The organism is Phyllobacterium sp. P30BS-XVII, assembly GCF_014138335.1.
GTDB classification, from domain to species: domain Bacteria; phylum Pseudomonadota; class Alphaproteobacteria; order Rhizobiales; family Rhizobiaceae; genus Phyllobacterium; species Phyllobacterium meliloti.
In genome coordinates, this window is the sequence record NZ_JACGXO010000002.1 from 228,043 (window position 1) to 284,280 (window position 56,238).

Annotated in this window: 57 protein-coding genes (2 of these 57 cut by a window edge); 28 read left to right on the top strand and 29 right to left on the bottom strand. The window is 56.3% G+C overall.

The genetic code is table 11. The features are described 5' to 3' along the window. From FHW17_RS07050 to FHW17_RS07075, 6 genes are all read left to right on the top strand, one after another. Positions 1-2,105, top strand: partial view of an anthranilate synthase gene (locus tag FHW17_RS07050; RefSeq protein WP_162700384.1) — the 3' portion only. 79 nt of this gene lie to the left of the window's left edge; only the last 2,105 of its 2,184 coding nucleotides appear in the window; its start codon lies beyond the left edge, outside the window; it ends in the stop codon at positions 2,103-2,105. After that, positions 2,105-3,013 carry a cation diffusion facilitator family transporter gene (locus FHW17_RS07055; RefSeq protein ID WP_112525879.1) on the top strand — a complete coding sequence of 303 codons (909 nt, stop codon included), beginning with the start codon at positions 2,105-2,107 and terminating at the stop codon, positions 3,011-3,013. The genes FHW17_RS07050 and FHW17_RS07055 overlap by 1 nt, the downstream gene beginning before the upstream one ends. A gap of 304 nt (positions 3,014-3,317) precedes the next feature. Beyond that, positions 3,318-4,265, top strand: a complete 948-nt coding sequence (locus FHW17_RS07060; RefSeq protein ID WP_112525877.1) for an alpha/beta hydrolase — start codon at positions 3,318-3,320, stop codon at positions 4,263-4,265. A gap of 299 nt (positions 4,266-4,564) precedes the next feature. Next, positions 4,565-6,265 carry a 2-isopropylmalate synthase gene (gene leuA, locus FHW17_RS07065; protein ID WP_112525875.1) on the top strand — a complete coding sequence of 567 codons (1,701 nt, stop codon included), beginning with the start codon at positions 4,565-4,567 and terminating at the stop codon, positions 6,263-6,265. A 57-nt stretch (positions 6,266-6,322) separates the two neighbouring features. Beyond that, a complete protein-coding gene (locus FHW17_RS07070; RefSeq protein WP_182509495.1) occupies positions 6,323-7,087 on the top strand; it encodes an alpha/beta fold hydrolase in 765 nt (254 codons plus the stop codon). A gap of 75 nt (positions 7,088-7,162) precedes the next feature. After that, positions 7,163-7,792 carry a hypothetical protein gene (locus FHW17_RS07075; RefSeq protein ID WP_113096928.1) on the top strand — a complete coding sequence of 210 codons (630 nt, stop codon included), beginning with the start codon at positions 7,163-7,165 and terminating at the stop codon, positions 7,790-7,792. 3 nt (positions 7,793-7,795) lie between these two features. On the opposite strand, the gene FHW17_RS07080 is transcribed toward FHW17_RS07075, so the two are convergent. Continuing rightward, positions 7,796-8,719: a metallophosphoesterase gene (locus FHW17_RS07080; protein ID WP_113096929.1), complete on the bottom strand. Its 924-nt coding sequence runs from the start codon at positions 8,717-8,719 to the stop codon at positions 7,796-7,798. Positions 8,720-8,819: 100 nt separating this feature from the next. Here FHW17_RS07080 and FHW17_RS07085 point away from each other — a divergent pair, with 100 nt between their 5' ends. Further along, positions 8,820-9,275: an NUDIX domain-containing protein gene (locus tag FHW17_RS07085; protein WP_113096945.1), complete on the top strand. Its 456-nt coding sequence runs from the start codon at positions 8,820-8,822 to the stop codon at positions 9,273-9,275. Between the two features lies 1 nt (position 9,276). On the opposite strand, the gene FHW17_RS07090 is transcribed toward FHW17_RS07085, so the two are convergent. Further along, on the bottom strand, positions 9,277-10,254 hold the full coding sequence (locus tag FHW17_RS07090) for a glutathione S-transferase family protein (RefSeq protein ID WP_182509496.1): 978 nt from the start codon (positions 10,252-10,254) through the stop codon (positions 9,277-9,279). A 312-nt stretch (positions 10,255-10,566) separates the two neighbouring features. Here FHW17_RS07090 and FHW17_RS07095 point away from each other — a divergent pair, with 312 nt between their 5' ends. After that, positions 10,567-11,079, top strand: coding sequence for an N-acetyltransferase (locus FHW17_RS07095; RefSeq protein ID WP_112525865.1), 513 nt, complete (start codon positions 10,567-10,569; stop codon positions 11,077-11,079). 8 nt (positions 11,080-11,087) lie between these two features. On the opposite strand, the gene FHW17_RS07100 is transcribed toward FHW17_RS07095, so the two are convergent. From FHW17_RS07100 to FHW17_RS07115, 4 genes are read right to left on the bottom strand one after another with little or no spacing between them, the layout of a single operon-like run. Further along, positions 11,088-13,169 (bottom strand): hypothetical protein, encoded by a 2,082-nt coding sequence (locus FHW17_RS07100; RefSeq protein ID WP_182509497.1) that lies wholly within the window; start codon positions 13,167-13,169, stop codon positions 11,088-11,090. Between the two features lies 1 nt (position 13,170). Next, on the bottom strand, positions 13,171-16,002 hold the full coding sequence (locus FHW17_RS07105) for a DUF4159 domain-containing protein (protein ID WP_182509665.1): 2,832 nt from the start codon (positions 16,000-16,002) through the stop codon (positions 13,171-13,173). Next, a complete protein-coding gene (locus FHW17_RS07110) occupies positions 16,002-16,916 on the bottom strand; it encodes a DUF58 domain-containing protein (protein WP_112525861.1) in 915 nt (304 codons plus the stop codon). Before FHW17_RS07110 ends, FHW17_RS07105 begins: the two co-directional genes overlap by 1 nt. Next, positions 16,916-17,923, bottom strand: a complete 1,008-nt coding sequence (locus FHW17_RS07115) for a MoxR family ATPase (RefSeq protein ID WP_112525859.1) — start codon at positions 17,921-17,923, stop codon at positions 16,916-16,918. Before FHW17_RS07115 ends, FHW17_RS07110 begins: the two co-directional genes overlap by 1 nt. A gap of 133 nt (positions 17,924-18,056) precedes the next feature. Between FHW17_RS07115 and FHW17_RS07120 the strand changes: the two genes are divergently transcribed. From FHW17_RS07120 to FHW17_RS07130, 3 genes are read left to right on the top strand one after another with little or no spacing between them, the layout of a single operon-like run. Further along, the gene (locus FHW17_RS07120) at positions 18,057-18,686 is read left to right on the top strand and encodes a DUF1285 domain-containing protein (RefSeq protein ID WP_112525857.1); all 630 of its coding nucleotides are present in this window, start codon (positions 18,057-18,059) and stop codon (positions 18,684-18,686) included. Positions 18,687-18,694: 8 nt separating this feature from the next. Next, complete coding sequence (locus tag FHW17_RS07125; RefSeq protein ID WP_112526025.1) at positions 18,695-19,324, top strand: CoA pyrophosphatase; 630 nt, start codon at positions 18,695-18,697, stop codon at positions 19,322-19,324. Continuing rightward, positions 19,321-20,595 (top strand): CCA tRNA nucleotidyltransferase, encoded by a 1,275-nt coding sequence (locus FHW17_RS07130; protein WP_182509498.1) that lies wholly within the window; start codon positions 19,321-19,323, stop codon positions 20,593-20,595. The genes FHW17_RS07125 and FHW17_RS07130 overlap by 4 nt, the downstream gene beginning before the upstream one ends. Here the strand turns inward: FHW17_RS07130 and FHW17_RS07135 are convergent. After that, positions 20,592-20,774, bottom strand: a complete 183-nt coding sequence (locus tag FHW17_RS07135) for a DUF1059 domain-containing protein (RefSeq protein ID WP_112525853.1) — start codon at positions 20,772-20,774, stop codon at positions 20,592-20,594. The genes FHW17_RS07130 and FHW17_RS07135 overlap by 4 nt on opposite strands. Positions 20,775-20,896: 122 nt before the next feature. Then, a complete protein-coding gene (gene hemF, locus FHW17_RS07140; RefSeq protein ID WP_182509499.1) occupies positions 20,897-21,811 on the bottom strand; it encodes an oxygen-dependent coproporphyrinogen oxidase in 915 nt (304 codons plus the stop codon). Between the two features lie 146 nt (positions 21,812-21,957). Here hemF and FHW17_RS07145 point away from each other — a divergent pair, with 146 nt between their 5' ends. After that, the gene (locus tag FHW17_RS07145; protein ID WP_112525849.1) at positions 21,958-22,230 is read left to right on the top strand and encodes a hypothetical protein; all 273 of its coding nucleotides are present in this window, start codon (positions 21,958-21,960) and stop codon (positions 22,228-22,230) included. A 229-nt stretch (positions 22,231-22,459) separates the two neighbouring features. Continuing rightward, complete coding sequence (locus tag FHW17_RS07150) at positions 22,460-23,563, top strand: ABC transporter substrate-binding protein (protein WP_112525847.1); 1,104 nt, start codon at positions 22,460-22,462, stop codon at positions 23,561-23,563. 48 nt (positions 23,564-23,611) lie between these two features. On the opposite strand, the gene FHW17_RS07155 is transcribed toward FHW17_RS07150, so the two are convergent. Further along, positions 23,612-24,088, bottom strand: a complete 477-nt coding sequence (locus FHW17_RS07155) for a tRNA (cytidine(34)-2'-O)-methyltransferase (protein WP_112525845.1) — start codon at positions 24,086-24,088, stop codon at positions 23,612-23,614. A gap of 391 nt (positions 24,089-24,479) precedes the next feature. Between FHW17_RS07155 and FHW17_RS07160 the strand changes: the two genes are divergently transcribed. From FHW17_RS07160 to FHW17_RS07185, 6 genes are all read left to right on the top strand, one after another. Continuing rightward, complete coding sequence (locus tag FHW17_RS07160) at positions 24,480-26,330, top strand: ABC transporter ATP-binding protein (RefSeq protein ID WP_112525843.1); 1,851 nt, start codon at positions 24,480-24,482, stop codon at positions 26,328-26,330. Between the two features lie 329 nt (positions 26,331-26,659). Further along, positions 26,660-28,510 carry an ABC transporter ATP-binding protein gene (locus FHW17_RS07165; RefSeq protein ID WP_182509500.1) on the top strand — a complete coding sequence of 617 codons (1,851 nt, stop codon included), beginning with the start codon at positions 26,660-26,662 and terminating at the stop codon, positions 28,508-28,510. A 235-nt stretch (positions 28,511-28,745) separates the two neighbouring features. Further along, complete coding sequence (gene petA, locus FHW17_RS07170) at positions 28,746-29,309, top strand: ubiquinol-cytochrome c reductase iron-sulfur subunit (protein WP_113096937.1); 564 nt, start codon at positions 28,746-28,748, stop codon at positions 29,307-29,309. Positions 29,310-29,330: 21 nt separating this feature from the next. Then, positions 29,331-30,629: a cytochrome b N-terminal domain-containing protein gene (locus tag FHW17_RS07175; protein WP_112525837.1), complete on the top strand. Its 1,299-nt coding sequence runs from the start codon at positions 29,331-29,333 to the stop codon at positions 30,627-30,629. Between the two features lie 20 nt (positions 30,630-30,649). Further along, a complete protein-coding gene (locus FHW17_RS07180) occupies positions 30,650-31,519 on the top strand; it encodes a cytochrome c1 (RefSeq protein WP_182509501.1) in 870 nt (289 codons plus the stop codon). Positions 31,520-31,627: 108 nt separating this feature from the next. Then, positions 31,628-32,173 carry an adenine phosphoribosyltransferase gene (locus FHW17_RS07185; RefSeq protein WP_113096938.1) on the top strand — a complete coding sequence of 182 codons (546 nt, stop codon included), beginning with the start codon at positions 31,628-31,630 and terminating at the stop codon, positions 32,171-32,173. Between the two features lie 17 nt (positions 32,174-32,190). On the opposite strand, the gene FHW17_RS07190 is transcribed toward FHW17_RS07185, so the two are convergent. The 5 genes from FHW17_RS07190 to FHW17_RS07210 form a co-directional block, all read right to left on the bottom strand. Continuing rightward, on the bottom strand, positions 32,191-32,664 hold the full coding sequence (locus FHW17_RS07190) for a MaoC family dehydratase (RefSeq protein WP_182509502.1): 474 nt from the start codon (positions 32,662-32,664) through the stop codon (positions 32,191-32,193). Then, positions 32,661-33,131 (bottom strand): MaoC family dehydratase, encoded by a 471-nt coding sequence (locus FHW17_RS07195; protein WP_113096940.1) that lies wholly within the window; start codon positions 33,129-33,131, stop codon positions 32,661-32,663. The genes FHW17_RS07190 and FHW17_RS07195 overlap by 4 nt, the downstream gene beginning before the upstream one ends. A gap of 273 nt (positions 33,132-33,404) precedes the next feature. Further along, positions 33,405-34,508: a redox-regulated ATPase YchF gene (gene ychF / locus FHW17_RS07200; protein WP_112525831.1), complete on the bottom strand. Its 1,104-nt coding sequence runs from the start codon at positions 34,506-34,508 to the stop codon at positions 33,405-33,407. Positions 34,509-34,520: 12 nt separating this feature from the next. Next, on the bottom strand, positions 34,521-35,246 hold the full coding sequence (gene pth / locus FHW17_RS07205; protein ID WP_112525829.1) for an aminoacyl-tRNA hydrolase: 726 nt from the start codon (positions 35,244-35,246) through the stop codon (positions 34,521-34,523). 26 nt (positions 35,247-35,272) lie between these two features. Next, positions 35,273-35,911, bottom strand: a complete 639-nt coding sequence (locus FHW17_RS07210; RefSeq protein WP_091878008.1) for a 50S ribosomal protein L25/general stress protein Ctc — start codon at positions 35,909-35,911, stop codon at positions 35,273-35,275. A 67-nt stretch (positions 35,912-35,978) separates the two neighbouring features. Here FHW17_RS07210 and FHW17_RS25340 point away from each other — a divergent pair, with 67 nt between their 5' ends. Together FHW17_RS25340 and chrA are read left to right on the top strand one after the other, a co-directional pair. Beyond that, complete coding sequence (locus FHW17_RS25340) at positions 35,979-36,107, top strand: hypothetical protein (protein ID WP_281410736.1); 129 nt, start codon at positions 35,979-35,981, stop codon at positions 36,105-36,107. Between the two features lie 76 nt (positions 36,108-36,183). Next, positions 36,184-37,494, top strand: coding sequence for a chromate efflux transporter (chrA, locus tag FHW17_RS07215; RefSeq protein WP_112526023.1), 1,311 nt, complete (start codon positions 36,184-36,186; stop codon positions 37,492-37,494). Here the strand turns inward: chrA and FHW17_RS07220 are convergent. The 6 genes from FHW17_RS07220 to lgt all read right to left on the bottom strand — a co-directional run bounded on the left by FHW17_RS07220 (position 37,491) and on the right by lgt (position 43,476). After that, a complete protein-coding gene (locus FHW17_RS07220) occupies positions 37,491-38,423 on the bottom strand; it encodes a ribose-phosphate pyrophosphokinase (RefSeq protein ID WP_112525825.1) in 933 nt (310 codons plus the stop codon). The two genes, chrA and FHW17_RS07220, sit on opposite strands and share 4 nt — an antisense overlap. A 133-nt stretch (positions 38,424-38,556) precedes the next feature. After that, complete coding sequence (locus FHW17_RS07225; protein ID WP_112525823.1) at positions 38,557-39,198, bottom strand: hypothetical protein; 642 nt, start codon at positions 39,196-39,198, stop codon at positions 38,557-38,559. 66 nt (positions 39,199-39,264) lie between these two features. Further along, positions 39,265-40,416 (bottom strand): Xaa-Pro peptidase family protein, encoded by a 1,152-nt coding sequence (locus tag FHW17_RS07230; RefSeq protein WP_182509503.1) that lies wholly within the window; start codon positions 40,414-40,416, stop codon positions 39,265-39,267. Between the two features lie 269 nt (positions 40,417-40,685). Next, positions 40,686-41,480 carry a peptidoglycan editing factor PgeF gene (gene pgeF, locus FHW17_RS07235; RefSeq protein WP_113097532.1) on the bottom strand — a complete coding sequence of 265 codons (795 nt, stop codon included), beginning with the start codon at positions 41,478-41,480 and terminating at the stop codon, positions 40,686-40,688. A gap of 53 nt (positions 41,481-41,533) precedes the next feature. Further along, entirely contained in the window at positions 41,534-42,628 is a 1,095-nt protein-coding gene (locus FHW17_RS07240; RefSeq protein WP_182509504.1) for a class I SAM-dependent methyltransferase, read from the bottom strand. After that, positions 42,625-43,476 carry a prolipoprotein diacylglyceryl transferase gene (lgt, locus tag FHW17_RS07245; RefSeq protein ID WP_112526019.1) on the bottom strand — a complete coding sequence of 284 codons (852 nt, stop codon included), beginning with the start codon at positions 43,474-43,476 and terminating at the stop codon, positions 42,625-42,627. Before lgt ends, FHW17_RS07240 begins: the two co-directional genes overlap by 4 nt. Before the next feature lie 163 nt (positions 43,477-43,639). Between lgt and FHW17_RS07250 the strand changes: the two genes are divergently transcribed. Next, the gene (locus FHW17_RS07250) at positions 43,640-43,963 is read left to right on the top strand and encodes an accessory factor UbiK family protein (protein WP_182509505.1); all 324 of its coding nucleotides are present in this window, start codon (positions 43,640-43,642) and stop codon (positions 43,961-43,963) included. A 70-nt stretch (positions 43,964-44,033) separates the two neighbouring features. On the opposite strand, the gene FHW17_RS07255 is transcribed toward FHW17_RS07250, so the two are convergent. Further along, positions 44,034-44,207, bottom strand: coding sequence for a hypothetical protein (locus tag FHW17_RS07255; protein WP_162730319.1), 174 nt, complete (start codon positions 44,205-44,207; stop codon positions 44,034-44,036). Between the two features lie 573 nt (positions 44,208-44,780). Here FHW17_RS07255 and FHW17_RS07260 point away from each other — a divergent pair. Beyond that, positions 44,781-45,281, top strand: coding sequence for a YbjN domain-containing protein (locus FHW17_RS07260; protein WP_091877999.1), 501 nt, complete (start codon positions 44,781-44,783; stop codon positions 45,279-45,281). Between the two features lie 23 nt (positions 45,282-45,304). Continuing rightward, positions 45,305-45,640, top strand: coding sequence for a tRNA-binding protein (locus FHW17_RS07265; protein WP_112525787.1), 336 nt, complete (start codon positions 45,305-45,307; stop codon positions 45,638-45,640). A 48-nt stretch (positions 45,641-45,688) separates the two neighbouring features. Here FHW17_RS07265 and FHW17_RS07270 read toward each other — a convergent pair whose 3' ends face one another. The 3 genes from FHW17_RS07270 to FHW17_RS07280 all read right to left on the bottom strand — a co-directional run bounded on the left by FHW17_RS07270 (position 45,689) and on the right by FHW17_RS07280 (position 48,434). After that, complete coding sequence (locus FHW17_RS07270; protein WP_162700252.1) at positions 45,689-47,029, bottom strand: ATP-binding protein; 1,341 nt, start codon at positions 47,027-47,029, stop codon at positions 45,689-45,691. A gap of 128 nt (positions 47,030-47,157) precedes the next feature. Beyond that, positions 47,158-47,859, bottom strand: coding sequence for a response regulator (locus FHW17_RS07275; protein WP_112525783.1), 702 nt, complete (start codon positions 47,857-47,859; stop codon positions 47,158-47,160). A gap of 71 nt (positions 47,860-47,930) precedes the next feature. Next, complete coding sequence (locus FHW17_RS07280; protein WP_182509506.1) at positions 47,931-48,434, bottom strand: MarR family transcriptional regulator; 504 nt, start codon at positions 48,432-48,434, stop codon at positions 47,931-47,933. 339 nt (positions 48,435-48,773) lie between these two features. On the opposite strand from FHW17_RS07280, the gene FHW17_RS07285 reads away from it, so the two are divergent. The 3 genes from FHW17_RS07285 to FHW17_RS07295 all read left to right on the top strand — a co-directional run bounded on the left by FHW17_RS07285 (position 48,774) and on the right by FHW17_RS07295 (position 50,916). Next, entirely contained in the window at positions 48,774-49,664 is an 891-nt protein-coding gene (locus tag FHW17_RS07285; RefSeq protein ID WP_091877993.1) for a branched-chain amino acid aminotransferase, read from the top strand. A gap of 180 nt (positions 49,665-49,844) precedes the next feature. Beyond that, positions 49,845-50,156 carry a hypothetical protein gene (locus tag FHW17_RS07290; protein WP_091877992.1) on the top strand — a complete coding sequence of 104 codons (312 nt, stop codon included), beginning with the start codon at positions 49,845-49,847 and terminating at the stop codon, positions 50,154-50,156. A gap of 118 nt (positions 50,157-50,274) precedes the next feature. Then, positions 50,275-50,916 (top strand): MBL fold metallo-hydrolase, encoded by a 642-nt coding sequence (locus FHW17_RS07295; RefSeq protein ID WP_113097528.1) that lies wholly within the window; start codon positions 50,275-50,277, stop codon positions 50,914-50,916. Between the two features lie 54 nt (positions 50,917-50,970). On the opposite strand, the gene FHW17_RS07300 is transcribed toward FHW17_RS07295, so the two are convergent. From FHW17_RS07300 to FHW17_RS07315, 4 genes are all read right to left on the bottom strand, one after another. After that, a complete protein-coding gene (locus FHW17_RS07300; RefSeq protein ID WP_112525778.1) occupies positions 50,971-51,405 on the bottom strand; it encodes a BA14K family protein in 435 nt (144 codons plus the stop codon). Between the two features lie 359 nt (positions 51,406-51,764). Next, on the bottom strand, positions 51,765-51,980 hold the full coding sequence (locus tag FHW17_RS07305; protein ID WP_091877989.1) for a cold-shock protein: 216 nt from the start codon (positions 51,978-51,980) through the stop codon (positions 51,765-51,767). A 426-nt stretch (positions 51,981-52,406) separates the two neighbouring features. Further along, positions 52,407-53,276: a lytic transglycosylase domain-containing protein gene (locus tag FHW17_RS07310; RefSeq protein ID WP_348643710.1), complete on the bottom strand. Its 870-nt coding sequence runs from the start codon at positions 53,274-53,276 to the stop codon at positions 52,407-52,409. Between the two features lie 85 nt (positions 53,277-53,361). Then, on the bottom strand, positions 53,362-54,270 hold the full coding sequence (locus FHW17_RS07315; protein WP_182509508.1) for a lipid kinase: 909 nt from the start codon (positions 54,268-54,270) through the stop codon (positions 53,362-53,364). A gap of 141 nt (positions 54,271-54,411) precedes the next feature. Between FHW17_RS07315 and FHW17_RS07320 the strand changes: the two genes are divergently transcribed. Continuing rightward, the gene (locus FHW17_RS07320) at positions 54,412-55,110 is read left to right on the top strand and encodes an HAD family hydrolase (protein ID WP_112525772.1); all 699 of its coding nucleotides are present in this window, start codon (positions 54,412-54,414) and stop codon (positions 55,108-55,110) included. 6 nt (positions 55,111-55,116) lie between these two features. Here the strand turns inward: FHW17_RS07320 and FHW17_RS07325 are convergent, their stop codons facing one another. Then, positions 55,117-56,238, bottom strand: the 3' portion of a protein-coding gene (locus FHW17_RS07325; protein WP_091877986.1) for an ATP-binding protein. Its footprint extends 396 nt past the window's final position; 1,122 of the gene's 1,518 nt are visible here — the last part of the coding sequence; the start codon falls outside the window, past its right edge; the stop codon is at positions 55,117-55,119.

Genomic DNA, 56,238 nt, shown 5'->3' on the forward strand with positions numbered 1-56,238 from the left:
CCTATGCCAGTGCGATTGACAGCTATGTCGATGCGCTGGATGAACGGCGCGGGGCAGTTTTCTCCTCCAACTACGAATATCCGGGCCGCTATACGCGCTGGGATACCGCCATCATTGATCCGCCCGTTGCTATCACCTCCAATGGCCGGCACATGACCATCGAAGCTTTGAACAAGCGCGGCGAAGTGTTGCTGAAGCCGATTCACAAGGCAGTTTTGGCCCTTGCCGAAGTTTCGGTCAGCGCCGCGAGTACAACGAAGCTCGATCTCGAAATTGCCTTGCCGAGCCGCCCGTTCACCGAAGAAGAACGCTCGCGTATTCCATCGGTGTTCACGGTTCTGCGCGGCATCGTTGCCCTGTTCTTTACCGAAGAAGACGCCAATCTCGGTCTTTACGGCGCGTTTGGTTATGACCTCGCGTTCCAGTTCGATCCAATCCAGTACAAGCTGAAACGGCCGGATGATCAGCGTGATATCGTGCTGTATCTGCCGGATGAGATTCTGGTTGTTGACCACCATGCGGCCAAGGCATGGCTTGATCGGTACGAATATGCGTTTGAAGGTGCTTCCACCGAAGGCCTGTCGCGCGAGACCGAATCCAAGGCGTTCAAGCCGACCGACACGATTCCGGGACGCGGCGACCACAATCCCGGCGATTATGCCGAACTGGTGAAGAAGGCCAAGGAAAGCTTCAAGCGCGGCGATCTATTCGAAGTGGTGCCGGGGCAAACGTTCTATGAGCGCTGCGAGACCAAGCCATCGGTCATTTCGCGCCGTCTGAAAGCCATCAACCCGTCGCCCTATTCGTTCTACATCAACCTTGGCGACAATGAGTATCTGGTCGGTGCTTCGCCCGAAATGTTCGTGCGCGTGGTTGGCCGCCGTATTGAGACATGCCCGATATCGGGCACGATCAAGCGTGGTGAGGATGCCATCGCCGACTCCGAGCAGATCATCAAGCTGCTCAACTCCAAGAAGGACGAGTCCGAGCTGACCATGTGCTCGGACGTGGATCGTAACGACAAGAGCCGCGTGTGCGAGCCGGGCTCGGTGCGCGTGATCGGTCGCCGTCAGATCGAAATGTATTCGAGGCTCATCCATACGGTGGATCATATTGAGGGCCGTTTGCGCGAGGATATGGATGCCTTTGACGGTTTCCTCTCCCATGCATGGGCTGTGACCGTGACTGGCGCGCCAAAGCTCTGGGCCATGCGCTTTATTGAAGAGAACGAGCGCAGCCCGCGTGCGTGGTATGGCGGTGCCATTGGTATGGTCAATTTCAATGGCGATATGAATACGGGTCTGACACTGCGTACCATCCGCATCAAGGACGGCATTGCGCAGGTTCGCGCCGGTGCAACGCTGCTGTTCGATTCCATTCCCGAAGAGGAAGAGGCGGAGACCGAACTCAAGGCTTCCGCGATGATTGCGGCGGTGCGTGATGCACATAAGAGCAATGTCCTGCCGGAAGAACGTGCGGTTGCCCGCGTTGGCGAAGGGCTGTCGATCCTGCTTGTCGATCACGAGGATTCATTCGTGCATACGCTGGCCAATTATTTCCGCCAGACCGGTGCGACTGTCACCACTGTCCGCACCCCCGTACCTGATGAAATCTTTGATCGCTTGAAGCCTGACCTGGTCGTGCTTTCGCCGGGACCCGGTACGCCAGAGGATTTCGATTGTAAGGCGACAATCAAGAAAGCGCGCAAGCGTGATCTGCCGATCTTTGGCGTCTGTCTCGGTCTGCAGGCTCTTGCCGAAGCCTATGGCGGGTCACTCCGGCAGTTGCATGTTCCCATGCATGGAAAACCGTCACGTATCCGCATTACAAAGCAGGGCAAAATTTTCTCTGGCCTGCCGAAGGAAGTCACGGTTGGCCGTTATCACTCGATTTTTGCCGATCCGGTTCGGTTGCCGGATGAGTTTATCGTAACGGCAGAAACGGAGGATGGTGTCATCATGGCCTTCGAGCACAAGAGCGAACCGATTGCGGCGGTGCAATTCCATCCGGAATCGATTATGACCCTTGGACACAATGCGGGTATGCGCATGATCGAGAATGTCGTGGCGCATTTACCGCGCAAAGCCAAGGAACGAGCGGCCTGATGGAAGGTGAGAAAATCGTCCAGCGACTGGCATTCTGGTCGATTTTTATCGGCATTGGTGTGCTGGCACTGAAATATGCCGCCTATCACGTCACGGGTTCCGTCGCGCTCTATTCGGACGCGCTGGAGTCGATTGTGAATGTGGTGGCGGCGCTCGCTGCGTGGTGGGCGATCCGTGTCAGTCACAAACCAGCCGACCAGAATCACCCGTTCGGGCACCACAAGGCCGAGTATTTTTCGGCAGTGCTTGAAGGTGTGCTCATTGTTGTGGCGGCGCTTCTGATCCTGCGGGAAGTCTGGTCCGCATGGGAAACGCCGAAGGTCATGGAAGAACCATGGCTGGGTCTGGCCATCAACGGCGCAGCTTCGGTGGTCAATGCGCTATGGGCCTCGCTGCTGATCAGTCGTGGCCGCCTGTTCAAGTCGCCGGCACTTCTGGCCGATGGCAAGCACATCATGACCGATGTGGTGACATCCATCGGTGTGTTCATCGGCCTTGTTGGCGCTGTCATCACCGGCTGGACATTCCTCGATCCGCTGCTCGCGGTTATCGTTGCGCTCAATATTCTCTGGCAGGGCTGGAATGTGATCGGCTCATCCGTACAGGGGCTGATGGATGTCGGTGTGCCAACCGAAGAAACCATGCGCATCCGTGACATTATCTCGGCGAATGCGGATGGTGCGCTTGAAGTGCATGACCTCAAGACCCGCATTGCCGGACGCGTCACCTTTATCGAATTTCATCTGGTTGTTCACGCCAGCATGAGCGTTGGTGATGCGCATGTCATTTGCGACCGGATGGAGAATGCGCTGATGGCTCAGATTCCCGATTCGAGCGTCGTCATCCATGTTGAGCCTGAAGATGAGGCAAAACTACCGATCGGCACGGCTGCTGTTCCTTTCGCCTGATATTATGATCACTAAAACCCGGGAAATCGATGCGTGGCTGCAACATTTGTCACGCAATGTTTCATCTCGTCATGATTTCGTTACAATTATGTTGACATAGGGAGGCTGCTGAACGACATGGTCGCGCAGCAATGCAATTCTCCATTGATGATGCAACGCCGGGGGCGTGGGGTCAGGGGACAGGAAATTTGGCGGCAAGCATCAATTCCCGAAGGGATCGAGCGCCAAGAACGCATGGCAGCGCCGAGCGGACAACCGCGGCTGTTTACAAAGTTAGTTAACCTTTAACTGTCAGGATTAACTTATGGGTAAACCGTATATTTATGCAGCAATAACAGGACTTTCTTTGATCGCAGCTGTTTATCCGGCCAGCGCGCGGAGCATCATTGATTGCGACAAGCCTATCGCGGCCAAGGCGCAGGACCTGTCAAATACGGTTGATCCATTTGGTGCCATGGGTAAAAATAACACTGACGTCTGTGCGCAGAAGCCACAGGCTGCAATGGCGGCGCCCGAGAAGGCGAAACCCATCAACATCGTTGCAACGACGGGCAGTGCAGGCATTTTGAAAAAAGCAGTCAAAGGCGAAATTTTACCGCAAGGCGAGAGTGCGTTGCGTGACGATCTCGCATTCAAATATCGTATCTACCGGCCAGAAGATCCGAATGGGGATACGATGGTTCTTCTGCACGGTTCGGGGCAGGATGAGACGAGCCTCGTCTCTCTGGCCACAAAGATTGCGCCAAACGCCCTGTTGCTCGCTGTTCGTGGCCGCATCGTTCAGGATGGGACCAGCCGCTGGTATCGCCGTCTCACACCTGTCAGTTTTGACCAGAAGGATATTCACGTCGAAGCAAAGGCCTTTGCCGGGTTTTTGAAACAGGCAACGGATAAGTACAAGATTGATCTGAAGCGCACGACATTCCTCGGCTATTCAAATGGAGCCAATCTCGTTGGAGCGGTGATGATGCTCTATCCTGATATGGTCAAGCAGGCGGTGCTTTTGCGCTCCATGCCCGTGCTGACAGAGAACACAGATGCCAACCTCGCCGGTGCGCGTGTCCTCACGGTATCGGGGGTTTCCGACCAGACCTATGCTCCATTTGCTCCGGCGCTGGAAACCTTGCTGCGCTCGCACGGCGCGCTGGTTGAGGCACGGTCGATCAAATCAGACCATGGTCTTGGCAGCGACGATGTGAAGGTTGTCAGCGAGTGGCTTTCAGGGACAACAGCCCAGCTAAAGAAGAACTAGCAAAACAGCCCCTTGCATCCGGCCAGACAGTCGTTTAATTGTCTGGCCCATGAAAACGCGCCAGACACATCCGTCGTCTTTTGCCAAATCCGCTTTTGCGGGTTTGACCAGCCGCGCCTATCTCCTTCCGCTACTTCTCGACCTTATCGGCGATCGCCGGGCTCGTTGAGAGGAGCGTCCGGCGGTCGAAAGTGCCGCCAGGCTTTTTGCTCCTTACCCCTTTACAAGACCATTCCAACGCTTGAAAAAAGTGCTGCACGTGCGCCAGAGATGCGCAGACGGCCGGAAACGAGAAGCAAATGACCGATATGACCACTCCCCGCATTGTGGGTATGCCCGACGCCCGCAAGAAGTACGAACCTTATCCGATTGTTGATCTGAAGGACCGCCAATGGCCGTCCAGGCGAATCGAGAAAGCGCCGATCTGGTGCTCCGTCGATTTGCGCGATGGCAATCAGGCCTTGATCGACCCGATGGGCCATGACCGCAAGGTGCGGATGTTCGCCCTGTTGCTCGATATGGGTTTCAAGGAAATCGAGATCGGTTTTCCCTCGGCATCGCAGACGGATTTCGACTTTGCCCGCTGGTGCATCGAGCAAGGCAATGTTGCCGATGATGTATCCTTGCAGGTTTTGGTGCAGTGCCGTCCTGAACTGATCACCCGCACCTTCGAATCGTTGCAGGGTGCGACCAAGCCGATTGTCCATTTCTACAATTCGACCAGCGAATTGCAGCGCCGGGTTGTCTTCAACAAGGATGTCGGTGGTATCAAGACCATCGCCACCGATGCGGCCAAGATGATCACTGATATGGCTGCCAAGGCGGGTGGCGGTTTCCGCTTCCAATATTCGCCAGAGAGCTTTACCGGCACCGAGCTGGAAGTCGCGCTGGAGATTTGCAACGCAGTCACCGAGATCGTCAAACCGACCCCTGATAACAAGCTGATCATCAATCTGCCCTCAACGGTCGAGATGTCGACGCCGAACGTTTATGCAGACCGTATCGAATGGATGTGCCGTCAGCTCGACAATCGCGAGAATCTGATCATTTCGTTGCATCCGCACAATGATCGAGGCACAGGTATTGCCACGACAGAACTCGGCCTGATGGCCGGTGCTGATCGTGTTGAAGGTACCTTGTTCGGCAATGGCGAGCGCACCGGCAATGTCGATATCGTGACCCTGGCGTTGAACATGTTCACGCAAGGTGTCGATCCGGAAATTGATTGTTCTGACATCAACCGGATGAAGGAAGTCTATGAATATTCCAACCAGCTGGTGATTCCGGAACGCCACCCCTATGTGGGCGAACTGGTTTATACGGCCTTCTCCGGTTCGCATCAGGATGCGATCAACAAGGGCATGAAGGCGATCAAGCAGGCCAACAAGACCCTGTGGGAAGTGCCGTATTTGCCGATTGATCCGCAGGATGTCGGGCGCAGCTACGAGGCGATCATCCGTATCAACTCCCAGTCAGGTAAGGGCGGCATCGCCTATATTCTTCAGGCCGATTATGGCCTGAACCTGCCGCGCGGCATGCAGGTGGAGTTCCGCGAGGACATTCAGCAGATCACCGACGAGGAAGGCAAGGAAATGCCGTCCAAAAAGATCTATGAGCGGTTCATCGAGCTTTATGTCGATCAGCCGGATGCACGGTTGAAGTTTGTGGATCATCACACCTACCCGGATACGGAACATAAGGGTCTGCGCATTCTCTCCGCTGAAATTACCGATCGCGGCGAGACCAAGCGGATCGAGGGTAGGGGCACCGGCCCTGTTGATGGCTTCATCGATGCTCTGTCGCATTATCTCGGTTTCAGGCTCTCAGTCGTCAATTATTCGGAGCATTCGCTCCAGCATGGTTCCGATGCGGCGGCTATCAGCTACATGGAAATCGAGCATCCAAACGGCAAGATTTTCGGTGCGGGTATCAATAAGAGCATCGTTGCCGCCTCGCTTGAAGGCATTGTTTCGGCGGCCAACCGCATAATCGGCAAGTAAGCCGGGCAGATATAAGAGGCCGCTGTGAAGCGGCCTTTTTCTTGTCAGGAGATATGCATGCATCAGTTGGGCGCAATCGAGATGGGCGAGAAAGCGGGTGCGCCCGTCGTTTTCTTACATGGTTTTGGTGGAACGGCTGCCAGTTGGCATCCTGTACAGACCACAATCTCCGAAAAGCACACAACCATTGCATTTGATTTGCCCGGCCACGGAGCATCACTTGATTATTCCGATGCTGTGACTGCACGTCATTTCGCGCAGGCGGTGATTGACGATATTGGCGGGCGCAATATTCAGAAGGTGCATCTCGTCGGTCATTCAATGGGCGGCGCAACGGCGGCCTTGATCGCAGCTTTTGCGCCAGAGAAAGTCTCATCGCTGACATTGCTTGCACCCGGTGGTTTTGGTCCTGACATTAATGGGCGGTTACTGCAGCATTATGCGGATGCGCGGGAATATGATGATCTGAAGATGGCGCTCGAAGGCATGTTCGGCTGGCGTCATCCGGTGCCCGAAGACATGATCAGGCGGGATGCCGAACTTCACCGGAAACCCGGACAGATCGAGCGGCTCGATGCCATTCTCGTCCGGATGATGAAGGATGGGCTGCAAGGGACAATTCCCAAGGAATTCCTTGAGGCGTTCACGATGCCCGTCACTGTTGCATGGGGACGGCTCGACAATGTTTTGCCCCTCTATCAATCGGAAGGTCTTCCATCCAGCTTCGCCGTACACCGATTTGATGGGGCAGGGCATATGCTGATCGAGGAAATTCCTGATGAAGTCATCAGCCTGATTTTAGCAACTGTGGGCGCAGGCTGAATTCGGACAAGTTTCTGGTGCAATGGCACGGGCATATTGTTAATGATGCCTTAACCCTCCCTGCTGGAAACGCCCATGAGTGAGATGCGAGACAATATCCCGGATGAGAGACGCAGGCTTGGCGATGCCATTCGCGGGGCTCAGGTGGCTGCTGCCGATCGCGGTGACGTTGTTATCGACATGAAGGAAGCGGACCGCGCCCGCATCGAGATTCTGGCAGAAGATTTGAAGCCGGTTTTCGATGAAGTGCCTGCTGATGACGAACAATGGGATTTTGCCATTTCTACCGGTTTGCAGCCGCGTTTGTGGATCGATGCAACCGCGCATGTGATGATGGGGCGGGATCGCCGTACCTATCGCTTTGTCCGCGATACCCGGCTTGGCCGGATCGTGGTGGCTGAAGCGACCGAGGTAAAACCCATCTCTGATGCCGTCACCAATTATATCGCCGAGCGGATTGTCGAACGGCAGCGTATGATGGAAGGCGAGCGCATCAGCCTGCGTGACGGAGTTGCTGAACCCGAGCCAGCCAGACAAATGGAAACGGCTCCACAGGCTGTAGTGACGCCCGTTGTTCAGGTACGGCAGCATCGCTCCATGGTGAATGACTTCGTCAATGCGGTGATCTGGCTGCTGATTGGTGCGCTTGCGGGCGCGGGCGCTTTGCTTGCCTTTTTCTGGGACCGTCTCTCGCCCTATTTCTGAGGCTTAGGCGTTTGCGGAAACGGCGCCCACGTTCAGATCATGCTCTGCTATCGTCTCGATAGTCATTTCGGCGTTGACGATGCCGCGCTCCGTCATGCGGCACGACCAGCCGGAATTGGTCTTTTCGATTGCGAAAATATTGAAACGTGCCGGTGGCTTGTGCGCCCCAAAGCTCTGGCTGGCGGATGGTACGCAAACAACAGGGATTTTCAAGTCAGGCCCATTGATTTCATAGCGTGTTGCCAGATGGGTGTGGCCATGCAGGACAAGTTCCGCGCCATGCTGTCGTACGGTCCGCTGAAACAACCCGATGCCAAGCAGCCGCTTATGCGCGGGCGCTGCACCGCGCACTGGCGGGTGATGGATCATAATCACCCGGAAAAGCCCGCGCTTGCCGGTTTCGTCAAGGATTTCGCCGAGACGCCGCGCTTGCCGGTCGCGTAAATCGCCTGTTGCCATGAACGGGGCGGTTGCTCGTGCCGAGGATACGCCGATCAGCGCCACATCGCCGCGAACCCTTAAATAAGGGAATTCAACCGGGCGATGCTCGGCTACCTCGCGGTCCCCCAGCATCCACGGCGCCCAATAGCGCCGCGTCTTCTTCAACGCTCCGGGCACATAGGCGTCGTGATTACCCGGCACAACAGAAACGTCGTGGGGATTGCCGAGTGTTTTCAACCAACGCTCCGCCGTTTCCAGTTCCTCGTCAAGGGCAAGGTTGACGAGATCGCCGGTCACCGCCAGATGATCAGGTGACTGTGCTTTCAAATCGGCAACCAATGTTTCGAGCGTCCCGCCGGTCATTGAGCCTTTGCGGTTAGAGCGCCAGTTGACGTAACCCGTGATGCGCTTGGAAATCAGCTCGCGCAGGCTTAGCGCGGGCAAAGGCGACAGGTGAATATCGGAGATGTGTGCAAGGCGGAACATTATTTCAGCTTTAAGAGAGTATAGCGTAGGAATCCAGTGTTAGAACCGTCGCATCGCTGCATGGTTCCCATTTAGGACCGATGAAATGGCTGACAAACGCGTGAAATGGCGGCATCGCCTGTTTCACACCTATTTTCTTCTGCGGCGTCCGATGACGTTGGGTGCGCGGGGCGTTATCCTTGACGACGCGACGCAATCGGTCTTCCTCGTCAGGCATACTTATGTGCCGGGTTGGCAATTTCCCGGCGGCGGTGTTGAGACCGGCCATACCGTCGAACAGACATTGGCTAAGGAACTGATGGAAGAGGGCAATATCGAGCTGACGGGAAGGCCCCAGCTCTTTGCCATCTATCACAATGCCCATGCATCGAAGCGCGATCATGTCGCGCTCTATGTGTGCCGCTCATTTCGGCAGACTGCGCCGCGCCTGCCGGATCGCGAAATCGCCGAAGCCGGATTTTTCAGGCTCAATGCTCTTCCGGATGGTACAACGGAGGCAACCCGGCGCCGGCTTGCTGAAATTCTGGAGGGTGCCGAGGTGCCGCTGACCTGGTAGATCAGAAGCGCTCCCGGTCATGGGGCGCGGCAAAATCCAGTTCCGGTCCTTTGGGGATAATACCTGTTGGATTGATGATTTTATGGCTGCCGTAATAATGGGCCTTGATGTGCTGCATGTTCACCGTCTCGGCTACACCGGGCACCTGATAGAGATCGCGTGTATAGTTTGACAGGTTCGGATAATCGGCAATGCGCTGCCGGTTGCATTTGAAATGCCCGACATAGACAGGGTCGAAACGCAGCAAGGTGGTGAACAGACGCCAATCGGCCTCGGTCAACTGATTGCCAGTGAGATAGCGCTGTTTGGCAAGACGCTCTTCCAATTGATCCAGTGTTGCAAACAACTGGTCAAACGCTTCTTCGTAGGCTTCCTGCGTGGTGGCAAAGCCTGCGCGGTACACCCCATTGTTGATATTGGGATAAACAAGCGCATTGATGGCGTCGATCTCGGTGCGCAGGGCTTGCGGATAGAAATCCAGTGAGGCATCGCCAAAAGCATGGAATGCCGAGTTCAGCATTCGGATGATTTCCGCAGACTCGTTTGAAACGATGGTGTTCTGCTGCTTGTCCCAAAGCACAGGCACCGTTACGCGGCCAGAATAAGCAGGATCAGCGCGCGTATAGACTTCGTGAAGCCGTTTGAAACCAAAGAGATGATCAGGAGTGGCGCCGTCGACGGCATTGAAGGTCCAGCCTTCGGCTCCCATGAAATGATCGACAACGGATACGGAAATGACATCCTGCAGCTTTTTCAGCGCCCGGAAAATCAAGGTGCGATGCGCCCATGGGCAGGCGTAGGAAACATAGAGATGATAACGCGCGGCTTCAGCCTTAAATCCGGCTTTGCCCGTAGGTCCAGCGGAGCCGTCTGCCGTCACCCAATTGCGGAACTGCGATTCTGAGCGGATGAAACGTCCGCCGCTGTCCTTGGTGTCGTACCATTGGTCATGCCATTTGCCGTCAACGAGAAGACCCATTTCATACTCCTTGGCCTGCACCCTGGCGTGCGGGCAATGATAATCGTGTTTGTTCTTGATAGCCTATACTTGGACATAAATGTCGTTCAAACCAGCTTTGCAAGGGTGAACAGAGCGTCACTTTTTGTGCTGGCTGCGAGAAATTCGGTTTACGCAGCGTTGCTGAGATGCTACGCGGGGAAAAAAGGAGACATTTTGTGACAGGATTCCTCTTCATCCGACGATGAAACCAGTACCGGCGCTGAAAAGCGCGGCGGATGTTCCTGTGTTGGCCCAAAGGCCATTGTCTACTCCTTTATAAAGATACCCAGCATGCTGACCCATGTCGTGACCTACGCGCCGGAAGAACCGGCGCACGATGCTGACATTGAAGACATCAACAAAGAGGCTTTTGGCCCGGGCCGTTTTACCCGTGCTGCCTATCGCATCCGCGAAGGCGGACCGCATGACCGCAATCTCTCCTTTGTTGCGATGAATGGCGCTTATGTTGTCGGCTCCGTACGGTTGACGCCCATCCTGATCGGCAACACTCCGGCCATGCTGCTCGGTCCACTTGCGGTTCGGCCCGCCTGGAAGAAGCAGGGTATCGGCGCGGCGCTTATGCGCAAATCCATGGAGACGGCGCGTCTTGCCGGGCATAAGCTGATCATTCTGGTTGGTGACGAGCCTTATTACGCTCCTTTTGGCTTCCGGCAGATTGTCGGGCATCAGATCGAAATGCCAGCGCCAGTCGAACCATCCCGCTTTCTCGCCTGCGAACTTGAGCCTCGTGTGCTGAAAGATGTTCAGGGCCGGGTACGACACGCGGATTCGGGTGGTCGCTAAGCCGGTTTTTACCGGCCTTCGCGATACCACATGCCGCCGAGAACAAGGATCATCGCTGCAAGGCCAAGGAAACCCGAGAACAACGGCAAACGATTGACGCTCTTCAATACGGTTTCATTGGTTGGGCGCAGGCCAATCCAGTTGTCGCCACTGGCGCTGGCGAAGCCACGCGAGGCGACGATACTTGGCACCTCGATGGATGGCTGATCAGCGGTTGCGCGCAAGCGGCGGGCTCCACCGCCGGTTTCGCGCGCCAAGCCATTGAGCTTGTCCGTCGTCGATACATTGTCAGCAAATTCAGGTGCATCAACCGGCCCGACATGGGCGAGCGTCGTTTGATCGCCATTGGCAATCTGAAACAGTCCGATTTCCGTTGTCGGCACGGATGCCGTGAACACGCCGGGTTCGGTCTCGGTGAGCGGAACGTCCTGCTTCTTGCCCGATGGCGTGATAATGCTTGCCGGTACCGCCGTCTTTTTCATGGTCTGGCGACGGATTTCGAGATTGCGGCCACTGCCCGATGCAGTCAACGCTTCCTCTTCAAGTTCCGGTTCCTTCATCAGCCAATGGGCAATCCGGCGATAGAGCGCCGCATGCGGGCCGCCGCCTTCAAAGCCACGCGCCCAGAGCCAGCCCTGATCGGAGAGGAACATGCCGACGCGGCCTTCACCAATGCGGTTGAGCACCAGCAGCGGCTTGTCACCGGCATTCATGACAACTGAACCTTCCGGCTTGTTGACATCAATGACACGGAACCAGCGGCTCCATTGCGGTGGTTCCTGTGTGCTGCCCTCAAGACCACGGGTCACAGGATGGCGTTTGCCGTCATCACTCAGACGCGGATAGAAAGCCTGTTCCGTCACCTCGCCGGTTGGCGTTGCGGGCAGGACAGTCAGGAGCGGTGTATTGGCAATCGATACATTGCCCGCATATTCAGGACCTGCCGCAATCAGCAAAGCGCCGCCCTTCTGCACATAGTCATTGATGTAATCATAATAGAGCAGCGGCAGCACATCGCGGTGCTGATAGCGGTCGAAAATGATCAGATCAAACTGGTCGATCTTCTCAACGAACAGCTCACGCGTCGGGAAAGCGATCAGCGACAGTTCATTGATCGGCGTGCTGTCCTGCTTTTCCGGCGGACGCAGAATGGTGAAATGGACGAGATCTACTGACGCATCGGATTTCAGAAGATTGCGCCAGGTGCGTTCGCCATTATGCGGTTCGCCTGAGACCAGCAGCACTTTCAGGTTCTCGCGAATACCATCAACCATGGCGACAGCGCGGTTGTTGATTTCGGTCAGTTCATTGGGAACCGCATCAACTGAAAGCTCGATAATATTGACGCCAGCGCGGGGCAGGGTCACTTCAAGTGGCATCTCCTCGCCGATGATCGCATCCTGCGACGTCATCTGATTGCCATTGACGCGCACGGTAACGCGCGCGCGGCCACCTTGCGGCTCACCTGCAGCTGTCACCTTATAGGTCATCTGCTGCGGCTTGCCTGTTATGCCAAAGCGGGGCGCGCGGACAAACTGGATACGCCGGTCGATCTCGCCCGGTCTGCCAGTGATGAGGCCATGCACCGGCGCGTTGAAACCGAGACCGGCCACATTGTTCGGGATATCGTGTACCTGACCATCGGTGATCATGATGGCGCCGCCGATACGCGACGGCGGAACGTCACGGAACGCGCTGTTGACAGCCTGAAACAGCCTTGTCGCCGTGGCGTCGTCATTCTCGCTGGCGCGGTTGGTCTCGACTGTTCGAACCTCGAATTGCGGCAGGCGGCCAAGTGCTGCCTGCACCTGCTTGAGCGCTTCGGTGGTATCTGCTGCGCGGTCGCCTATGTCCTGACTCTGGCTGCGGTCGGCGATGACAGCCACGACGCTTTTGAGCGGCTCACGCTCCTCATTGATCACAACGGGGTTGAACAGAGCCATGGCAAGCGCGGCGGCGGCCAGCAGGCGAATAACGCCGCCGCGTTGGCGCAGATAAAGGCCCGCCAATGCAAGCGCCAGCAAAGGCAGCAGCAAGAGCGCCAGAAGCGATGGGGAGAGCAGGGGCTGGAAATCGAGGGAAAGATACATGTCAGTTCGCCAGCCGCTTCAAAAGTTCAGGGACGTGTACCTGATCGGATTTGTAGTTGCCTGTCAGCATGTACATGACAATGTTGATGCCTGCGCGATAGGCGAGAACCCGTTGGTCGGGATCATTGGGAACCGTGGGCAGCAGAGGTGTGCCGCTGGCATTGACTGCCCATGCTCCGGCAAAGTCATTGCCCGTGATCATGATGGGCGAAACACCATCGCCAACACGCACTGGTCTGTCCTTGCTCGCCTCGGGTGCCTGTGAGGCCTGTACCCAGAGCTGGCTGCCCCGGTAACGGCCGGGAAAATCCTGCAGGATGTAGAATGCTTTGGTCAGCACATGGTCGTTGGGAACCGGTTCCAGTGCCGGTATGTTCAGCCCGGACAGGATATCGCGCAGACGCGCATTGGCCGGTGTCGAGCTGTTATCAAAGCTGATTGCCGCTGCATCCTGATCGCGGGTGTCGAACAGAACAGTACCGCCCTGCTGCATATAGGCATCGATCTTGGCGATAGAGGCAGGCGATGGCATTTTGGCCGAAGGATCGATCGGCCAGTAGATCAGCGGAAAGAACGCAAGTTCGTCAGTTTCCGGATTAACCCCGATAGGATCGCCCGGCTCCAGCGCTGTGCTATCGGCAAGGGCTCGGGAAAGACCGAACAGACCTGCCTTGCTGATATCGTCGACAGAACTGTCGCCTGTGATCACATAGGCAAGGTGCGTGACATTGACGGCGTCCAATATCTGTTGATCACCCGGTTTGCTGTCATTTTGCTGGGCGTGGGCCGGAGAGGGGCCGAATGCAAGAACAGCCGGAATGAGCAGGATTGCCAGAGAAGTGACAGCAGCAGTCTTGAAGCGGCCGCGCAGATGCCCGCTTAGCCAGAAAATGGCAATAGCATCGAGAGCCAGAAGCAGGGCTGCAAGGCCAAAGAGCGGGCCGCGCAGCGGCACCGATTCATCAACGGCATAACGCGCAGTGGTCACGGGAATATTGAGATCGGGGCGAATCAATGCGTTGATCTCGCTGTCGGGCCTGAAGAGATTAAGTGCGCTCATGGAATCCTCGACACCATAAAAACCGGGAGGATTGTCAAAGCTTACTTTGCCGGTTTCACCTGTTTTCAGGATCAAGGGCTTGGCGTCTCCGCCGGGTGGGGTGAGGGCGCCTTCCGCATTCAGCGTCAGGTAAGGCGGAAGCGCGCGCGAAGCAACGGCACCATTTTCCTGCGGTGATGGGCCGGTGTTGCGCGACAGGGTCAGAATCCGATGCAGCATGTCAACAAAACTACCGCTGATCGGAAGATTTGACCATGTGGCCTCGGGCGTGACATGGAAGAGGACGATCTGGCCGCGTCCGCGCGTTTCGCCTGTCACCAACGGTGTGCCGTCAGCGAGATTGGCCCAGCTTTTTTCGAAGAGATCAACGGCGGGTTCCGCCAGCACTTGCCGCGTGACCGTGACATCCTGCGGCGTCGGCAGGCCAGCAAACGGGCCCTTATCGGGGAATGCGGCAATGGGCTGCGATTCTTTCCATGACAGCGCGCCGCCAAGCGAGCGCTCGCCCTTGCGCAGGTTAACAGGCAAAAGCGGGTCCGCTTCGCTGTTTCCGGCAAGGCGTGGACCAGCGAAGCGGATCAGTGTGCCACCCTTTGCCACCCAATCGACCATGGCCTGCTCCGTTTCACCGGGCAGTTTGCCAATATCAGCCATGATGACCACGGATGGTTTTTGCTCCAGCAGTTCGGGAATGGCTTTGGTCAGTTCAGGATTATGCGGACGCAGGAGATCGGCAAAAGGTTCAAGCGCGCGCGAAATGTAATAAAGCGGTGAAAGCAGGGGCTGCGACAGATCAGCTTCGGAGCCCGAAAGCAGCGCGACGCGCCGCCGCTTATTGTTGTCATCGACGAGGAACGTCGCCCCGGCATTGGGAGCATTGTCGATGCGCAGAGCGTTGAAATCGTTGCGCAACTCGTAAGGCGCTGTGATCACCGCCTCGCCTGTTGATTCATTGGCACGGAAAACCAGCCCTGTCTCGGCAATGCGGCGGCCTTTTTCGTCATAGGCGCCGATAGTGATGCCGCCGGATGCGCGGCTGTCATTGGAGCGCACGGCGTGAACGGTCAGCCCGTTTGCATTGTTCTCTACCTGCCGGATGGCAGAAAGGTTGGCGATGGAGGGCTGATACCAGATCATCGAGGCGATGCCGGAGCCTTCCATCGATTTCACTGCGGCGGTTGCCTGCGGAGTATCGACACCATCATTGAGGTAGGCAACACGAACGCCTTTGACATCAGTCAGAACGGCCTTCAACCGGTCAAAAGCCGCGGCGCGGTCGACGGGGATTGGCCTGATATTCAGCGCGCGCAGCCGTTCAAGCGCCGCTGTGGCATCGAACGGCCCGACATCGGTATTCTGTTTCTCGGCTGTGCCAAGGATGTAGATGAGCGCACCGGAAGAATTGGCATCGGCAATCAAACGCTCCGCCGTCTCCTTGCGGGCGCTCCATTCTTCGTTGGAAGACCAGCCATTGTCGAGCACGATGGCAACAGGTTCCTTGCCGTTCAGCGTTTCGGGGCGCGGATTCCAGATGGGCTCGGCCAGTGCCAGAATGACAATCGCTGCCAGCAGGAGCCGCAACAATGTCAGCCACCACGGGCTTCTATCCGGTGTTTCTTCCTTCTTGAGGATTTGCGCCAGAATTTTCAGCGGCGGGAAGGATTCGCGGATTGGCCGTGGCGGTGTTGCCCGTAGCAGCCACCAGATAATTGGCAGTGCCAGCAGGCCCAGAAGGATCGCCGGAGCACCAAGGGCAAGAGGAAAAGCACTCATCATATGCCGGTCCTCTGATAACCAGCGTCGGCGGTCATGTTCAGATGAACGGAAACAAGCGCTTCAGAGGCAAGCCGGTCCGTGCGGTTGGTGGTATAGCTCCAGCCGATGCGCCGGCAATAGGCGCTCAAGGTTTCGCGCCGGGCAATGAACAATTGCTTATATTCTTCAGCATAATCCTGCGCGCGGCCGACCGTCAGTATTGCGCCCGATTCCGGGTCGACAAATTCCGTGCGCCGCTTGTAAGGGAAATCCTCTTCCGCCGGGTCGTAAATTTCGACCAGATGAGCGCGGGCGCCACGCTGGGCGATCTGCTCCAGCATGGCGAGCGTTTCATTGACCGGTTCGAGAAAATCACTCACCAGCACCACGTCGGAAAACCGTCTGACCCTACTGAAATCCGGCTGCTTGGGCAGATCAATCGCGTGGGACAGTGCAGTCGCCAACCGCTCTGCGCCATTGGCAGCGGAGGTCGGGTCAGTCACGTCGGGGAAGGCGATGCGCTCACCGCTGCGCGACAGAAGTTCCGCCAAAGCCAGAATGAGCACAAGCGCGCGCGATTCCTTCGACACCTGCGCGATTTCTGACTTGTAGAGCATGGATGCGGAAGAATCAGCCCAAAGCCAGACAGTATGGGCGGCTTCCCATTCCTGATCGCGGATATAAATCCGGTCATCGCGGGCCGAGCGGCGCCAGTCGATACGGGAAACGGCCTCGCCATCCGTATAGGGCCGGAACTGCCAGAAAGTTTCACCGACGCCGCTTTTGCGGCGGCCATGCCAACCGGTATTGGTGGTGTTGGCAATGCGGCGCGCTTCAACAAGAAGATCAGGCAGCAAAGCAGCGCGCTGGCGTGCTCGCGCCAGCGCCTCCCTTGTTGCCGTCTTCTGGACCTGCGCGCCGATTGCAGCCATCAGAGGGCTGCCTTTGTCAGATTCGCGATGACTTCCCGTACATTCATGCCATCGGCGCGGGCAGCGAACGTCAGCGCCATCCGGTGCTGAAGAACTGGTTCAGCCAGAGCCCGGACATCATCGATTGAAGGTGCGAGCCGTCCGTCATAAAGCGCACGGGCACGGGCACACAACATCAGTGCCTGACTGGCGCGCGGGCCGGGTCCCCAGGCGATGAATTTTTGCGCAATCTCATTATCTGCGCCGGGACGCGCCGAGCGTACAAGCTTTAGAATGGCTTCGACAACGCCTTCAGCGACAGGGATGCGGCGGATCAATTGCTGCATTTCGCGCAGGCGTTCCGCATCGATGGTCTTGGCGGCGCGCACTTCCGATGTACCGGTGGTTTCCAGCAATACCCGGCGTTCCGCATCAAGTTCCGGATAAAGGATATCGATCTGCATGAGGAAGCGGTCAAGCTGGGCTTCGGGCAGCGGGTATGTGCCTTCCTGCTCCAGCGGGTTCTGCGTCGCGAGCACATGGAACGGCGTTGGCAGGTCATGCCGTTCACCGGCAACAGTCACATGATATTCCTGCATGGACTGCAGCAAAGCGGACTGGGTGCGCGGCGAGGCGCGGTTGATTTCATCAGCCATCAGCAATTGCGCAAAGATCGGACCCCTGACGTAGCGGAACGAACGCTTGCCATGGTCATCCTGCTCCATGACTTCCGAACCGATAATATCCGATGGCATCAGATCGGGCGTAAACTGCACACGGCGCTCATCGAGACCAAGCACCGTTCCAAGCGTTTCGACCAGCTTCGTTTTGGCAAGGCCGGGAACACCCACGAGAAGCGCATGGCCGCCAGCCAGCAGCGCCACCAGCGTGCGTTCAATCACGCTTTCCTGACCAAAGATGACAGTCCCGATTGCAGCGCGTATTCTGGAAATATCGGCCAGCGCCTTTTCGGCTTCTGCAATCATCGCCTTCGGATCGGATGGTTCCCCGGTTTTGATAATCGTCATGGTTTACCTCGTCTCCATGTCAAATTCGTACCACTGGCCTGCGGAGCTGGTTTATGGTCAGTTCCATTACTAAATGAGTCTAAATCACTATGACATGCTGACAAGCGGTTTAACGGTGACTATTTCGTGACGAATGAGCAAAAAAGGTCTGAAAATGGCACAGTCAGAGGGCAGTCAGCGGGACGCGGCGGGACTTGAAGCGCTGATTTCGCGCGCAGCTGCGCAAGGTAAGGGCCTGCCACCGGTTGAAAAATGGAACCCGGATTTCTGCGGTGATCTCGATATGGAGATCAAGGCCGATGGTACGTGGTTCTATATGGGAACCCCTATTGGCAGGGCGCCGCTGGTCCGCCTTTTCTCCACCGTCCTGCGCAAGGATGCGGATGGCAAGACCTATCTCGTTACCCCGGTCGAGAAGGTGGGTATCCGTATTGCGGATGCGCATTTCATTGCTGTCGAACTGAATGTTTCTGGTGAGGGCGATGATCAGGTCATGACGTTCCGCAGCAATGTCGGCGATATTATCGAGGCTGGCGCGGATCATCCACTGCGGTTCGTTATTGATCCTGATAATGGCGGTTTGAAACCCTATCTGCTGGTGCGCGGGCGGCTGGAAGCCCTGCTGGCCCGTCCTGTGATGTATGAACTGGTCAGCCATGGCGAAGATATGGTGATCGACGGTAAATCCATGTTTGCCGTGCGCTCCAAGGGAGCAATCTTCCCGATCATGCCATCGGGCGAGCTGGAAGAGCAGAGCCTATGAGCCAGACCATGTGGCATGAGGATGGCTTTTCTGCCCGCGCCTTTGCGCTGCGCGTGGCATCGAAAGGCAATGAACCGCTGAGCGGGGATAATGGCGACCATCTGCTCAATCCCGATCTCGATGCATTGATTGCGGCAACCCAATTGCGTGATGCGGCTGTGCTGATCCCGATTGTCGACCGCGGCGATGAGGCAGGTGTCATCCTGACACTGCGCAATGCCAATATGCGTAAACATTCGGGCCAGGTGGCTTTCCCCGGTGGCGCGATTGATCCTGAGGATGATTTCGAGCCTGAAAAAGCAGCTTTGCGCGAAACCCATGAGGAGATCGGGCTTGAGGGACGGCATGTCGAGCTTCTCGGCCGTTTGCCGCGTTATCTTACGATGACTGGCTATTCCATCACGCCGGTGCTCGGGTTGGTGCATCCGCCTTTTACCCTGACACCCAACCCGGACGAAGTGGCCGATGTATTCGAAGTGCCATTGTCCTTTTTGATGAATCCTGCCAACCACAAAAGGGAAAGTCGTGTATGGCAGGGCAAGGAGCGCTTCTATTACACCATGCCGTTTGGTGACCGCTTCATCTGGGGCGCGACAGCTGGCATCATCCGTATACTTTATGAAAGGCTCTATTCTTGAGCACGAGAATTTCCATTGCCGACAAGGCTCCATGGTTGCAGGACGAAGCCTTGCAGACATTGCTTTCCGTTCTCTCTGCTGATGGCGAAGGCGCGCGGATTGTCGGCGGTGCTGTGCGCAATACGCTGCTCGGCCAAGAGGTGTCTGATCTTGATATTGCAACAACCTGTGTGCCCGACGAAACGATACGCCGGGCGCAGGCGGCAGGTTTCAAAACCGTACCCACCGGCATAAGCCATGGCACGGTGACTGTTGTCGTCGGCAAGCGGCCTTTCGAGGTGACAACATTACGCACTGATGTGGAAACCGACGGGCGTCATGCGGCTGTTGCCTTCGGACGGGATTGGCAGGTGGATGCGGCGCGGCGCGATTTCACTATCAATGCGCTTTATCTTGAGGCTGATGGCACTGTCGTCGATCTGGTTGGCGGCCTTGCGGATATTGAAAGCCGGACATTGCGATTTATCGGCGATGCCGAGCAGCGTATCCGCGAAGATTACCTGCGTATCCTCCGGTTTTTCCGGTTTTTCGCCTGGTATGGTCATGGCCGCCCGGAAAGCGAGGGCTTGAAAGCCTGCGCAAGGTTGAAAGATGGTCTGGCGCAATTGTCGTCGGAGCGTGTCTGGTCGGAGCTTAAGAAAATGCTGGCGGCGCCGGACCCATCGCGCGCCCTTTTATGGATGCGTCAGGCGGGTGTGCTGACGTCCGTTCTGCCCGAGAGCGAGAAATGGGGTATCGACACGATCCATGGTTTGGTCAAAACTGAGCAAGAACTGGGCTGGCAGGTTGATCCGTTGCTGCGTCTGGCCAGCATCATTCCGCCAAACGCAGAGCGTATCAATGAGATGGCAGTGCGTTTGAAGCTCTCCAATCAGGAGCGCGAGCGTCTGGAAGCGTGGGCGACGGTTGTCATACCTAATGCCGAAATCTCGGAGACGGGGTTCGCCAAGCGGCTTTATCGCAGTGACCGTCAGGGTATGATTTATTGCTTGCGGCTGGCATTGGTCTCCGCGCGCTTAGGTGCGCTCAATGACAATGGTGCCATGATGCGCGCCGGTCATCTGTCAAAATTGCTGGAATTTGCCGAGCGGTATGAAAAGCCCAAATTCCCTGTAACCGGCGGCGATCTTGTCGCAGCCGGGCTGGAAAAAGGCCCGGAGGTGGGCAAGCTGCAACGCGCACTTGAGGACGCCTGGATTGACTCAGGCTTTACCCTCGACCGCGATGCGCTGCTTGCCAGAATTCCTGAATTGATCGGAAGGCCTGATTAAGCAGCCTTGATCTTTTCAGGCTGGATATTGGCCCTGATGGTTTCAAGCATGGATTCGCGAATGGTCGTCTCGCCGTGAGTTTCGCGAAGATGCTCAGTGGTGCGGCGGATGATTTCAGCTTCGGTGTCGTGACGGGTATGCCACTGGCAACCGGGAACGATGCAATGAAGTTCTTTCATGGCCTTTTCTCCCTGTCGTGAGCACGTATAAGACGAACTCTCTCCATCGAGATACGGCGTGAAAACCGTACCAACAGCAGCATAACGCATGAAAAACCAGATTGATCCCTTAAAAAATCAAATCACGGCCATTTGACTGTGGGTGGCATGGAAGACAGGATTGAATCCACGTTCCCGCCTGTTTTGAGGCCAAAGATCGTGCCACGATCATAGAGCAGGTTGAACTCGACATAGCGACCGCGCCTGATAAGCTGCTCCTGCCGGTCTTCGGCACCCCAATCCTGATTGAAGTTCTGCCGCACAAGATGCGGGTAGACGACTGAGAATGCCCGGCCGATGTCACGGGTAAAAGCAAAGTCTGCGTCCCAGCCGCCGTTCTCTTCCGATGAATGCAGCCAGTCATAGAAAATGCCGCCGGTGCCGCGTGGTTCCTTGCGATGTGGCAGGTAGAAATACTCATCGCACCAGTTCTTGAATTTCTCGTGGTTCGCGACCGCAAAATGTTTGTCGCAGACAAATTTCAGCGCCTTGTGGAAGGCCGCCGTATCCGCATCGTCCTGTGTCCGCTTGCGGTCGAGAACCGGCGTCAGATCAGCGCCGCCACCAAACCATTGGCGCGTGGTCACGACCATGCGCGTGTTCATATGAACAGCGGGCACATAAGGGTTCTGCGGATGGGCGATCAGCGAAATGCCGGAAGCCCAGAAGCGCGGATCTTCCTCGGCGCCCGGTATCTGCTTGCGAAATTCGGGGGAAAATTCGCCGTAAACCGTCGATGTGTGAACGCCGACCTTTTCAAAGACGCGGCCATGCATGATGGACATGATGCCACCACCGCCTTTGCCTTCTTCGCGTTGCCAGGGCGTCTGGACGAAACGGCCCGGCGCCCGGTCGGAGAGGGGGCCATCCAGATCATCTTCCAACTTCTCAAGACTGGCGCAAATCTTGTCGCGCAGTTCGGCAAACCACGCAGTCGCGGCTGTCTTCTTGTCTTCAAGTGCTTCTGGCAGGATGGCGGGAATATCAGGGCGGTCCATATCAACGAATCCTTCTTGCTGCTCATGTTATCACATCAGGGCACCGGCAAAGGAAGGAGCTGTTTTACCTATCCCAAAAAAATGACTCGTTTTCAGGGCTGAGTTTGATCTAATCTGTCGATATAGGGTTCAGGAAGGGATACGAGATGGTCTCCAAAGTACCCAGAGCACACTTCCCCAAGCCGCCGCTCGACGGCTTGCGCAAGCAGCTGAAAGAAAGCCGCGGTGAAAGCGGACGGCAGCGCGGGGCATTCATCCGCGAGAGTTTTCGCCTGCCGCGTCTTGCAGCGCGCGAGAAGGCGAAGGAATGGTTCGAGCAATACCCGAAAGCCGCTTATTGGACCGAGATTGAAAGCTGGTACGAACGGCCTGGCGATATCATCGAGTTCACCATGCGCCGTTTGCCAAATGCGGACTAAAATTCGCTGAAAAGACTGTTTTCAGCGCGGAAACTCTGCAATTTCTGACAATCGCGGGTTGAATCTGCTGGTATGGAACACTTTTCTTCATAAATGGCATCAAAATATTTCAACGAAGGATTCAGGATTGTCATGAATCGTGGCTGACAGCCTGCCATAAAGACAGTAGAACTTTTTTCAGTGCCGGAGAATCTTCCGGCCGCGCAATAAAAAATTCAAGGAGGACACTATGCGCTTATCGTTGATCTCTGGCGTGGCGTTGACGGCTGTCATGGCGATGACTTCATTCGCCCGTGCTGACATCGTCATCGGAAATATCGCGCCTGTTACCGGCCCTGTTGCTGCCTATGGCACGCAGGTGAAGAACGGCGTTGCCGCTGCCGCCGAAGCCATCAATGCCGAGGGGGGCATCAAGGGCGAAAAGATCGTCATCAAGCTGTTCGATGATGCGGGCGAGCCCAAGCAGGGCGTGTCGGTTGCCAACCAGGTGGTCGGCGAAGGCATCAAGTTCGTTGTTGGTCCGGTTACATCAGGCGTTTCGATGCCGGTTTCCGATGTGCTGGCTGAAAACGGCATCCTGATGATTACCCCGACATCCACCACGCCTGAACTGACCACACGCGGTCTGGAAACCGTGTTCCGCACCTGCGGCCGTGATGACCAGCAGGCGGACGTGGCTGCCAAGTACATTCTTGAGCATTACAAGGACAAGCGCATTGCCGTTGTCTACGACAAGAACACCTATGGTACGGGTCTGGCCAATGGTCTGAAGGCTGCGCTCAACAAGGGCGGCGTCAAGGAAGTTGTCGACCAGGGCATCAATGCCGGTGAAAAGGACTATAGCGCGCTCATCACCCGCCTGAAGTCTGAAAAGGCCGAAGTGATCTATTTCGGTGGTTATCATCCGGAAGGCGGCCTGATTGCACGCCAGATGGCTGATCAGGGCATCAAAGCCCAGATCATTGGTGCCGAAGGCCTGTCGAACACGGAATATTGGGCCATTGGCGGCGATGCTGCTGCTGGCACACTCTTCACCAACAGTGCCGATCCGACAAAGAACCCTTCCGCTGCAAAGATCATGGAAGCTTTGAAGGGCAAGAACATTCCACCTGAGGCCTTCACGCTCAATGCCTATGCTGCGCTGCAGGTCATCAAGGCTGGCATCGAAAAGGCTGGTTCTGCCGATCCGGCAAAGGTGGCTGAAGCACTGCATTCCGGCGCACCGGTTTCAACCGTTGTTGGCGACCTCACCTATGCAAAGACTGGCGATCTGACGACGCCGACCTTCGTTCTTTACAAGTGGGAAGGCGGCAAGGCAGCTGAAGTCAAGTAAGCTTGCTTTGAAGTGAATAGAACGCCGGTCAGCAATGACCGGCGTTTTTTATGATGGCAGGGAGAACTGCCGGAGAGCCTCGCCGGTGGCAATGGCTGCTGATAGTGCGAGATTGAGCGACCGGGCACCCGGCACCATCGGGATAATGAGCCGCGCATCAGCCGATTGATGCACCTCATCGGGTACGCCTGACGATTCGCGCCCGAGCAGCAATATATCGCCGGGTTGAAACGCAAACTGCGTGTAGGGCACGGCGGCTTTGGTTGAGAATAGCAACAAACGGCGCTTTTCACCCAGCCGCCAGTTCTGAAAATGCTGCCAGTCGGCATGGCGGGTCAGGGCTGCCTGTTCGAGATAGTCCATGCCGGCCCGCTTGAGCGAGCGATCGGAAATATCGAAGCCTGCGGGCTCGATCAGATCAACGCTGATGCCGAAACAGGCGGCCATGCGCAGGATCGTGCCCGTGTTGCCGGGAATATCTGGCTGGTAGAGCGCAATGCGTAGGTCAGGTCTGGCGTCAGTCACAGGCGGCGTGCTCCATTGGCAATAATCTTTTCGTGCAAGTAGCTTTCCTTAGAAAAGCCTCTCGCTTTTTCTGTTCATAATAGGTATAGGGTTTCGACCGCAACGCTAACTTTGGAGGTGTCGATGACTGAATTTTTCCGACTTCTTCCAAACCGGATGGCTTCACCTGCTGAAGCCGTGGCCGGTGTCGTTGGCGGTCTTGTGTCTGTTTTTTCCGCGTAGTTTTTCTTCCCTGACACAAGTCGCATTCGCCCAGAGTTGGCGTTTGCATGTTTGTTTCTTCACTTTCGATCATGCTCCGGCAACTCAAGCGCAGTAACTGCCAATCTGCGTCGGATTTATTCCAGTCTCGCATTCCGTGTTGAGACAGCTGCCCAAAAGAGGTTTGATAATGTTCCGCTGGTTTGAACAAAGGCTTGAGGCGTTTCCATCTGCCGAGCCCAGTGAGCCACCCAAAACGCTGGTTGCGTTCTGTCTGCACTATACACGCGGTGTCTGGCCATGGCTTGTTGTCATGGCCATCTGCACCGCATCAATCGCCGTGCTTGAAGTGTCGATGTATGCCTTCATGGGCAATGTCGTTGACTGGTTGTCCAACCAGTCGCGCGAGACCTTTGTTGCACAGGAAGGCTGGAAGCTCGCCTTGCTTGCCGGTGTGGTGCTGATTGTCATGCCCGGCATCGTTCTGCTCGATTCGCTTATTATTCATCAGACGTTGCTGAGCAATTATCCCATGCGCATTCGCTGGATGGTGCATCGCTACGTGGTTCGCCAGTCGATGACGTTCTTCCAGGATGAATTCGCCGGGCGGATTTCCACCAAGCTGATGCAGACATCGCTCGCTGTGCGCGAGGCGGTGATGAAGCTGCTCGACGTGCTCAACTATGTGATCGTTTATTTCAGCGGCACACTGATCATTGCCGCCGCTGCGGATTTGCGTCTCATGGTGCCGTTCCTTGTCTGGCTGGCCGCCTATGTGGGCCTGATGTGGTATTTCATCCCGAAATTGCAGGTTGCATCGAAGGCACAGGCGGATTCCCGCTCGTCCATGACCGGGCGTATCGTTGACAGCTATACCAACATTGCCACGGTCAAGCTGTTCTCCCATTCCAAACGGGAGGAAAGCTATGCCCGCGAGGGAATGCAGGAGTTCCTGTCCACTGCCTATACGCAGATGCGTATGGTGACGGGATTCCATGCCACGCTCTATGTGATGAACTGTCTGTTGCTGTTCTCTGTCAGCGGCATTGCGATCTGGCTGTGGCTGGGCTCTGCCATTTCTGTTGGCGCCGTTGCTGTGGGCATTGGTCTGGTGCTGCGTCTCAACGGCATGTCGCAGTGGATCATGTGGGAAATGTCGGCACTGTTCGAGAATATCGGTACGGTGGAAGACGGCATTACCTCCATTTCGCTGCCGCGCCTTGTCACCGATGTTCCCAACGCTCCTGAACTCAAGGTGAGCACTGGTGCCATCAGCTTCGATGCTATCGGCTTCCACTATGGCAAAGGGGCAGGTGTCATCGACCGGCTGTCACTCGACATTCGCCCCGGTGAAAAGATTGGTCTGGTCGGGCGGTCAGGTGCGGGTAAGTCCACGCTCGTCAACCTGCTGCTCCGGTTCTACGATCTGGAGAGTGGCCGCATCACCATCGATGGGCAGGACATATCAAAAGTGAAGCAGGACTCGCTGCGTGAGCATATCGGTATGATCACGCAGGATACCTCGCTGCTGCATCGCTCGATCCGCGACAATGTGCTTTACGGCAAGCCCGAAGCCTCGGAGGAACTGATGCGGCAGGCTGTGCAGAACGCACAAGCGGAAGCGTTTATCGAAGCGGCGTCGGACCCCAAGGGACGGCGCGGGTTCGATGCCCATGTGGGTGAGCGCGGCGTGAAACTGTCAGGCGGTCAGCGTCAGCGTATCGCCATCGCTCGGGTGATGCTCAAGGATGCGCCCATCCTCATCATGGATGAGGCGACCTCTGCGCTTGATTCGGAAGTGGAAGCGGCCATTCAGGACAATCTTTACCGGCTGATGCAGGGAAAGACCGTCATTGCCATCGCACACCGTCTGTCAACCATTGCGGCGCTTGATCGCCTCGTGGTGATGGACAAGGGCAAGATCGTTGAAAGCGGCAGCCATGAGGAGCTGATTGCTGCCGATGGCATCTATGCATCGCTCTGGGCCCGCCAATCCGGTGGCTTCCTGGGATTGGACGATGAACAGGCGGCGGCGGAATAACCGCCGCCTCCTGACTTTATGATGCTTTTCATCAACATGATTTGGGTTCGTGGTTCGACATAACAACCATGAGGGAGAGGGGTGATGAAAGGGAGTCAAGTTCTGCACCCTGCTTGGCTGCAATCTTTGCGATTAGCGTTGCATCCCCACTCTCCCTCATGGTTGTTATGTCGAACCACGAACCACGAACCACGAACCACTATCCCACTCGGCATGATAAACACCCCGCGCTTTGCCTAAACGAACTTTAATTTGACGGATAAGGGGACTCACTCAAGACTACTCCTTCAGTCGCGCGCTGCACGTCTGACCGGGAGAGGCTGCACCGCATGAGAAATGTTTTCCGCCTGTTTGAAACATGGATTGATCCCTATGCCGTGCCGCCGGCAGATCATGTGCCCTCGCGCCCTTTTCCATTCATCTGGTTTTACGTAAGTCAGGCCAAGGCTGCGTTCTTTGCAGTGCTTGTACTTGGCGGGCTGGTGGCACTGACAGAAGCGGGGCTGTTCTGGTTTCTCGGCGGGCTCGTCGATATTCTGGCATCGGTCAACCCTGCCAAGGGCTGGCAGGGGCTGATGCAGGATCACGGCACGACGCTTCTGCTGATGCTGGCTGGCGTGTTAATTGCGCGCACAATTATCCTGACGCTCTCGGCGCTGGTGGAAGAACAGACCGTCGTACCCGGCTTCTTCAATCTGGTGCGCTGGCAGGCGCATCTGCATACCTATCGCCAGAGCCTTGCCTTTTTCCAGAATGATTTTTCAGGCCGCATCGTGACCAAGGTATGGGCGACGGGGCAGGCGGTTGGCGATTTCATGATGACGCTGTTGCAGGCGATCTGGATATGCATCGTCTATAGCGTCACCACAATTGCACTGATCGGCGATCTCGACTGGCGGCTGGCGACAATCGTTATTGTCTGGCTATTGGTGTTCAGTCTGATCGCCCGTTATTTCCTGCCGCGCGTGCGCCGGGCAGCGGCGGAGACTGCTGAAGCCAGTTCCGTTGTCACGGGACGGCTGGTCGATGGCTACAGCAATATCCAGACCCTGAAACTCTTCGGCAGTGCGGAACGTGATGATGCCTATATGCGGCAGGGCATGCAGCGCTGGCTCGACGCGATCATTCCGCTGACACGAGGCCTCAGTGGTATCCGCATTGCGCTGGGTGCAACCAGCGGTGTGATGATCTGCGCGGTCGCCATTGTTTCCATCGATTTGTGGTTGAAGTCTGAGATTTCGCCCGGTGCCATTGCCTTCACACTTGGTCTGGTCTTGCGCCTGAGTATGCTTTTGGGACGAACCATGGCCAACCTCAATGGTCTCCTGCGCAATTACGGTACAATCCAGAACTCGATGGAGTTGTTGGCACGGCCAGTGACCGTCGTTGATAGACCCAATGCGGCGAAGCTGACAGTCCCGGCAGGCGCTATCAAGTTTGAAGATGTCGAGTTTCACTATGATAGTTCGAAGCCGGTTTTCGACAATCTCACGCTTGACGTTCTTCCGGGTGAAAAGGTCGGTCTTGTCGGGCGTTCCGGTGCAGGCAAGTCGACATTGGTCAATCTGCTGCTACGCTTTTATGACGTGCAGGGCGGGCGAATCCTCATTGATGGTCAGGACATTGCGGGAGTGACGCAAGACTCATTGCGCTCACATATCGGCATGGTAACGCAGGATACTTCGCTGCTGCATCGCTCGGTACGTGATAATATCCTTTACGGGCGGCCCGATGCCTCTGATGATATGATGCGGCAAGCGGTGGAGAACGCGCAGGCTGATACCTTCATCGCTGCCCTGACCGATCCCAAGGGCAGGCGGGGGTTCGATGCCCATGTGGGCGAACGCGGTGTAAAACTTTCGGGTGGCCAGCGCCAGCGTATCGCCATTGCGCGGGTCATGCTGAAAGACGCACCGATTCTCATTCTGGATGAGGCCACGTCGGCGCTCGATTCGGAAGTGGAAGCAGCGATCCAAGACAATCTTTACCGGTTGATGCGCGGCAAAACAGTCATTGCCATCGCGCATCGCCTCTCCACCATAGCCGCACTGGACCGATTGGTGGTTATGGATGAAGGGCGCATTGTCGAGAGTGGCACCCATGAGGAACTCATTGCCGCCAATGGCCTCTATGCGGGACTTTGGGCGCGCCAATCGGGCGGCTTTATCGGCCGGGCGTGACATCGTCAGCAAAAGCCGAACAGATTCATGGCCAAAGAGTGGAAAAGGTGTGGCGACTTATCCCTGCGACATCCTGCCCTTGTGCCTCTGTCAGGCTGGACAAGCTCCTGCGACATGCTTAGAAACCACGCAATATGCTGGGGAATCCGCGCGGCTCATTTTGTGGGCCAGTCGTCTATTCTAGTGACAAAGTGGACTCTCCTGCGGCGTTGTTATTCGGAAAGGAACAGGCCCCGTGAGCGCACACGATACGACCGAGCCGACACGGCGTGACTTCCTCTATATTGCGACAGGTATGGCCGGTGTGGTCGGTGTGGGAGCCTTTGCCTGGCCCTTTATCGACCAGATGAGACCGGACGCATCCACGCTGGCAGTCTCGTCCATTGAAGTTGATGTTTCAGCGCTGACACCGGGCATGTCCCTGACGGTCAAATGGCGCGGCAAGCCCGTTTTCATTCGCAATCGTACGCCGAAGGAAGTCGAGGATGCGGCCAATGTTCAGTTGAGCCAGCTCAAGGACCCGATTGCACGCAACGCCAATCTGCCGAGTGATGCTCAGGCCACCGACGCGGATCGCGGCGCTGGCAAGGGCAAGGAAAACTGGCTGGTCATGATCGGTGTCTGCACCCATCTTGGTTGCATCCCGCTCGGACAGCAGGGCGATTTTGGCGGCTGGTTCTGCCCATGCCACGGCTCGCAATATGATACCGCTGGACGCATTCGTTCCGGTCCCGCACCGGAAAATCTGCCTGTCCCGCCACTTTCATTCATTTCCGACACCGTCATCAAGATCGGCTAAGGTTCCAGGGGGAGACACGACATGAGCGGTGGACATTCATCCTATACGCCGAACACAGGTATCGAAAAATGGGTCGATGCGCGACTGCCGTTGCCGCGTCTGATCTATGATTCATTCGTTGCCTATCCAGTTCCGCGCAATCTCAATTACGCCTATGCCTTCGGTGGCATTCTGGCGATCATGCTGGTTTCGCAGATCATCACCGGTGTCGTATTGGCCATGCATTATGCGGCTGATACGGGTCTGGCTTTCAACTCCGTTGAAAAGATCATGCGCGACGTGAATTCAGGCTGGCTTCTGCGCTACCTGCATTCCAACGGCGCATCCATGTTCTTCCTTGCCGTATGGGTTCACATTTTCCGCGGGCTTTATTACGGTTCCTACAAGGCGCCGCGCGAGCTTCTGTGGATTCTCGGTGTGATCATCCTTCTCCTGATGATGGCAACAGCCTTCATGGGTTACGTCCTGCCCTGGGGCCAGATGTCCTTCTGGGGTGCGACCGTTATCACCGGCTTCTTTACGGCGTTCCCGGTTATCGGTGATCCGATCCAGCAGCTGTTGCTGGGTGGTTTTGCCGTGGATAATCCAACGCTCAACCGCTTCTTCTCGCTGCACTACCTGCTGCCCTTCATGATTGCAGGCGTCGTTGTCCTGCACGTCTGGGCGCTGCATGTGACCGGCCAGACCAATCCGACCGGTATCGAAGTCAAGTCGAAGACGGATACGGTTGCATTCACACCTTATGCGACTATCAAAGACGCGTTTGCGATGTCGATCTTCCTGATCCTCTTTGCCTATTTCGTGTTCTACATGCCTAACTACATGGGCCATCCGGATAACTACATCCCGGCTGACTCGCTGAAGACACCGGCTCACATTGTCCCGGAATGGTACTTCCTGCCGTTCTACGCGATGTTGCGCGCCATCACCTTCAACATTGGACCGATCAATTCGAAGCTCGGCGGCGTTCTGACGATGTTCGGCTCGATTGCGATCCTGTTCATCGTGCCATGGCTCGATACATCCAAGGTTCGTTCGGCTGTCTACCGTCCGTGGTACAAGCTGTTCTTCTGGATCTTCGTTGCCAATGCCATCATGCTCGGCTGGCTCGGCTCGCGTCCTGCGGAAGGCCTCTACACGCTGTTCTCGCAGCTCGGTACGGCATTCTACTTCGGCTTCTTCATCATCATCATGCCGTTGCTGGGCCTGATCGAAACACCGCGCCGCATACCGAACTCGATTACGGAAGCAGTGCTTGCAAAGACCAAGAGCGGCGGTCAGCCGGCTGGTGTTGCAGCGGCTCCGGAAACCAAAGGCTGAGAAACGTGAAGGACTCTCCGATGAAAAAAATCCTCCTCGGTCTCGCAGCTGCCGGTCTTGGTGCCATGCTGGCTTTCGGCGGTGTCGCAACCGCCGAAGAAGCAGCCCACAATGCCGCTGAGCCAACGCACTTTCCGATCAAAGAACCGGAACAGATGAAATGGACTTTTGCCGGTCCGTTCGGTCATTACGACAAGCAGCAGCTGCAGCGCGGTCTGAAGATCTACAAGGAAGTCTGCTCCGCTTGCCATTCAATGAAGCTGGTGCCATTCCGCTCGCTCACCGAGCTTGGTTACACGGAAGCGCAGGTCAAGGCATTTGCTGCGGAATATGAAGTGCAGGACGGCCCGAATGCGGAAGGTGAGATGTTCACCCGCAAGGCAATCCCAGCGGATTATTTCCCATCACCTTTTGCCAATGCGCAGGCTGCTGCTGCCGCGAATAATGGTGCTGCTCCGCCCGACTTCTCGCTGATTGCCAAGGCTCGTTCCGTCGAGCGCGGCTTTCCGCAGTTCCTGATCGACATCGTTTGGGGCCAGTATCAGGAAGGCGGACCGGATTATATCCACGCGCTGCTAACTGGCTTTAACCAGACGCCACCAGAAGGCATGAAGATTCCTGAGGGAACGCACTACAACCCTTACTTCATTGCCGCCAAGTCATTGGCCATGGCTGCACCGTTGCAGGATGGTCAGGTGACCTATGATGATGGTTCGCCGCAGACGCTGGTGCAGTATTCACAAGACGTTTCGGCGTTTCTGATGTGGGCCGCTGAGCCGCATCTGGAAGAACGCAAGAAGACCGGCTTCCGCGTCATGATCTTCCTCGTTCTGTTTGCTGGTCTGCTCTATGTGGCCAAGCGCCGTATCTGGGCCGATATCGAACATTGATCGATCCGATATATCTGATCCGGAAAGGGCGCTATGCGCCCTTTTCTTTTGTGGGCGGGGTCCATTAGACTGGACCTTGATGCCCGGAAGGCACGAAGGAGCAACGACATGGATTCTACGCTGAAACAAACGCTGATGGATGCCATTCGTAATATTCCCGATTATCCCAAACCGGGTATCATGTTTCGCGATATCACGACTTTGCTAGGCAATGCGCGGGCTTTCCGCCGGGCCATCGATGAACTGGTTCATCCCTATGCGGGCGGCAAGGTCGACAAGGTTGCCGGTGTCGAAGCACGGGGATTTATCATCGGTGGTGCCATGGCTCACCAGCTTTCCTCCGGTTTCGTGCCGATCCGCAAGAAGGGCAAGCTGCCGCATGATACGGTGCGCATTGCCTATAGTCTTGAGTATGGCGTTGACGAAATGGAAATGCATCGCGATGCCATCGTGCCGGGTGAGAAAGTTATTCTGGTCGATGACCTGATCGCGACGGGCGGCACAGCCGAGGCCGCTGTGAAATTGTTGCAGCAGATGGGCGCCGATATTGTCAGCGCCTGTTTCATCATTGATCTGCCTGACCTTGGCGGCCGCAGGAAGCTCGAGGCGCTCGGCGTCAACGTTCGTACGCTCGTCGCCTATGAAGGCCACTGACGAGCTTCTACGGCTGCTTATTCCGGCAAAAGAATCAGCGCGGCGCTGTTGAACTCCAGAACCTTCTGCTCGTTCTGATTATAGGCGGCCGATGACATCTGCATCATGGCCCAACCGCGCCGCGATTGCAGTTCACGGAAACCTGTCAGCGTGCGGGTAAAACGGATCGTGTCGCCGACATAAACGGGTTTCAGCCATTTCAGGTCTTCAAAACCGGGCGAGGGGCCGAATTGCGGTGGCTTTTCACCGCGCTGCATGGCCGCCTTGATCTGACCCTTCATGTCTTCCACATTCAGGCGCATCCACATGGCCGTCGTGTGCCAGCCGGAGGCGCAGAGCGCGCCAAAATTGCTATTTTTTGCCGCCTCCGGATCAACATGAAAGCGTTGCGGATCGTATTTCCGGGCAAAGGTGACAATCTCTTCGGCGGTGAATGTGTGGGTGCCGAGGTCTCTTTCGATACCGATCAATGCTTCAAGAGCTGCACTCATGATGCGGCAGGCTCCCGCAATGTGAACATGCCGGTATTCTGCAATTCGCAGACCACGTCGCCATGTTGATTGAAGATCGCGTGGTGCAGCACAACAAAACCAAGTGACGGTTTGGATTTCGATATACGCCGCTCCAGCACCGTGCTCTTGCCGGTTAACGTATCACCCGCAAGGACAGGCTTTTTCCATTTGGCAAAATCTATACCCGGAGCACCCTGCGACGTGGAGTCAAGCAGATAAGCATCGCACATCATACGCATGAACATGGAAACCGTGTGCCACCCGGAAGCGGCAAGCCCACCAAGGATACTGGCTTTTCCCGCTGCCTCATCGAGATGGAAGGGCTGCGGATCAAACTGACTGGCAAAATCGATGATTTCGCTGGCTTCGACGGATTTCGCGGGCAGCGGCCATTCGCTACCAACCGTGAAATCCTCATAGGCATATCGGGGATTGTATTCGCTCATGCCACCTATATTAGGCATGGGGGAGTTTGGTTCAAGAGTGGAAGAATAGTTATGAGCCAAACTTCGAGTGATGTGCGATGGGGTGGGGTGGTTCAACGGGCTGCATCAAGATAGTGCGTGGTTCGACAGGCTCACCATGAGGGATTTTGGTGAGTTGCAGGGAGTGAGTTCTGCAACACATCCATCTCCCTCATGGTGAGCCTGTCGAACCACGCAAAATCTTGATGCAGCTTGTGGAAAATGAACCACGCCTCACCAGATCGGCAAATCCCCTTATGTGTTAAACCGGAACAGCATGATATCGCCGTCCTGCACCACATATTCCTTGCCTTCATCACGTGCCTTGCCCGCCTCCTTGGCAGGGACTTCACCCCCCAGCGTGACATAGTCATTATAGGCGATGGTCTGCGCGCGGATGAAACCGCGCTCGAAGTCCGTGTGGATCACGCCAGCGGCCTGCGGTGCCTTGGAGCCGCGCTCAACTGTCCAGGCACGTGCTTCTTTTGGTCCCACGGTAAAATAGGTGATGAGGTGCAACAGCTTGTAGCCGGCGCGGATCAGACGGTCGAGGCCCGGTTCATCCAGATTCATCGCATCGAGATATTCCTTGGCTTCATCGTCAGGCAGCTGAGCGACTTCTGCCTCGATGGCGGCGGAGATCGTCACTGTCTCTGCACCCTGTGCAGTCGCCATTTCCTCAACGGCTTCCGTGTGCTCGTTACCGGTTGCCGCATCGCCTTCAGCGACGTTGCAAACATAAAGCACCGGCTTCGAGGTCAGGAGATTGAGGCCCTGCAGGATGAGAAGATCATCTGGCGCAATACCATAGAGCATGAAGCGCACGGGCTTACCGCTCTGCAAGAGGCTCAGCGCCTGTTCCATAACCGGGAGAACGGTCAGCGCTTCCTTGTCCTTGACGCCAGCGCGTTTACGGAATTGCACGATGCGGCGCTCAAGGCTATCCAGATCGGAAAGCATCAATTCGGTCTCGACTGTCTCAGCATCAGACACAGGATCGATCCTGCCTTCAACGTGGGTGATGTCGTCGTCTTCAAAGCAGCGCAGCACATGCACGACAGCATCGACTTCACGGATGTTGGCGAGGAACTGGTTGCCAAGGCCTTCGCCCTTCGACGCACCGCGGACCAGACCGGCAATATCAACGAAGCTGATACGGGTCGGGACGATATTGGCCGATTTGCCTATTTTGGCGATGGCCTGCAAACGCGGATCAGGCACAGCAACTTCGCCGGTGTTCGGCTCGATTGTGCAGAACGGATAATTCGCAGCCTGTGCGGCGGCTGTCTTGGTCAGGGCGTTGAAGAGCGTCGACTTACCGACATTGGGCAGGCCAACGATGCCGCATTTGAAACCCATAATCTGCGATCCTTATTCTTTCTTGCCGAAGAGCTTGTTCAGCATGTCGGCCATCGGGCCGGGTTTTGGAATGTTGATATTTGGTTTTGCCTGACGCGCCTGCCGGATATGGCTTTGACCGGATGGTTTTGCAACCGGATTTGGTTCTTTGTCCCGCTCCGGCCTGTTTCCGCTGCCGGTGGCCACCGCCACACGGTTCATGAAGCCGGCGTCGTCCTTCTTGGCAAGGAGAGCCACATTGTCAGCAATAGCGCCAAGCAGCGGCTCGATCCATTCGCCATCAGCCTTGGCGAAATTGCCGAGAACATGATTTGTCACCATCTCCTTGACACCGGGATGGCCAATGCCGAGGCGAATGCGCCTATAGTCCTTGCCGCAATGGGCGTCGATGGACTTAATGCCATTATGACCGCCTGAACCGCCGCCCGTTTTCACGCGCAGCTTGCCCGGCGGCAGATCCAGTTCATCATAGATGACGACGAGATCGCCGAGTTCCAGCTTGAAGAAGCGCATGGCTTCACCAACGGACTGGCCTGATAGATTCATGAAGGTCTGGGGCTTGATCAGGATGATCTTTTCGCCGTCGATAACACCATCGGCGATCAGTGCCTGGAATTTTTTGGTCCAGGGAGAAAAACGATGGCGACGGTGTATTTCATCCGCCGCCATGAAACCGATATTGTGCCGGTTTGCAGCATATTGGGAGCCAGGATTGCCAAGACCTGCGATGAGCAGCATGGTACCAAAGCTCCCAATAGAGACGATTACTCGCCTTCTTTTTCTGCCGTTTCAGTTGTTTCAACCGCAGCTTCAACGGTCTCGTCTTCAGCAGCGAGAACAGCAGGAGCAGCAATCGTGGCAATGGTAAAGTCACGATCGTGAATAACCGATGTTACGCCCTTTGGCAGGGTAACAGCGGAAATGTGGATCGAGTCACCAATCTGCAGGCCGGTGAGATCGATATTGATCGCATCGGGAATTGCATTTGCCGGGGCATGCAGTTCAACATCGTGACGAACGATGTTGAGAACGCCGCCGCGCTTGATGCCTGGGGACAGTTCTTCGTTGAGGAAGTGAACAGGAACGTTCACGTTCACAACCGACTTTGCCGACACGCGCAGGAAGTCCACATGCACAGGCTTGTCGCTGATCGGATCAAGCTGGTAGTCCTTTGGAAGGACCTGAATGGTCTTACCATCCAGCTGGATGTTCGCGATCGTCGTCTTGAAGCCGCCGCCGTGAATCTTGTAGTACAGTGTCTTATAGTCGAGGGTAATCGAGATTGGTGCCTGCTTGTCACCATAGATGACTGCTGGCACTTTACCGTTGCGGCGAATTTCCCGGGAGGACCCCTTACCAACCCGTTCGCGCGCCTCGGCCTTGAGCTCGTATGCTTCGCTCATGGCATTTCCTTTCGAGGTTCAAATCTGGAGTGTTTTCCGGTTTATCCGCAAGGATGGCCCAAAAAACATGAAGCGGTCGCATGGTCATCCGGAACCGGATGAAACGACCGCCCCATTCCGCGTTGCCTCCAAGGGTGTCTACGCGGATGGCGGCTCTATAACGGAAACAAACGCCATGTGCAAGTTTGTTGCTTGACCAAGGCGCCGTGAAAGTCTGTCATCCCATTGTCATGGGCGCTGTTTACCGCAGCTTGGCAGAACAAGGGCAGGCGATGGCTGGGACAATAGCGCTGGAACCGCAAAAAATCGAGGTGCGGGAAGCTTTTTATACATTTGGGAAAATTGGTCTTTTGTCCTTTGGCGGCCCGGCCGGACAGATTGCCATGATGCACCGCGTACTGGTCGATGAAAAGAAATGGATCAGCGAGGAACGATTCCTGCATGCGTTGAATTTCTGCATGCTGTTGCCCGGCCCTGAAGCCATGCAGCTTGCCACCTATCTCGGCTGGCTGTTTCATGGTGTGAAGGGTGGTGTCATCGCCGGGCTCCTGTTCATCCTGCCGGGTGCATGTGTGATGCTCGTGCTGTCGGCGCTTTATGTCAGTTTCGGTCATGTCCCCTTGGTGGAAGGGCTGCTCTTCGGTCTCAAAGCCGCCGTTCTGGCGATCGTGCTTGAAGCGGTGATCAAGGTTGGAAAACGGGCTCTGACCGACTATGCCGCCTATGGCATTGCCATCTGCGCCTTCATCGCCATTGCCCTGATCAAGCTGCCATTTCCTCTGGTTATCCTGATTGCCGGTCTCTTCGGATTTCTGCGTTATCGTCTGACCCATACATCATCGCCTTCCTTGCCTGACCATTCGGCGATAGAACCCGCTGCCCGTGGCGCGCTCCAATCTGCCGTTGTCTGGACAGTGCTCTGGCTTGGGCCGCTTGCCATCCTACTGTTTGCTCTTGGGCAGGCCAATGTCTTTGCCGCACAGGCGGCGTTTTTCTCCAAAATGGCCGTCGTCACCTTTGGCGGTGCCTATGCGGTCCTCGCCTATGTGGCGCAACAGGCGGTTGACTATTATGGCTGGCTGAAACCCGATGAAATGTTGACGGGACTTGGTCTGGCCGAGACAACGCCGGGACCACTCATTCTGGTGCTGGCTTTTGTCGGCTTTGTCGGTGGGGCGCGGCTATCAGGGTTTGACCCGCTCACCGGCGGACTGCTGGGCGGACTGACAGCACTGTGGTTCACCTTCGCGCCGTGCTTTCTGTGGATTTTTGCCGGTGCGCCGTTTGTCGAGCGTTTGCGCCACGTCGGCTGGCTCAAGGCGTCACTCGCCGCGATAACCGCCGCCGTCGTTGGTGTTATCGCCAATCTTGCCGTCTGGTTTGGGCTGCATGTGCTGTTTGGCACGTTTCAGGAGACGATGTTCGGCCCGCTGCACCTGCCAGTCCTGAATTTGTCCGCATTCGATTGGGCAGCCTCAGCCATCGCGCTGGGTGCAGCGATCGCTCTGATTGCCTTGCGGATCAATCTGCTTGTTGTTCTCGGACTTGCGGCGCTCGCCGGAATCCTGATCCGGCTCGCTTAGTCGAACAGGCTGGATACCGACTCTTCCGCCGCTGTGCGCGAAACCGCTTCGCCGATCAAATCGGAAATCGACAGGACGCGGATATTATGTGCGGATTCAATGGCAGGCGTTGGCTGGATGGAATCGGTGATTACCAGTTCCTTCAGCTTCGAGCCGGTGATACGGGCAACAGCGCCGCCTGATAGTACGCCGTGAGTAATATAGGCAGTGACGCTGGTCGCGCCCTTGGCAAGCAGCGCTTCAGCTGCATTGCAGAGCGTGCCGCCGGAATCAACGATATCGTCGAACAGCAGGCAATCTTTGCCAGCGACATCGCCGATAACATTCATGACTTCAGACTCGCCCGGACGATCGCGGCGCTTATCGACAATGGCGAGCTGCGCATCGATGCGCTTGGCCAGCGAGCGGGCACGGACCACACCGCCGACGTCAGGCGATACGACCATGACGTTCGACGTGCCGTAATGGGCGCGTACATCACTGGCGATAACGGGAACGGCATAGAGATTATCGGTCGGAATATCGAAGAAGCCCTGAATCTGACCGGCATGCAGATCAAGCGTCAGCACGCGGTTTGCACCGGCCTCGGTGATCAGATTGGCAACCAGCTTGGCGGAAATCGGAGTGCGTGGACCGGCTTTTCGGTCCTGACGGGCATAGCCGAAATAGGGAAGGACTGCGGTGATGCGCTTTGCCGAGGAACGGCGGAAGGCATCGATCATGATGAGCAGTTCCATCAGGTGATCATTTGCCGGGAAGGATGTCGACTGCATGACGAATACATCTTCGCCACGGACATTTTCCTGAATCTCTACGAATATCTCCTGATCGGCAAAGCGTCGGACGCTTGCCTTCCCTAGCGGAATGTTGAGATATTTGGCGACAGATTCAGCGAGAACACGATTGGAATTGCCCGCGAATAGTTTCATGCCCGTATTTTCCCCGGTGCCAGCCAAGTGAAGGATATGGCGGGCCTTTTACTGTGCCTGACGCACATTGCAAGCGGGCAGGGCAGATTCATGCACAGTTCCTCGCTAATATCGGGTCAAACGCGTAAATATGTCACGTCTTGGTGCCGTTTACCCACTTCAGATAACCATCGATGGCCTTATCGGCGATTGATTCCATAACCTTTGGTGGCACGGTGCTCCACGGATCGGTCCCATTACCGGGAACAACTTCCTGTCCCTGTATGCGGTGCAATCGTGTTCCAGCCGGATCGAGCACGTCCCAGACATAGATGATTGTCGTCTGGTTGCCATCGGGCAGGGCAGAGAAATAGCCCTTCATGATGTGCGTATTATCCGTATCGGCAGCGGTGCCCAGAACAATGCCCTTGGCTTTGGCGAGTGCCGACAGGCGCTGCGAGAGCGGGGTTGCCGCGGTGATCGGCGCGCCGACGATGGGGGCAAAACGCAGCTTTGCCGTGCGCGAAACGCCCGGTTGCGCTGCTCCTGATGCTACGGTGGCACCCGCCGCCGGTACCGTTGTTCCGGGCTGAACTGTTGCCGTGGCTGTTGGCGTTGTCATGGTTGTCGTCGCCGGATTGGTGCCCGGTGTAATGGTACCCGGCGTTGCCGTGCCTTGGGCAGCCGGAAGATCGCTCTTTGTGACGGCGATCGGTGTTTCGGCGCTGTTGCAGGCGCTGAGGCCAAGAGCCGCCAGCGCCACGCAGATATAGGTCAATGATTTGCGAGACATCATCTTTGGTAGAACCCCATCATGAGCCATATGCGTGCCATCTCGAAAAAACGAAAGCTGACAAAAGTTTTATTTTACGATCAAGTCAAGAGGTTGGCGTGAAAGTGGCTCGGCTGCGCCGTTGGTTGTAAGGTAGGTCCGGCCCAGTGTCATGGCTGTGCCGCTGTCAGAATCCATGATGATCATATGGGCAAACAGCGTCATATCGGGCTGTATCCGCTCCGGATTGCCGGAATAGAACATCGGCATGTCCATCCATGAGGGCGTAAACCGTGCGCCCTGTGAATAACCGCAAGCGTTGAGCCGGTGGCGTGTCAGGTCGTGAGCCTCCATCACGCGGGAATGGGCGTCGAATACATCGCCGAAGGTCGAAGCCGGTGTCATGGCCTCTTCGACGGCTTCAAGTGCCTCACGGGCGGCATCATAAAGCTCAAGATGACGCTTCGAAGCCTTGCCGGTTAAGACGGTGCGCATTGCCGCCGCATGATAATGGCGATAGACGCCAGCCCATTCCAGCGTCAGCTGGTCGTTCTTCGTCAGTTTGCGTCGTCCGGCCTTGTAACGGCAGAGGAGTGCGTCCTCACCCGAACCGATGATAAATTCGTTGGCTGGATAATCGCCGCCCCCGGCGAAAATCGCGCCCTGCATGGCGGCCAAAATGGCACCTTCATCAGCGCCTGCCTTGATCAGCTTCAAGGCCGCATTGAGTGCCTCATCGCCAAGTTCTGCTGCTTTGCGCGCATAGACAATTTCAGCGGGGCTTTTCAGCACACGCAGCTTGTCGACAAGACCGGATGCGTCAACGATCTGGCCAAAGGCGGCGAGCTGTTCGTCAAGCTTGCGGCCATTGGCGGCGGTCAGGCCATGGGTCTGGTATTCAACGCCGATCCGTTTGCCGAGCAAATCGAGATCATTGAGAAGTTCGCGCAAATCCGCCGCCGGATTGGCATTGTCGCGATCCGCCCAGATCACGATATTTTCGATATTCGAGGTCTGACGTGCCTGGCGCAAATCGGCGGAACGGGTCATCAACACATGGCTGCCATCGGATTTGACGACGAGGCACTGGAAAAAGCAGAAGCCGAACGTGTCATAGCCTGTCAGCCAGTACATGCTTTCCTGCGCAAACAGCAACATGGCGTCGAGCTTCTGCTCTGCCATTACCATCATCAGGCGGTCGCGGCGTGCGGCAAATTCCTCGGGCTCGAAATGAAGGGCCATGATTTAGGGTCCAGACTCGTTAATTTGGTCGAAATGGTATGGGGCTTTTCGTTCGGATACAAGGAGCAAAGGCGATGGCAATGTGGTTCATTTTCAAGCCTTTGCGACGCAATAGCCGGGCGAAAAGACCATATCCTCTGGACGCCGAAACGGCTGCAAGCTGCAGTGTCGAGCCGCTCGGCCGGGGGAAAAGCCCCGCCCTTCACATCTCTCCTCGCATCGTCTTGCCGTTTCAGGCGCCATTTCGATCATATTAACGGGTCCGGACCCTATTCCTCCAGAATTGTGATCGCCGAGATCTGGCGACCATAGTCCGGTTCCTTACGGTGGGTGGTGCGCCGATAGGAGAAGAACTGGTCCTCTTCGGCATAGGTGCATTTTTGCAGCGCCGCGGCGTTCACACCCGCGTTCTGCAGTCGGGTCGTGATGAAAGCCCACAGGTCAAACATCTTGTGGTCTTCCTTGATAGAGTCGCGGAAGAAACGGGCATTGGATGGATCGGTTCCGGTGAACTGATCGTAAAATTCCGCGCCCACCTCGTAATTGTCAGGGCCGATTGTCGGGCCGAGTACAGCCTGAATGTTGTCACGCTTTGCGCCAAGGGCAATCATCGCATCGATGGTGTTTTCGAGCACACCGCCGATGGCGCCGCGCCAGCCCGCATGAGCTGCACCGATAACCTTGGCGTTCCTGTCGGCAAACAGGATCGGGCCGCAATCGGCAGACAGGGCACCGATGACGATGCCGGGAGTGGTCGTCACCATGGCGTCAGCCTTGGGCCGTTCGCCGTTGAATGGGCCGGTTATGGTGATGACATCGGGCGAATGTACCTGATGAACAGTGACAAGCCGTGCAAGCTCGCAACCCAGAGATTGGGCCACCCGGCGGCGATTTTCGGTCACATGGTCCTGATTGTCATTGGAACCGCTGCCGACATTGAGCCCGGCATAGATGCCGGTGGAAACACCGCCTATACGGGTAAAAAACCCGTGAGCGATTCGATCTTTCTCGGGGGACCCCAGCAGGGAAGACTGCAACGCTACTGGTTTTTCGGACGTGATCATACCGGATTGCTCTTTCTCAAGGCTGCGGATGGTGGTGGAGCAGCGACGCGAAGTCAATTGCTTCCGTCTATGGATTCAAATGGAAACAAATATGTGGCCGGGTCTGTAACGCAAAGCACCTTGAACAGCGTGCCCATCTGAGCGGGGCTTGCCAAACGTTCGACATCGGCGCGAATCTGGTGTTGAAAATCGGCGGATTTCCCGTTGCCGAAGGCGCCAGCACGGTCAAGCAATCCCATGGCGATCAGGAAATCGCCCTGGGTCATGGCGTTGGTCTTGCAGTCCTCGGAACGGGCGGCTTTATCAAGCATGGCGAAATCGACATGGGTGGTCAGGTCAGCCTCGCCGGGCTCATCAAACACATTAACGGATTTATGGCGGTGGAGCGCCTGCAGCGTATCACCAAAACCCTGTTGCAGATGGCCGTAATCTATCAGGAGGGCAGCGCCCCGTTCGCGGTTCACGCGCTCGGCAATCTCCTGCATCAGCGCGCTGCGGGCCGGGGCAATCTCGAAAACAGTTCCGTCGGGAGCAGTGGCATGATTGGCAGGTAGAAGCGCTGTGTCGATTGATCCCGAGCCAGCTGCGAAAGCAAGATCGCCTGTTGCATCGACTGTGACCGTACGGTCAACGAAACGCCCGCCAGCTTTCACATATTGCCTGATGGGAATGGCGTCAAACAGCTCGTTGGCGACAAGCACAAGCGGCCCGGATGGCAGGTCGCAGAACTGTTCATGCCACTGAATTTCAAACCCGGATGTATCGAGCGTTTCCTTCTGGATTTGGGTCAGGCGCGGGCTGATCTCGACCATATGGATCTGCGCTGCCTTAATGAAATCCGGCGCAAGCTTTGAAGCCGCGCGCAATATATCCTTCATCAATGTCCCGCGTCCGGGGCCAATCTCACACAGGATGAATTCGGCTGGCGATTCCAGCGCCTGCCAGGCACCAACGCACCAGACACCGATAAGCTCGCCGAACATCTGGCTTACTTCTGGGGCGGTGATGAAATCACCTTCGCGGCCAAATGGCTCGCGCGTGGTGTAATAGCCCGCATCCTTGTCGAACAGACACATCGCCATATAGTCGGCAACGCTGATTGGTCCCCCCAGCTCGATCTGTCTGATAATGCGCTGTTTCAGCTTCATCGCCCGGTGGAAACTTCCGGGTTGCGGGCTGTGAGAAGCGCCCAGACACCAATGAGCACCATAGGGATTGAAAGGATCATGCCCATTGTCAGCCAGCCGCCATAGAGATAGCCAAGCTGTGCGTCAGGCTCGCGGAAGAATTCGACAAAAATGCGCGACAGGCCATAACCGGTGATGAAGGCGCCGCCGATAAAGCGCGGGCTTTTCAGCTTGCGGCCATAGAAAATCAGCAAAGCGAGCGTGGTGAAGAGAACAATGCCTTCAAGCGCTGCCTCATAAAGCTGGCTTGGATGGCGAACAAAAGGGCCGCCTGTCGGGAAAATCATACCCCACGGCACATCGGTCATGCGGCCCCAAAGTTCACCGTTGATGAAATTGGCAACGCGGACAAGACCAAGCCCGACGGGTACGCCCGCCGCGATGGTGTCGATCATGCTGAAAACGTTGATCCTGCGCGAGCGGGCAAACAGGATCATGGCGAGTGTGGTGCCAAGGAGCCCGCCATGGAAGGACATGCCGCCTTCCCAGACTTTGAAAATATCAAGCGGGTTATGGAGGTAGCGGGCAAGATCGTAAAACAGGATGTAACCGATGCGCCCGCCCAGAACCACGCCAAGGGCGGCCCAGAGAACAAAGTCATCAAGGTCATTGGGCTTCATTGGCGGCGTGTTGTTGGCCCACAGGCGCGGTTTGCTGATGAGCCTCTTGCCATACCACCATGCGAAGAGAATGCCGACCACATAGCCTAGTCCATACCAGTGTACGGAGAATGGCCCGATGGAAAAGATCACCGGATCGATGTTGGGAAATGCGATCGCGGCCATCGTCGGGACAAGAATTTCGCTCACAATAGGCACTCCGTAATCAGCATGGTTTATCGGCGCGGACCATGCGCGAGGGCAGGAACAGCGTCAAGACGCCTATCCGGTAACATTTGTGCAATTATGACCTTCGCTTGCAATCGCCCGCCGCGGCGATTATTTGATTGGGAAAGCAACAGAGGTATCTGCCATGACCAATGGATCAAACCGCGTTCTTGATGAACTGGCCAAGCTCGTGACCGACGCCGCCGGTGCAGCGCAGGGTGTTCGCCGCGAAGTTGAGACTGCATTCCGTGGGCAGGCCGAGCGGCTGCTTAACACCATGGATGTGGTGCAGCGCGAGGATTTCGAAGCCGTGCGTGAAATGGCTATCCGCGCCCGTGCCGAAAACACGGCGCTGCTCGCCCGCATTGAAGCGCTTGAAGCGCTGGTTGGCAGCAAAGACAAATCCAGTGGCGATGCGGCCAAGTCGGCGAAACCTGCAGCATCCGGCACCCGTGCCAAAAAAGACTGACGCGTAATCGTTTCGTCTAGGATCAAATAAAAAGCCCCGCAATTGCGGGGCTTTTTATCATTCGGACGGATCAGGCTTCGGCGCTATCGGCCAGTTCTTCTTCACCGGCTGCAATTGCTTCTTCTTCGGTCTCGAAAGGGCCGACTTTGTCGCCCGCTTCGTCGTCAATCGTGATGACATAATACCACTGACCATCGTCGTTTTTCTGGGTAGCGGTTACTGTCGCATTCGGTTCTGTGGACATTGCCGTCTCCTTTTGGATGAAACCGACTGATAGTCTAGGTGGCCTGCGTATCGACGATGTGACGAATATCTGACAGAGGCAAAAATTACCTGTCGACGGCTCCGATGAATGCCTGTTCGTCTTGATCCGGATGGGCTGTTTTTTGCGCCGATGAATCACCTTTGACAAAACCGGTGGTTGGCAGGACCGTTACCACAGGGCTTTTTGCTGTATTTCGGCGTTCCAATGCGCTGTCCCCAAAATAAATCTTAACAAATTATCAACAGGTGGAAATCGCCGAAAATCGTTTTCTTAGAGTCAGTTAAAGGCTGCTCGTGAATCATTTTCGGAACTTCTGTCCACACCCATTCGCGCCATTTGGGCCAAAGGGGGCTGGCGCTCGGACTCAGCATCAATACACTGAAATTACAGCATGATTCGTTTCGATGGTCATGCAGCGGGTAACAAGTTCATATCCGTGGTCCGGCTGGTGCGTTCTGCCTGCCGGTGAGTTTTCAAGCGTTGTGTGTCCTTTGGGTGGGTGCGCTGTGTTCCCGCAGCGTCAGATGAGATTCGATTGAGCAGGTAGTGGCGATGAGCCTTCTGGAAATAGAGATTGCGCGTGATTTGCATCCGGTCGATGTGATTGAACATGTTGCCCATGCCAATGAATGGGCTTTCGAGCGCACCGGGGACGATGAAATCGCGATTACGGTCGAGGGAAACTGGACGGACTACCAGATTTCCTTCTCGTGGATGGAAGATTTTGAGGCGCTGCATCTTGCCTGCGCCTTTGACATCGCGGTTAGCGAGCCGCGCGTCAATGAAGTGATGCGACTGCTGTCGCTGATCAACGAACAGTTGCTGATGGGCCATTTCGATCTGTGGCGGCAGGAAGGCGCGGTCATGTATCGCCAGTCCCTGCTTCTATCGGGCGGTGCCGAGCCAACGAGCAAGCAGGTGGAAGTTCTCCTGTCCAGCGCGCTCGATGCCTGTGAGACCTATTTTCAGGCGTTCCAGTTTGTTGTCTGGTCAGGCTCGACAGCACGGGAATCGCTCGATAGCATCCTGTTCGAGACGGTCGGTTCGGCCTGATCCTATCAATTTGAGTTGGCCTGATGACCATCAGTTTTGACGATTTCGAGAAAGTGGATATCCGCGTCGGCACTATTGTCGAGGCAGAAACCTTCCCTGAGGCGCGTAAGCCAGCCTTCAAGCTCAAGATCGATTTCGGCCCTGAAATCGGCATCAAGAAGTCTTCGGCGCAGATCACCAAGCACCATGCACTGGACGAGCTGAAAGGCCGTCAGGTGATGGCGGTGGTCAATTTCCCGCCGCGCCAGATCGGCCCATTCATGTCGGAAGTGCTGACGCTTGGCTTCCCGGATGAGGAGGGCGGTGTTGTACTTGCCGCCATCAGCAAGCCGGTTCCGAATGGCGGAAAGCTGTTTTAAGCTGCGTGTGCAGCCTTTTCAGCGACTTCAGGCGACTCTCTTCGATAATCAGGCCGGGATGCGCACCACAGCACGCAGACCGCCCATGGGGCTTTCATCAAGGGTGATATCGCCGCCATGGCTGCGGGCGATGTCCAGTGCAATCGCAAGCCCCAACCCGGTTCCGCTGGCATCCTGATTGCGTGCTTCGTCAAGCCGGAAGAATGGTTTGAACACCTCGTCGCGCATGTCCTTCGGGATTCCCGAACCGTCATCATCAATGGTTATGCTCAACCAGCCGTCGCGGTGATCGGCGTTGACTACGACATTCTTGGCGTAACGGAATGAGTTCGAGACCAGATTGGAGATCAGGCGCGAGAAGGCATTGGGGCGAACCTGAATTTCCGGCTCGCCGCGAATGCTCGATTTGAAGCCGCGTTCCAAAAGGGCGCCTTCTTCCTTCAACTTGGCAAAAAGGCGCTCGAGATTGAATGTCCCTGTCTCTTCCTCCGCCTCGCTGCGGGCAAAGGCGAGATAGCCTTCCAGCATGGACTGCATGTCCTCGATATCCTGCTCCATGGCATCCGTATCGACCTTGTGGCCGACAAGCGCGAGTTGCAGCTTGAAGCGCGTGAGGATGGTGCGCAGATCGTGGCTGACGCCGCTGAGCATGGTGGTGCGCTGCTCGATCTGGCGCTCGATGCGCTCGCGCATGACAATGAACGCAGCACCGGCCCGGCGCACTTCTTCGGCTCCGCGTGGCTTGAAGTCGGGCGGTGTGGCGCGTCCTTTACCGAAACTGTCGGCGGCGGCAGCAAGTTGCTGGATGGGTTTGATCTGGTTGCGCAGGAAGAGAATGGCGATGGCAAGCAGCACCAGCGCCGAACCGGACATCCAGACGAGCAGGATCAGGGTGTTTGAGGCATAGGCCTGACTGCGGCGGGCAAAAACCCGCAGGACCTTGCCTTCCAGTTGAATACGGATTTCAACGAGGTCGGAATCGCCAATCGTGTCAATCCAGAAAGGCCGGTTGATCTGCTTGGTGATCTCGGCGCTTAGCGGCTCGTCCAGAATGGAGAAAAACGGCTTTGGACCGGGTGCGGGCAGGGGATCGGGCGGCAGGATCGAAATGCTGAGCGACAGTTTCTCGCGGGCAATGCGGATGAGATTTTCATAACCCGGGTCCTGCGGGTAGGTGTCCATCACATCGATAATGCCTGAAATATCGCGCACCACGGCCGTAGAGAGACGCTGCGTCACGGTCTGCCAGTACCGCTCCATGAACACGAAGGCGATGACTGACTGCAACAGCACCATGGGTGCAATGATAATGATCAGCGAGCGCGCATAGAGCCTTTTCGGCATCCATTGCGCCAGCCAGCGGGAAAATTTCCGCCATGGGCCGAGCAGCGTGCTGCGCCTGCGCCGCCAATGCCGCTGCCTGACTGCCAATGCGCGTTTTGCACTGTCCGTTTGTGCCATATGATCAGTGCCCGCTCGCGCATTGGTTATTCCGTCCGGATTTGTTGATCCGGACTCTATTCCACGCTCAATTTATAGCCGACGCCGCGTACCGTCTGCAACCAAACTGGATTGGCCGGATCATTTTCAATCTTGCGGCGAAGGCGGTTGATCTGCACGTCAATTGTCCGCTCGCCAACATCGCCTTCCTGACCTGTTAACTCGTGCCGGGGCACGGTTTCGCCAGCACGGGCAGCGAAGATCGCCATAATGTCCTGTTCGCGGTCGGTCAGGCGGATCAATTCGCCCGAACGCTTCAGTTCGCGCTTGGCGATCACGAAGGTATAGGGACCGAAAACGATCTGCTCGATCTTGGCCTGTGATGCTGGCGCACCACGACGCAGAATATTGTTGATACGCAAGATCAGCTCGCGCGGGTCAAACGGCTTTGGCAGATAATCATCCGCACCCGCTTCAAGGCCTGTGATCCGGCTGTCCGTTTCGGAAAGGGCGGTCAGCATCAAAATGGGAACGTTCTTTTCCTCACGCAGCGACTGGGTGAGGGCCACGCCGCTTTCGCCGGGCATCATCACGTCGAGGATCAGGAGATCATAATCAATGCCGGCCAGCTTGCGCCGGGCTTCGTCCGCATTGGCAGCCACCGTAATACGAAAGCCGCTGCCTGTCAGATATTGTGACAGCAGGTTGCGAATTCGGGTGTCGTCGTCGACAATGAGCAGGTGTGGCGCATCGTCTGAAAGCGGAAGTTCTTCACTCACTAATGTCGTTCCTTCTCTCTCCGGGCATTTACGCCCGTCCCTGGTCCCCGGACGTCCCGATCCGGCCTAAACTATCCTGCCTGTGGCAGGCTGTCGATCTGTTGCCATTGGCTGGGATTGACCATCGCCTTGAGGAAATGCTCGATCACCGTCCGGTCAGTCAGACCGATTTGCTCCAATGCACTGCCAATGCGGCGTGATTGCGGTGCTGCAAGTTCAAGTGCAAGTTCCCGGCCCTTCATGGTGGGATACAGTTCCCGCTGCCGCCGGTCGCGTGGCCCCGGTATCTGCACGACGTGGTCCGTATCAATCAATTGCTTGAGCACCCTTGCCAGACTTTGCTTGGTAATTTGCAGTACATCAAGCAATTCCGCCACGGTCATACCGGGCTTGCGGTTGATGAAGTAGAGAACGCGGTGATGGGCACGACCAAAAGCCAGCTTTTCCAGAATCAGATCCGGGTCGGCAGTGAAGTCGCGATAGGCAAAGAAAAACAGCTCGATGAGGTCAAGTTGGCTCGCGTCCTCCTTGGTCAGGGCTGTCTCAATGTGCCGATCTGGTGTATAAGATTTCATACAGGGCTCCCGCTCTCATTCATGTGTCGCCGAATAATATGTCAGTCTTGTTGACTTAATTTTAGACTGCTGATAATTTTTGGCAAGCTGTTGGCGACATTTTGAATGAAACGAAAAGCCAATAAGTGTTTCTGGGACATTTTCCTCATCGAAACGCCTATTGCTGTTCGCATAATCCCGCGAGGGATTAGGCGTCTATTTGAAATGAACAGCGTCCTTTGCATGTTTAACGAACATGCGGCGCTGTGAGGAGCCACGGTTCACCAATTGTGAAACGGGAACAATTGGCGTCGTCTCAAACCCGTCCAATGATCAGGAATCAAACGCCTGGAGGAAAACATGGCATCCGTACCATTTGATCAGCTTGAAGGTTACATCTGGATGAATGGCGAATTCGTTCGCTGGGCAGATGCTAAGGTTCATGTGCTGACTCATGGCCTGCATTATGCAAGCTCGGTCTTTGAAGGTGAGCGCGCCTATGGCGGCGAAATCTTCAAGCTTAACGAACACACTGAGCGTCTGCACGAATCGGCGAAGATTCTTGGCTTCACGGTCCCATACTCCGTCGAAGAGTTGAATGATGCCTGCCGCAAGCTTCTTGCGATGCAGGGTTTTCAGGATGCCTATGTGCGTCCGATCGCCTGGCGCGGCAGCGAGTCGATGGGTGTTTCGGCGCAGAACAACAAGATCAATGTGGCGATCGCCATCTGGCAGTGGCCGAGCTATTTCGATCCTGCGCAGAAACTCAAGGGTATTCGCCTTGATATGGCCGAATATCGCCGCCCGGACCCAAAGACTGCACCATCGAAGTCAAAGGCCGCAGGTCTTTACATGATCTGCACGATCTCCAAGCACGCGGCTGAAGCCAAGGGCTATGCGGATGCGCTGATGCTCGACTGGCGCGGTCAGGTGGCTGAGGCCACTGGCGCGAACGTATTCTTCGTCAAGGACGGCGTTATTCATACACCAAAGCCCGATTGCTTCCTTGATGGGATCACGCGTCGCACGGTTATCGATCTGGCCAAGCGTCGCGGCTATGAAGTCGTTGAGCGGGTGATCATGCCGGAAGAGCTTGAAGGTTTTGAACAATGTTTCCTGACCGGCACTGCAGCGGAAGTGACGCCTGTTTCGGAGATTGGGCCTTATCGCTTCACGGTGGGCGAAATCGCCATCAACCTCATGAATGATTACGCCGCCGAAGTAACACCCAAGAAAGCTGCAGCTGAATAACTCGTGGCATCGGACGGCAAATAAAGTACGCGCTGTCCGATACTTCCAAGCTTGCTAACGAAAACAATCGGTTGATACCTCTTTATTGAGGTATCAACTGGTTTGACATTGCCTAAAACTTAGTCAACATGCCAGTTGTCAGGCATGAGTCTGGCGCGAAACGTTGACGGGGTGTCAATTATGGGTGCGCTTCTTCCTCTTATCATCCAACTTATCTCAGGTGCGGTCGGCGGTAATATTGTCGGCGGCATTCTCAAAAACCTGACACTTGGCCCGACTGGCAATACAATCGCTGGTGGCGTTGGTGGACTGGTGGGTGGCTACTTGACGCAATACCTTGGCGCCGGTGGTGCCGCGGCTGTAACAGACGCAGTAGCGTCGTCGGGGCTTGATCTCGGCTCGATCATCAGCAATGTTGCCGGTGGCGGTGTTGGCGGTCTTATCCTTACGGCAATTGTCGGCGCCATCAAAACATCGCTGGCAAAATCCTGATCAGGACAGGACGCAACTGATTTTCAAGGGCGGTCTATCGGCCGCCCTTTTCATTTGAGCTGACGCTTTGACGAGTCTTGTGCCTGACGAGACGGTATGAGCATAGGACCTAGGTATAATGGGACAATTGCAGGCCGGTATTATCCCCGTTACGGCTTTTCAACAGAACTGCACCATTCTTTTTGACAGTGACGACAAACATGGCGTCCTGATTGATCCGGGCGGCGACAATCAACAGGTGCTCGACGCTATCCGTTCCAACGGCATCACCATTGATGCGATCTGGATTACTCATGGCCATGTGGATCACGCAGCTGGCGCCATGGACATGAAAGAGGCGCTCGGTGTCGATATTATTGGCCCGCATAAAGCGGACAAGTTTCTGCTCGACTCGATGGAAGCCAAGGCCCTGCAATATGGTCTTCAGGGCGATGTGCGCAATTGCACGCCGGATCGCTGGCTTGAGGATGGCGACACGGTTTCGTTTGGCTCGCATATCTTTGAAGTGCTGCACTGTCCGGGACATGCGCCGGGGCATGTGGTTTTTTACAACCGCGCTGCCAAGTTCGCCCATGTGGGTGATGTGTTGTTCAATGGCTCGGTGGGGCGGACGGATTTGCCCGGCGGCGACCATGAGACACTGATCAGCTCCATCAAGAACAAGCTTTTTCCGCTTGGTGACGATATTGGCTTTATTTGCGGGCATGGGCCCGGCGGCCGGTTTGGCGAAGAGCGCCGCACCAATCCATTTCTGACATAACAAAAGGCCGCCGGAACAATCCGGCGGCCTTTTGCATGTCGCACTGACTGGAGATCAGTTGGCGTTGCAGAAATAGTCGCGTCCATCATAGCCGCGGAATGTGCCGGTTTCCGGATTGAAGGAACGGTAACGGTCGGCGCAATAACGATACCATGACTGTGACCATGGCTGCGCGCTGCCATAATAGGCCGGGCGGACTTCGCGATAAACGCGAACCGGTGCGGCGCGATAGACAGGACGATCATCATAATCGCGATAGACAACATCGGGTTCGCGTGGCTGGGCCAATGCACCGCCGATCAGCGCACCGGCTGCCAAGCCGATTGCACCGGCAGCAAGGGCGTCGCCGCCACGGTGGCCACGATGATGGCGGTAGTAGCCGCGATCACGCCAGCCCCAGTCATCAGCCGATGCTGACGAAGCAAGCGGAACAGCAATCGTTGCAAAAGCCGCTGTTGCAAGAATGGCAATTTTCATACTCTTAAACATCTGTGCCTCCTTTGAAGCATCCCTGGCGAAACTTTTCGAACCGCCTGATCATGTTGGGCTGGACTTTCGTGGGGGCGCCAGCCGTGATGTGTGTTTTAAACGCTCCTGAATGAATGCAAGCTGAACGGAAACCGCGCAGTTTCGTTCCCTTCATTCAGGGCACAACACACGACAATATCAGCAAATCAATGGCAGAACATATTTGGAGGGGGTGGAAAGCGGGTAATTTCGGGGCAAAGCCACGCAAAATCTATTCCCGTTGCGGAAGCGCAGCCATCGCCGCGACCGGTTGGGTATGCACTCTCAAGGAAAACCCCCGATTTTAGCCGGGGGCTCCAAAACGGCTTGCGCCGCTCAAACTATTCCGAAACCGTGATGTTAACGGCCTTTGGGCCTTTGCCACGACGGTCAGGCTCGGTATCGAAGGAAACCTTCTGATTGTCTGCGAGACCTGTGAGGCCGGATGCCTGTACCGCGGAGATATGGACGAAAATGTCCGCCGCGCCGTCATCCGGTTTGATAAAGCCAAAGCCTTTTTCACTGTTGAAGAATTTGACCGTACCGGTCTGTGCCATGCTCCGTTCCTTTTCCTTACTACCGCGTTCCCCTCCGGGTCTGCGGGATTGGTAGTGTCGCCTTTTGCAAAATACATTCGGCGTAAGTCATGCAGGCAAGTCTCGAATTCAGGAAAGGAGCCGATCATTGCCGGGATTTCTCCCGACCCGGTATTCTTGCGGTTCCGGCGCGCCGTTCTTCCAGTCTTCCAGTGTTCGCAGATGCCCGAACGCTTTGAGACTGCTAGAATAAGTGTTTTTTGGCAAGCAAAAGTTTTTCCAACGTTTAGGCGACTATATCGAACAGCTGTGCAGCTGACATACTTGGTCGTAGAAAATTGTTGCCTGCTACCGGTGTATTGGTTGTGACAGACATTGCAATTTGAGGTTGTGGAGGCGGGAATAAGAGTAAAACTGTCCAAATGGTCAAATATTTACGGCTCAATCCTAACGATTGCGCAAAACAATACATGCGCCACCGGCTCCGTGCAGCTGGGCGCAGATCGTATTGGCTTCGCCGCGAGTATCGGCGCCAATGCGCACCGCGTAGATGCCACGCCTGCCCATGGGCGTACGGTAACGGCTGATAACGGGCTCATGCACGTTTAAAATGGCTGGGAAAGCCCGGCGAAGCCGCTCCATCTGGTTCACCGCAGCGGAGCGGCGGAAGTTACCGGCAATCTGGATGCCCCAGGGTTTTGGTTTGATCTGTGCCATGGAGACTGTGGCAGACCGTACGATCGGTAATTGCCGGCAGGCAACATCGAAATCCAGTTTTGCATTGAGCGGCGCTGCGCCAATCTCAGCGCCAGCGGCAAAGTCGTCGGCCGGACGTCCAGTAATATCAAGGACATAGTCTTCAGTTTCCAGCGGGAGGAACCCTCCGCTCGATAGCCATTTCGATACGCGGGTTGGTCCGGCATTATAGGCGGCGGCGGCCAATCCCCAATTGCCGAAGGTTTTGCGTAAATCCTTCAGGAGCGCCGCGGAGGCAGGGAGTGCCTGAGCAAAATCGAATGGATTGTCCAATTGCCGCTCCTTGGCCGTGCCCGGCATGAACTGGGCAATGCCCTGCGCACCGACAGGGCTCAAGGCCTGATCGTCAAAGCGGCTTTCCTTCCAGATCAGCCTTGCAAAGAAGTCGCGCGGCACACCATGGCCATCGGCCTGCGTTGCGATGGCAGCACAAATCTGGCTGACGGTCGGGGCGGGCGGCTGAACCGGCACAGATACGGAAGGGTTATCGGCCGCCCGCACGGATGATGCGGTCAGCATGGTGAATGATGCAACCAGAGCGATCTTATATAACCAGTTCACCCAGCCCTCATTCCCCATTCGTGATGCTCTTCAGCATAAAGCACAGAGAAATTGCCGACGAAAGTCTGGCTTGCCTGTTTGTTCGCTATGCGGCGTTCTTAGGAGGGGTTTCCGGCGCAAAAACCGTGATTGCCTTTTCGCGGATGCGGAAATGCGCGGGTGTCCATGTGGTCAGGTCGCCATCGGTGTTCACGGCGCGCGGTTTGCTGGTCTTGATGGTGACTTCCGTTGTCTGGAAGGCGCGAACATCGTCCCATCGCCCATGGGTGCCCTTGCGCAGGCTGGGTAGCAGGCCGAGCAACCGCCACCAGTGATCGACTTCGAGACTATAGAAGTCGAGCCGCCCATCATCGGCGGTTGCGGTTTCTTCCACCGTCATGCCGCCGCCATAGTGACGGCCATTGCCGACTGAGACCTGCATCGTCCTGATCGTCTCGACCGAACCATCATGCTCGACATAGGCTGTGAACAGGCGTGAGCGGGCGAGAAGGCGGGCGGCGACAATGGCATAGCCGAGCTTGCCCCAGCGTTTCTTGGCCTTTTCAGTCAGTTCTGCTGCAAGTTCCGCGCTGAAGCCGATGCTGGCGACGTTGAAAAACAGGTTGCCATTGACCTCGCCCAGATCGATAGGACGCGGTTTTGCGGCGAGGATCAGCTCTGCCGCCTTCAAGGGCAGGGGTGGTAGACCGATTGTCCGGGCAAAATCATTGGCAGTACCAAGCGGCAGGACGCCGAGCGGCAGGCCGGTCTCAACAAGACCTGAAGCGGCAGAATTCAGGGTGCCGTCACCGCCGCCAATGATTACGAGATCGCATTGATCTTTCATGCGGCGGATTACATCGGAGATGGATTCGTCCTTTTCCGGCGCGGTATCGACAAGCGTCAGCCCGCCCGCTTCCAATGTTTTGCGGATGGGATCAATCGGCTTTCTGCCGCTGCGTGCATTGGGATTGACGATAAAGAGCGCGCGTTTCGGCGGTTTGGCTTTGGTCAATAGATCGGTGCTCCGGCTTGCTGTCAGCCGCAGGTGGGATTTGATTTGTGGCGAAACAAGGCGCGGGTTGAGGATGGATGGATTTTACCTCAACTGCGCGCTACACAGATCGCCATACGATGTCAGCATGAGAGTTTGAAAATGTCCTCCCTCACCACCATCGGTTTCGACGCGGATGATACACTCTGGGAAAACGAACAGTTCTTCCGCTTGTCGGAAAAGCATTTTGAAGCGTTGCTGGCACCACATACGGATGCGACCGACCTGTCGGACCGGCTTCTGGAAGTCGAGCGGCGCAATCTCGATCTCTATGGTTTTGGCATCAAGGGGTTCACGCTTTCGCTGCTCGAAACAGCCTTGGAAGTGACCGATGGCAAGATTCCCTCATCGGTCCTCAATGAGATTTTGGCAGCAGGACGCGAAATGTTGCGTCATCCCATTGAAACCCTGCCGCATGTGCAGGACACATTGGAACAACTGGCGGATCGCTACCGGCTGGTGCTGATCACCAAGGGCGATCTTTTTGATCAGGAGCGCAAGCTGGCGCAGTCAGGTCTTGGCGATTTCTTCGATGCGGTTGAAATTGTCAGCAACAAGGACCGGGCCACCTATGAGCGGATTTTCAACCGCCATGGCGACGGCCCTGAACGCAGCATGATGATCGGCAATTCGCTGAAATCCGATGTGGTTCCGGCCATTCAAGCGGGTGGCTGGGGCGTCTACGTTCCGCATGGACTGACATGGGTACTTGAACATGTGGATGCGCCGGTTGCCGAGCCGCGTTTCCGGGAAATCGAGAATCTGGGTGCGCTCGCACCTCTGCTTGCTGAAATCGCCTAGCTATTGCTATTCGGCGGCGTGCTGTTCCTGCGCGCCGTCATCAGGACCGTTCGGGTCGCCCGCCAGCGTCTCGCAGCCAAGATCCGGAAAGGCTACAACGCGATTACCGGCGAAATCGGTACGGACAACGACCAGTCCCTGTTCTTCGAAATAGGTCAGCAGTCGTCGGGCGCGTCGCGCCGAGTGTGTTCCGTAAGCACGCGCTAACGTTGCATCGGATGGGCAGGGATTTCCTGTGACCGCTGCCTGCGCCACGATAAAGAAGACGCCCTGTACATCATCCGGCAGACTTTTGGATAGCTCCAGCGCCTGCTGCCATGGTTCGCTCTGGGCCGTCTCGCCATCGATACCGGCGCGGGCCACGGCAAGCTTGCGGCGGAAAGCAGGCAGGGAAAGCGCTTCGCCCGGTACCCGGCGAATGCGGCAGCGTACGAGAAAATCCTGATAGAGAACCGCGTCGGTGCGGAACCCCGCATCGGGATCGCCAAGCATTTCCTGCATGACGCCATCAATCAATCCGTTGCGCTCGGCCTGATCGATCTCCGGGAAAAGTGTCATAGCCGGTGCTTCCGCTTCGGCCATTGCTTTGGCTTGGCTCAGTTGCGCCAGAATGTCAGCCGTCGGTGTTGGCTGCGGCGGTGGAGGCGTGCGCCTTACAACCGGGCGGCGTTCTTCAGGTGCCGGGGTGAAAATCAGATCATGCGCATCATCCGCCTGTTGCGGCAAGGGTGTCAGCTTCGGGCTGGATGAGCGGGCAGATGTCTCGACCGCTCCAATCGTGACCGGCAGCGGGCGGCGCGAGAGAGCAGGGCCAAGTGCCACAAAGTGTCCGCGCGCCAGATCGCGGAATTGTTCGGCCTGCCGCCGTTCCATGCCGAGAAGGTCAGAAGCGCGGGCCATATCGATATCGAGGAAGGTACGACCCATCAGGAAGTTGGAGGCTTCTGCAGCCACATTCTTGGCAAGCTTTGCCAGACGCTGCGTGGCGATGACACCGGCAAGTCCGCGCTTGCGGCCACGGCACATCAAATTGGTCATGGCGCCGAGCGAAAGCTTGCGTGCTTCGTCGGAGACTTCACCGGCAACAGCCGGGGCGAAAAGCTGGGCTTCATCGACGACGACAAGCAT

Coding starts and splice junctions, on each gene's coding strand:
- FHW17_RS07145 (WP_112525849.1), top strand. CDS start 21,958: ATGGTCTCCAAAGTACCCAGAGCACACTTCCCCAAGCCGCCGCTCGAC.
- FHW17_RS07290 (WP_091877992.1), top strand. CDS start 49,845: ATGGGTGCGCTTCTTCCTCTTATCATCCAACTTATCTCAGGTGCGGTC.
- FHW17_RS07225 (WP_112525823.1), bottom strand. CDS start 39,198: ATGATGTCTCGCAAATCATTGACCTATATCTGCGTGGCGCTGGCGGCT.
- FHW17_RS07230 (WP_182509503.1), bottom strand. CDS start 40,416: ATGGCCCTTCATTTCGAGCCCGAGGAATTTGCCGCACGCCGCGACCGC.
- FHW17_RS07260 (WP_091877999.1), top strand. CDS start 44,781: ATGAGCCTTCTGGAAATAGAGATTGCGCGTGATTTGCATCCGGTCGAT.
- FHW17_RS07105 (WP_182509665.1), bottom strand. CDS start 16,002: ATGAGTGCTTTTCCTCTTGCCCTTGGTGCTCCGGCGATCCTTCTGGGC.
- FHW17_RS07185 (WP_113096938.1), top strand. CDS start 31,628: ATGGATTCTACGCTGAAACAAACGCTGATGGATGCCATTCGTAATATT.
- FHW17_RS07195 (WP_113096940.1), bottom strand. CDS start 33,131: ATGAGCGAATACAATCCCCGATATGCCTATGAGGATTTCACGGTTGGT.
- FHW17_RS07165 (WP_182509500.1), top strand. CDS start 26,660: ATGAGAAATGTTTTCCGCCTGTTTGAAACATGGATTGATCCCTATGCC.
- ychF (WP_112525831.1), bottom strand. CDS start 34,508: ATGGGTTTCAAATGCGGCATCGTTGGCCTGCCCAATGTCGGTAAGTCG.
- FHW17_RS07100 (WP_182509497.1), bottom strand. CDS start 13,169: ATGTATCTTTCCCTCGATTTCCAGCCCCTGCTCTCCCCATCGCTTCTG.
- FHW17_RS07060 (WP_112525877.1), top strand. CDS start 3,318: ATGGGTAAACCGTATATTTATGCAGCAATAACAGGACTTTCTTTGATC.
- FHW17_RS07320 (WP_112525772.1), top strand. CDS start 54,412: ATGTCCTCCCTCACCACCATCGGTTTCGACGCGGATGATACACTCTGG.
- FHW17_RS07190 (WP_182509502.1), bottom strand. CDS start 32,664: ATGAGTGCAGCTCTTGAAGCATTGATCGGTATCGAAAGAGACCTCGGC.
- FHW17_RS07175 (WP_112525837.1), top strand. CDS start 29,331: ATGAGCGGTGGACATTCATCCTATACGCCGAACACAGGTATCGAAAAA.
- FHW17_RS07120 (WP_112525857.1), top strand. CDS start 18,057: ATGAGCAAAAAAGGTCTGAAAATGGCACAGTCAGAGGGCAGTCAGCGG.
- FHW17_RS07135 (WP_112525853.1), bottom strand. CDS start 20,774: ATGAAAGAACTTCATTGCATCGTTCCCGGTTGCCAGTGGCATACCCGT.
- FHW17_RS07150 (WP_112525847.1), top strand. CDS start 22,460: ATGCGCTTATCGTTGATCTCTGGCGTGGCGTTGACGGCTGTCATGGCG.
- hemF (WP_182509499.1), bottom strand. CDS start 21,811: ATGGACCGCCCTGATATTCCCGCCATCCTGCCAGAAGCACTTGAAGAC.
- FHW17_RS07300 (WP_112525778.1), bottom strand. CDS start 51,405: ATGTTTAAGAGTATGAAAATTGCCATTCTTGCAACAGCGGCTTTTGCA.
- FHW17_RS07070 (WP_182509495.1), top strand. CDS start 6,323: ATGCATCAGTTGGGCGCAATCGAGATGGGCGAGAAAGCGGGTGCGCCC.
- FHW17_RS07180 (WP_182509501.1), top strand. CDS start 30,650: ATGAAAAAAATCCTCCTCGGTCTCGCAGCTGCCGGTCTTGGTGCCATG.
- FHW17_RS07250 (WP_182509505.1), top strand. CDS start 43,640: ATGACCAATGGATCAAACCGCGTTCTTGATGAACTGGCCAAGCTCGTG.
- FHW17_RS07110 (WP_112525861.1), bottom strand. CDS start 16,916: ATGGCTGCAATCGGCGCGCAGGTCCAGAAGACGGCAACAAGGGAGGCG.
- FHW17_RS07210 (WP_091878008.1), bottom strand. CDS start 35,911: ATGAGCGAAGCATACGAGCTCAAGGCCGAGGCGCGCGAACGGGTTGGT.
- FHW17_RS07075 (WP_113096928.1), top strand. CDS start 7,163: ATGAGTGAGATGCGAGACAATATCCCGGATGAGAGACGCAGGCTTGGC.
- FHW17_RS25340 (WP_281410736.1), top strand. CDS start 35,979: ATGAAGCGGTCGCATGGTCATCCGGAACCGGATGAAACGACCGCCCCA.
- FHW17_RS07055 (WP_112525879.1), top strand. CDS start 2,105: ATGGAAGGTGAGAAAATCGTCCAGCGACTGGCATTCTGGTCGATTTTT.
- FHW17_RS07090 (WP_182509496.1), bottom strand. CDS start 10,254: ATGGGTCTTCTCGTTGACGGCAAATGGCATGACCAATGGTACGACACC.
- FHW17_RS07095 (WP_112525865.1), top strand. CDS start 10,567: ATGCTGACCCATGTCGTGACCTACGCGCCGGAAGAACCGGCGCACGAT.
- pth (WP_112525829.1), bottom strand. CDS start 35,246: ATGCTGCTCATCGCAGGTCTTGGCAATCCTGGCTCCCAATATGCTGCA.
- FHW17_RS07305 (WP_091877989.1), bottom strand. CDS start 51,980: ATGGCACAGACCGGTACGGTCAAATTCTTCAACAGTGAAAAAGGCTTT.
- FHW17_RS07080 (WP_113096929.1), bottom strand. CDS start 8,719: ATGTTCCGCCTTGCACACATCTCCGATATTCACCTGTCGCCTTTGCCC.
- FHW17_RS07115 (WP_112525859.1), bottom strand. CDS start 17,923: ATGACGATTATCAAAACCGGGGAACCATCCGATCCGAAGGCGATGATT.
- FHW17_RS07285 (WP_091877993.1), top strand. CDS start 48,774: ATGGCATCCGTACCATTTGATCAGCTTGAAGGTTACATCTGGATGAAT.
- FHW17_RS07125 (WP_112526025.1), top strand. CDS start 18,695: ATGTGGCATGAGGATGGCTTTTCTGCCCGCGCCTTTGCGCTGCGCGTG.
- FHW17_RS07265 (WP_112525787.1), top strand. CDS start 45,305: ATGACCATCAGTTTTGACGATTTCGAGAAAGTGGATATCCGCGTCGGC.
- FHW17_RS07160 (WP_112525843.1), top strand. CDS start 24,480: ATGTTCCGCTGGTTTGAACAAAGGCTTGAGGCGTTTCCATCTGCCGAG.
- FHW17_RS07220 (WP_112525825.1), bottom strand. CDS start 38,423: ATGAAACTATTCGCGGGCAATTCCAATCGTGTTCTCGCTGAATCTGTC.
- FHW17_RS07295 (WP_113097528.1), top strand. CDS start 50,275: ATGGGACAATTGCAGGCCGGTATTATCCCCGTTACGGCTTTTCAACAG.
- FHW17_RS07280 (WP_182509506.1), bottom strand. CDS start 48,434: ATGAAATCTTATACACCAGATCGGCACATTGAGACAGCCCTGACCAAG.
- FHW17_RS07255 (WP_162730319.1), bottom strand. CDS start 44,207: ATGTCCACAGAACCGAATGCGACAGTAACCGCTACCCAGAAAAACGAC.
- FHW17_RS07240 (WP_182509504.1), bottom strand. CDS start 42,628: ATGAAGCTGAAACAGCGCATTATCAGACAGATCGAGCTGGGGGGACCA.
- leuA (WP_112525875.1), top strand. CDS start 4,565: ATGACCGATATGACCACTCCCCGCATTGTGGGTATGCCCGACGCCCGC.
- pgeF (WP_113097532.1), bottom strand. CDS start 41,480: ATGATCACGTCCGAAAAACCAGTAGCGTTGCAGTCTTCCCTGCTGGGG.
- chrA (WP_112526023.1), top strand. CDS start 36,184: ATGGCTGGGACAATAGCGCTGGAACCGCAAAAAATCGAGGTGCGGGAA.